At 34.3% G+C, this 57,671-nt stretch carries 56 protein-coding genes and 1 tRNA gene (2 of these 57 only partly in view); 20 read left to right on the forward strand and 37 right to left on the reverse strand.

Going from position 1 to position 57,671, the window contains the following annotated elements; translation table 11 throughout:
- On the forward strand, positions 1-690 hold the 3' portion of the coding sequence (locus AC3WRL_RS16675; RefSeq protein WP_261512087.1) for an epoxide hydrolase family protein. It extends 420 nt beyond the left edge of the window; 690 of the gene's 1,110 nt are visible here — the last part of the coding sequence; its start codon lies beyond the left edge, outside the window; the stop codon is at positions 688-690.
- Positions 691-747: 57 nt separating this feature from the next.
- Positions 748-1,518: an alpha/beta hydrolase gene (locus AC3WRL_RS16680; RefSeq protein ID WP_214825391.1), complete on the forward strand. Its 771-nt coding sequence runs from the start codon at positions 748-750 to the stop codon at positions 1,516-1,518.
- 279 nt (positions 1,519-1,797) lie between these two features.
- On the opposite strand, the gene AC3WRL_RS16685 is transcribed toward AC3WRL_RS16680, so the two are convergent.
- Genes AC3WRL_RS16685 through AC3WRL_RS16705 form a run of 5 tightly spaced genes read right to left on the reverse strand, consistent with a single transcriptional unit; the run spans position 1,798 to position 4,878 of the window.
- A complete protein-coding gene (locus AC3WRL_RS16685) occupies positions 1,798-2,523 on the reverse strand; it encodes a hypothetical protein (RefSeq protein ID WP_492330784.1) in 726 nt (241 codons plus the stop codon).
- A 4-nt stretch (positions 2,524-2,527) separates the two neighbouring features.
- Positions 2,528-3,511: a hypothetical protein gene (locus AC3WRL_RS16690; protein ID WP_492330785.1), complete on the reverse strand. Its 984-nt coding sequence runs from the start codon at positions 3,509-3,511 to the stop codon at positions 2,528-2,530.
- 43 nt (positions 3,512-3,554) lie between these two features.
- Positions 3,555-4,046, reverse strand: a complete 492-nt coding sequence (locus AC3WRL_RS16695; RefSeq protein ID WP_492330786.1) for a hypothetical protein — start codon at positions 4,044-4,046, stop codon at positions 3,555-3,557.
- Positions 4,047-4,058: 12 nt separating this feature from the next.
- Entirely contained in the window at positions 4,059-4,532 is a 474-nt protein-coding gene (locus AC3WRL_RS16700; protein ID WP_492330787.1) for a hypothetical protein, read from the reverse strand.
- Between the two features lie 22 nt (positions 4,533-4,554).
- Entirely contained in the window at positions 4,555-4,878 is a 324-nt protein-coding gene (locus AC3WRL_RS16705) for a magnetosome magnetite crystal formation protein family (protein ID WP_261512082.1), read from the reverse strand.
- Positions 4,879-5,109: 231 nt separating this feature from the next.
- Here AC3WRL_RS16705 and AC3WRL_RS16710 point away from each other — a divergent pair, with 231 nt between their 5' ends.
- Positions 5,110-6,966, forward strand: a complete 1,857-nt coding sequence (locus AC3WRL_RS16710) for a helix-turn-helix transcriptional regulator (protein ID WP_492330788.1) — start codon at positions 5,110-5,112, stop codon at positions 6,964-6,966.
- An 85-nt stretch (positions 6,967-7,051) separates the two neighbouring features.
- Positions 7,052-8,491, forward strand: a complete 1,440-nt coding sequence (locus AC3WRL_RS16715) for a S41 family peptidase (RefSeq protein WP_492330789.1) — start codon at positions 7,052-7,054, stop codon at positions 8,489-8,491.
- Between the two features lie 45 nt (positions 8,492-8,536).
- Here AC3WRL_RS16715 and AC3WRL_RS16720 read toward each other — a convergent pair whose 3' ends face one another.
- Both AC3WRL_RS16720 and AC3WRL_RS16725 read right to left on the reverse strand, forming a co-directional pair.
- Positions 8,537-9,685: a hypothetical protein gene (locus AC3WRL_RS16720; RefSeq protein WP_492330790.1), complete on the reverse strand. Its 1,149-nt coding sequence runs from the start codon at positions 9,683-9,685 to the stop codon at positions 8,537-8,539.
- A 67-nt stretch (positions 9,686-9,752) separates the two neighbouring features.
- Complete coding sequence (locus tag AC3WRL_RS16725; RefSeq protein ID WP_492330791.1) at positions 9,753-10,202, reverse strand: DUF1569 domain-containing protein; 450 nt, start codon at positions 10,200-10,202, stop codon at positions 9,753-9,755.
- Between the two features lie 121 nt (positions 10,203-10,323).
- Here AC3WRL_RS16725 and AC3WRL_RS16730 point away from each other — a divergent pair, with 121 nt between their 5' ends.
- Positions 10,324-11,310, forward strand: coding sequence for a GlxA family transcriptional regulator (locus AC3WRL_RS16730; protein ID WP_214825422.1), 987 nt, complete (start codon positions 10,324-10,326; stop codon positions 11,308-11,310).
- Positions 11,311-11,325: 15 nt separating this feature from the next.
- Positions 11,326-11,883, forward strand: a complete 558-nt coding sequence (locus AC3WRL_RS16735) for an AAA family ATPase (protein WP_214825424.1) — start codon at positions 11,326-11,328, stop codon at positions 11,881-11,883.
- Between the two features lie 7 nt (positions 11,884-11,890).
- Here the strand turns inward: AC3WRL_RS16735 and AC3WRL_RS16740 are convergent, their stop codons facing one another.
- The 6 genes from AC3WRL_RS16740 to AC3WRL_RS16765 form a co-directional block, all read right to left on the reverse strand.
- Complete coding sequence (locus AC3WRL_RS16740) at positions 11,891-12,490, reverse strand: hypothetical protein (protein ID WP_214825426.1); 600 nt, start codon at positions 12,488-12,490, stop codon at positions 11,891-11,893.
- 87 nt (positions 12,491-12,577) lie between these two features.
- The gene (locus tag AC3WRL_RS16745) at positions 12,578-13,963 is read right to left on the reverse strand and encodes an efflux transporter outer membrane subunit (RefSeq protein WP_492330792.1); all 1,386 of its coding nucleotides are present in this window, start codon (positions 13,961-13,963) and stop codon (positions 12,578-12,580) included.
- A 4-nt stretch (positions 13,964-13,967) separates the two neighbouring features.
- Entirely contained in the window at positions 13,968-17,135 is a 3,168-nt protein-coding gene (locus AC3WRL_RS16750) for an efflux RND transporter permease subunit (protein WP_492330793.1), read from the reverse strand.
- A 6-nt stretch (positions 17,136-17,141) separates the two neighbouring features.
- Positions 17,142-18,293: an efflux RND transporter periplasmic adaptor subunit gene (locus tag AC3WRL_RS16755; protein WP_492330794.1), complete on the reverse strand. Its 1,152-nt coding sequence runs from the start codon at positions 18,291-18,293 to the stop codon at positions 17,142-17,144.
- A gap of 267 nt (positions 18,294-18,560) precedes the next feature.
- Complete coding sequence (locus AC3WRL_RS16760; protein WP_214825430.1) at positions 18,561-19,475, reverse strand: helix-turn-helix domain-containing protein; 915 nt, start codon at positions 19,473-19,475, stop codon at positions 18,561-18,563.
- A gap of 76 nt (positions 19,476-19,551) precedes the next feature.
- Positions 19,552-20,349, reverse strand: coding sequence for an SDR family oxidoreductase (locus AC3WRL_RS16765; protein ID WP_261512070.1), 798 nt, complete (start codon positions 20,347-20,349; stop codon positions 19,552-19,554).
- Between the two features lie 166 nt (positions 20,350-20,515).
- Here AC3WRL_RS16765 and AC3WRL_RS16770 point away from each other — a divergent pair.
- From AC3WRL_RS16770 to AC3WRL_RS16780, 3 genes are all read left to right on the forward strand, one after another.
- Positions 20,516-20,587: transfer RNA gene (locus tag AC3WRL_RS16770), tRNA-Arg, on the forward strand.
- Positions 20,588-20,849: 262 nt separating this feature from the next.
- Positions 20,850-21,854 (forward strand): hypothetical protein, encoded by a 1,005-nt coding sequence (locus tag AC3WRL_RS16775; RefSeq protein WP_492330795.1) that lies wholly within the window; start codon positions 20,850-20,852, stop codon positions 21,852-21,854.
- A 111-nt stretch (positions 21,855-21,965) separates the two neighbouring features.
- The gene (locus AC3WRL_RS16780) at positions 21,966-23,000 is read left to right on the forward strand and encodes a hypothetical protein (RefSeq protein WP_492330796.1); all 1,035 of its coding nucleotides are present in this window, start codon (positions 21,966-21,968) and stop codon (positions 22,998-23,000) included.
- Positions 23,001-23,382: 382 nt separating this feature from the next.
- On the opposite strand, the gene AC3WRL_RS16785 is transcribed toward AC3WRL_RS16780, so the two are convergent.
- On the reverse strand, positions 23,383-23,511 hold the full coding sequence (locus tag AC3WRL_RS16785) for a hypothetical protein (RefSeq protein ID WP_492330797.1): 129 nt from the start codon (positions 23,509-23,511) through the stop codon (positions 23,383-23,385).
- 49 nt (positions 23,512-23,560) lie between these two features.
- A complete protein-coding gene (locus tag AC3WRL_RS16790; RefSeq protein WP_492330798.1) occupies positions 23,561-23,869 on the reverse strand; it encodes a hypothetical protein in 309 nt (102 codons plus the stop codon).
- 241 nt (positions 23,870-24,110) lie between these two features.
- Here AC3WRL_RS16790 and AC3WRL_RS16795 point away from each other — a divergent pair, with 241 nt between their 5' ends.
- The gene (locus tag AC3WRL_RS16795) at positions 24,111-24,572 is read left to right on the forward strand and encodes a hypothetical protein (RefSeq protein ID WP_492330799.1); all 462 of its coding nucleotides are present in this window, start codon (positions 24,111-24,113) and stop codon (positions 24,570-24,572) included.
- 271 nt (positions 24,573-24,843) lie between these two features.
- Here the strand turns inward: AC3WRL_RS16795 and AC3WRL_RS16800 are convergent, their stop codons facing one another.
- Complete coding sequence (locus AC3WRL_RS16800; RefSeq protein WP_449243617.1) at positions 24,844-25,008, reverse strand: bacteriocin-like protein; 165 nt, start codon at positions 25,006-25,008, stop codon at positions 24,844-24,846.
- Between the two features lie 126 nt (positions 25,009-25,134).
- Positions 25,135-25,911 carry a GLPGLI family protein gene (locus AC3WRL_RS16805; RefSeq protein ID WP_492330800.1) on the reverse strand — a complete coding sequence of 259 codons (777 nt, stop codon included), beginning with the start codon at positions 25,909-25,911 and terminating at the stop codon, positions 25,135-25,137.
- A 205-nt stretch (positions 25,912-26,116) separates the two neighbouring features.
- Between AC3WRL_RS16805 and AC3WRL_RS16810 the strand changes: the two genes are divergently transcribed.
- From AC3WRL_RS16810 to AC3WRL_RS16820, 3 genes are all read left to right on the forward strand, one after another.
- Positions 26,117-26,491, forward strand: a complete 375-nt coding sequence (locus AC3WRL_RS16810) for a helix-turn-helix domain-containing protein (protein ID WP_492330801.1) — start codon at positions 26,117-26,119, stop codon at positions 26,489-26,491.
- An 870-nt stretch (positions 26,492-27,361) separates the two neighbouring features.
- On the forward strand, positions 27,362-28,309 hold the full coding sequence (locus tag AC3WRL_RS16815; RefSeq protein ID WP_492330802.1) for an MBL fold metallo-hydrolase: 948 nt from the start codon (positions 27,362-27,364) through the stop codon (positions 28,307-28,309).
- Between the two features lie 74 nt (positions 28,310-28,383).
- Positions 28,384-28,560, forward strand: coding sequence for a hypothetical protein (locus AC3WRL_RS16820; RefSeq protein ID WP_214825445.1), 177 nt, complete (start codon positions 28,384-28,386; stop codon positions 28,558-28,560).
- Between the two features lie 349 nt (positions 28,561-28,909).
- Here the strand turns inward: AC3WRL_RS16820 and AC3WRL_RS16825 are convergent, their stop codons facing one another.
- Entirely contained in the window at positions 28,910-29,659 is a 750-nt protein-coding gene (locus tag AC3WRL_RS16825) for a DeoR/GlpR family DNA-binding transcription regulator (protein ID WP_214825446.1), read from the reverse strand.
- 81 nt (positions 29,660-29,740) lie between these two features.
- Between AC3WRL_RS16825 and AC3WRL_RS16830 the strand changes: the two genes are divergently transcribed.
- The gene (locus tag AC3WRL_RS16830) at positions 29,741-30,304 is read left to right on the forward strand and encodes a 5' nucleotidase, NT5C type (protein ID WP_261512064.1); all 564 of its coding nucleotides are present in this window, start codon (positions 29,741-29,743) and stop codon (positions 30,302-30,304) included.
- Between the two features lie 71 nt (positions 30,305-30,375).
- Here the strand turns inward: AC3WRL_RS16830 and AC3WRL_RS16835 are convergent, their stop codons facing one another.
- Entirely contained in the window at positions 30,376-30,816 is a 441-nt protein-coding gene (locus AC3WRL_RS16835) for a GNAT family N-acetyltransferase (protein WP_261512063.1), read from the reverse strand.
- 165 nt (positions 30,817-30,981) lie between these two features.
- Entirely contained in the window at positions 30,982-32,445 is a 1,464-nt protein-coding gene (pdxR, locus tag AC3WRL_RS16840; protein WP_492330803.1) for a MocR-like pyridoxine biosynthesis transcription factor PdxR, read from the reverse strand.
- 175 nt (positions 32,446-32,620) lie between these two features.
- Here pdxR and AC3WRL_RS16845 point away from each other — a divergent pair, with 175 nt between their 5' ends.
- The gene (locus tag AC3WRL_RS16845) at positions 32,621-32,935 is read left to right on the forward strand and encodes a VOC family protein (protein ID WP_492330804.1); all 315 of its coding nucleotides are present in this window, start codon (positions 32,621-32,623) and stop codon (positions 32,933-32,935) included.
- Between the two features lie 202 nt (positions 32,936-33,137).
- Here the strand turns inward: AC3WRL_RS16845 and AC3WRL_RS16850 are convergent, their stop codons facing one another.
- The 8 genes from AC3WRL_RS16850 to AC3WRL_RS16885 form a co-directional block, all read right to left on the reverse strand.
- Positions 33,138-33,557 carry a nuclear transport factor 2 family protein gene (locus AC3WRL_RS16850; RefSeq protein WP_492330805.1) on the reverse strand — a complete coding sequence of 140 codons (420 nt, stop codon included), beginning with the start codon at positions 33,555-33,557 and terminating at the stop codon, positions 33,138-33,140.
- A 480-nt stretch (positions 33,558-34,037) separates the two neighbouring features.
- Positions 34,038-35,303: a threonine ammonia-lyase IlvA gene (ilvA, locus tag AC3WRL_RS16855; protein ID WP_214825453.1), complete on the reverse strand. Its 1,266-nt coding sequence runs from the start codon at positions 35,301-35,303 to the stop codon at positions 34,038-34,040.
- The gene (gene ilvC, locus AC3WRL_RS16860) at positions 35,293-36,354 is read right to left on the reverse strand and encodes a ketol-acid reductoisomerase (protein WP_214825454.1); all 1,062 of its coding nucleotides are present in this window, start codon (positions 36,352-36,354) and stop codon (positions 35,293-35,295) included. The genes ilvA and ilvC overlap by 11 nt, the downstream gene beginning before the upstream one ends.
- An 85-nt stretch (positions 36,355-36,439) precedes the next feature.
- Positions 36,440-36,976 carry an acetolactate synthase small subunit gene (gene ilvN, locus AC3WRL_RS16865; RefSeq protein WP_261512059.1) on the reverse strand — a complete coding sequence of 179 codons (537 nt, stop codon included), beginning with the start codon at positions 36,974-36,976 and terminating at the stop codon, positions 36,440-36,442.
- A gap of 11 nt (positions 36,977-36,987) precedes the next feature.
- Positions 36,988-38,727, reverse strand: a complete 1,740-nt coding sequence (gene ilvB, locus AC3WRL_RS16870; protein WP_261512058.1) for a biosynthetic-type acetolactate synthase large subunit — start codon at positions 38,725-38,727, stop codon at positions 36,988-36,990.
- A gap of 10 nt (positions 38,728-38,737) precedes the next feature.
- The gene (ilvD, locus tag AC3WRL_RS16875; protein ID WP_214825457.1) at positions 38,738-40,420 is read right to left on the reverse strand and encodes a dihydroxy-acid dehydratase; all 1,683 of its coding nucleotides are present in this window, start codon (positions 40,418-40,420) and stop codon (positions 38,738-38,740) included.
- Positions 40,413-41,312: a branched-chain-amino-acid transaminase gene (gene ilvE / locus AC3WRL_RS16880; protein WP_214825459.1), complete on the reverse strand. Its 900-nt coding sequence runs from the start codon at positions 41,310-41,312 to the stop codon at positions 40,413-40,415. The genes ilvD and ilvE overlap by 8 nt, the downstream gene beginning before the upstream one ends.
- Positions 41,313-42,023: 711 nt before the next feature.
- On the reverse strand, positions 42,024-42,812 hold the full coding sequence (locus AC3WRL_RS16885) for a helix-turn-helix transcriptional regulator (protein ID WP_261512055.1): 789 nt from the start codon (positions 42,810-42,812) through the stop codon (positions 42,024-42,026).
- Between the two features lie 168 nt (positions 42,813-42,980).
- Here AC3WRL_RS16885 and AC3WRL_RS16890 point away from each other — a divergent pair, with 168 nt between their 5' ends.
- The 3 genes from AC3WRL_RS16890 to AC3WRL_RS16900 are packed head-to-tail and all read left to right on the forward strand — an operon-like array spanning position 42,981 to position 46,951.
- Positions 42,981-44,300, forward strand: coding sequence for a TolC family protein (locus tag AC3WRL_RS16890; RefSeq protein ID WP_492330806.1), 1,320 nt, complete (start codon positions 42,981-42,983; stop codon positions 44,298-44,300).
- A gap of 9 nt (positions 44,301-44,309) precedes the next feature.
- The gene (locus tag AC3WRL_RS16895) at positions 44,310-45,356 is read left to right on the forward strand and encodes an HlyD family secretion protein (protein WP_492330807.1); all 1,047 of its coding nucleotides are present in this window, start codon (positions 44,310-44,312) and stop codon (positions 45,354-45,356) included.
- A gap of 5 nt (positions 45,357-45,361) precedes the next feature.
- Positions 45,362-46,951: an MFS transporter gene (locus AC3WRL_RS16900; protein ID WP_492330808.1), complete on the forward strand. Its 1,590-nt coding sequence runs from the start codon at positions 45,362-45,364 to the stop codon at positions 46,949-46,951.
- 140 nt (positions 46,952-47,091) lie between these two features.
- Here AC3WRL_RS16900 and AC3WRL_RS16905 read toward each other — a convergent pair whose 3' ends face one another.
- From AC3WRL_RS16905 to AC3WRL_RS16920, 4 genes are all read right to left on the reverse strand, one after another.
- A complete protein-coding gene (locus AC3WRL_RS16905) occupies positions 47,092-47,595 on the reverse strand; it encodes an endonuclease V (protein WP_214825470.1) in 504 nt (167 codons plus the stop codon).
- 6 nt (positions 47,596-47,601) lie between these two features.
- Positions 47,602-47,970 (reverse strand): VOC family protein, encoded by a 369-nt coding sequence (locus AC3WRL_RS16910; protein WP_214825472.1) that lies wholly within the window; start codon positions 47,968-47,970, stop codon positions 47,602-47,604.
- Positions 47,967-48,410: a GNAT family N-acetyltransferase gene (locus tag AC3WRL_RS16915; RefSeq protein ID WP_492330809.1), complete on the reverse strand. Its 444-nt coding sequence runs from the start codon at positions 48,408-48,410 to the stop codon at positions 47,967-47,969. The genes AC3WRL_RS16910 and AC3WRL_RS16915 overlap by 4 nt, the downstream gene beginning before the upstream one ends.
- 112 nt (positions 48,411-48,522) lie before the next feature.
- The gene (locus AC3WRL_RS16920; protein ID WP_214825474.1) at positions 48,523-49,563 is read right to left on the reverse strand and encodes a M28 family metallopeptidase; all 1,041 of its coding nucleotides are present in this window, start codon (positions 49,561-49,563) and stop codon (positions 48,523-48,525) included.
- An 88-nt stretch (positions 49,564-49,651) separates the two neighbouring features.
- Here AC3WRL_RS16920 and AC3WRL_RS16925 point away from each other — a divergent pair, with 88 nt between their 5' ends.
- On the forward strand, positions 49,652-50,791 hold the full coding sequence (locus AC3WRL_RS16925; RefSeq protein WP_214825475.1) for an aminotransferase class I/II-fold pyridoxal phosphate-dependent enzyme: 1,140 nt from the start codon (positions 49,652-49,654) through the stop codon (positions 50,789-50,791).
- A 58-nt stretch (positions 50,792-50,849) separates the two neighbouring features.
- On the opposite strand, the gene AC3WRL_RS16930 is transcribed toward AC3WRL_RS16925, so the two are convergent.
- From AC3WRL_RS16930 to AC3WRL_RS16940, 3 genes are all read right to left on the reverse strand, one after another.
- Positions 50,850-53,591, reverse strand: a complete 2,742-nt coding sequence (locus AC3WRL_RS16930; RefSeq protein ID WP_214825476.1) for a sodium-translocating pyrophosphatase — start codon at positions 53,589-53,591, stop codon at positions 50,850-50,852.
- A 231-nt stretch (positions 53,592-53,822) separates the two neighbouring features.
- Entirely contained in the window at positions 53,823-54,434 is a 612-nt protein-coding gene (locus AC3WRL_RS16935) for an inorganic pyrophosphatase (RefSeq protein ID WP_172283200.1), read from the reverse strand.
- 23 nt (positions 54,435-54,457) lie between these two features.
- Positions 54,458-54,970, reverse strand: coding sequence for a DUF7935 family protein (locus AC3WRL_RS16940; RefSeq protein WP_214825477.1), 513 nt, complete (start codon positions 54,968-54,970; stop codon positions 54,458-54,460).
- A gap of 139 nt (positions 54,971-55,109) precedes the next feature.
- On the opposite strand from AC3WRL_RS16940, the gene AC3WRL_RS16945 reads away from it, so the two are divergent.
- Positions 55,110-55,898 (forward strand): FkbM family methyltransferase, encoded by a 789-nt coding sequence (locus tag AC3WRL_RS16945; protein ID WP_214825479.1) that lies wholly within the window; start codon positions 55,110-55,112, stop codon positions 55,896-55,898.
- A 9-nt stretch (positions 55,899-55,907) separates the two neighbouring features.
- Here AC3WRL_RS16945 and AC3WRL_RS16950 read toward each other — a convergent pair whose 3' ends face one another.
- The gene (locus AC3WRL_RS16950; protein WP_251040459.1) at positions 55,908-56,774 is read right to left on the reverse strand and encodes a phytanoyl-CoA dioxygenase family protein; all 867 of its coding nucleotides are present in this window, start codon (positions 56,772-56,774) and stop codon (positions 55,908-55,910) included.
- A gap of 144 nt (positions 56,775-56,918) precedes the next feature.
- Positions 56,919-57,671, reverse strand: partial view of a hypothetical protein gene (locus tag AC3WRL_RS16955; RefSeq protein WP_492330810.1) — the 3' portion only. Its footprint extends 168 nt past the window's final position; the window shows 753 of its 921 coding nt (coding positions 169-921); the start codon falls outside the window, past its right edge; it ends in the stop codon at positions 56,919-56,921.

The raw sequence follows: 57,671 nt of genomic DNA on the forward strand, positions 1-57,671 counted from the left end.
GAAGATGTTGCAGGCTTATGGAGAAAGCTCATGACCGAAATATTAGGTTATAAAACGTTTTTTGCCGCAGGTGGTGATGTGGGCATGGGTGTTACCAAAGCTTTGGCTTCTAAAGATCCGGATGTTGTTGCGGCTGTCCATTTCACTGATCTGGGTTATCCCATGGGACAGGAAGATCCCAATAGCATGACTGAAGAAGAGCAACAGTTTGCTCAGTTTGTTCAGCAATGGTGGTATAGTGAGGGTGCTTATGCAATGGTTCATTCTACCAAACCTCAATCTTTGGCCTATGCACTTAACGACTCTCCTATTGGATTGGCATCATGGATCATTAGTTTTGGAAATGCGGGGGCTCCACCCGAATTAATTGAAACAGCATTTGGTGGAAAAGATGAACTTCTTACCAATATTATGATCTATTGGATTACTCAGACAATAGGCTCATCCATGAGAATGTATAAAGCTGATGCTATTGCACAATGGGGAGGTTCCCAACCTTTACAAAAAAGCAATGTTCCTGCAGGAGTTGTTGTTCTTCCTCGTGAAGCACAATTTCCCCGTGAATGGGCGGAAAGATTTGTAAATGTAGTACGTTTCAACAAATTAGATAAGGGCGGCCATTTTGCTGCTTTAGAAATACCACAGGCTTTTGCAGATGAATTGAAATCTTTCTTTTATTCTTTGAAATAATATCTTAAACAGAATAATTGAAATAAACAACCATCTTTGCATTCTTTTAATAGTACCATGAAATACAAATTATTTTTCTTGCTTCCAGTTATTCTATTTTTAATCAATTGTTCTTCAAAAAAGATCATTGATTTGAAAGGTCCTTATGACGTACAACTTGATACTTTAAAGATGTATGACAAGAATAGAGACCGTTTGATTCCCGTTGCTTTCTACAAACCTAAAAACAAAAAGAAGATCTCAAATCAGGAGGTTATTATTTTCAATCATGGATATGGTGCCAATCAGGGTGGGGATTATCTAAAATATTCATATCTGACTAATCAGCTGGCTTCAAAAGGATATTTTGTGGTAAGTATTCAACATGAACTTCCAACTGACCCATTGATTCCGACGGATGGCAAGCCACAGAAAGTACGAATGCCATTCTGGGAAAGAGGAACTGAGAATATTCTGTTTGTCTTGAATGAACTTAAAAAAAGCAACCCTAATCTCGATTATAAGCATTTAACCTTAATGGGTCACTCTAATGGTGGTGATATGGTCGCATTGTTTGGAAATAAATATCCTGATTTGGTCTATAAAATTATTACCATGGACAATAGAAGAATGTACCTTCCCAGAGCTTTTCATCCTAAGATCTATACTTTGCGCTCAAATGATTACCCTGCTGATGAAAAAGTATTACCTACCATAGAAGAACAAAAAAGATACAATATCATTGTACAAAACACCAGTATTAATCACGGAAAAATGGATGATAAAGGTAATGCAGAAGAAAGAAAAACACTGAACAATTTCATTGATAAATATCTTGAAGAAAATTAAATACAGACTTATCCACAAAAAAATGTGGATAACTTGTGAATTTTAACATTTAATTCATGTTTGGTATTAAAAATATTCCTACATTTACTATGTAATACAACTGAAATGAAATCATTTTTTGCTTTTTTCAGCTTTGAAATTGCAATTAAATTTGAAATAAAAATTTAAGCACAGCATTGTCGGCTGTGCTTTTTATTGTTGTCTAATTAAAAAAATGAGATGTATTTATCTACTGGATCCGCTTCTAAAGAGCGGATTCTTTTGTTTAAATAAATACGACTACTCCCGCTCAAATTTCTTTAAAGATCCATTTTCTGTCAATTCAATCGAATACCGTTCTCTACTTCCGTTAATGGTTGTAGGATACCATCTCAGCTTATTATTCCAAACCGAAATATAAATATTGGTTACTGGTTTTGCTCCTTCAATCTGCGATACCTTATCATTATAAATCGCTGCAGCTTTCGCTATGTTCCTAAAACTTACTTTTTGTAAAGGAACCAATCTGCTTTTAATATCATCTTTTACAGACAGCTGCTCAGGTTTTGGCTCAGACCAAATACCATTTTTATAATCATAATTATCTACATATTCAGGATTCTTTGGATGTTGAAGCATAACATGAATATTGCCATCATCATAAAAATAAACCAATGAATAAATAAAAATTTCTTTTCCCATGTACTGAGGAAGCTTTCTTAGGGCTTCCTCAGCTTTATTTAATTCTATTTCATTGGTCAGAAAATCAGTGTTTTTACCTTCTTGGCGTCTTTGTACATGGGTTGTTGTATGTTTTTCAAGTATCGTTGTCACAAGTTGCTGAGCATCCTGAATCTGCTTTTCTACAGCTGGATCAAATGGACTTGGAGGAGGTAATTCCTCTTTTTTTGCATTGACCGCCGTGGTATCAGCCACAGGCTTAAGTGTGTCTTTAATACTTTTGGAAATCTGCTCACAGCTTGTTAAAAAAATACTGCTGATAACTATAATAATTGATTTTTTCATGGTGTTAGCTTATTTCTTCTAAATCTGCAGCAAATGCGATACGGTCCGGATTTTCCTTTAAGTAAAAGATCTCCATAGTCTCCTGTTTCAAACTGCCCAGATCAAGGAGATTTACAATTCTTTTTAATTCCGTTCTTCTTGTTTTATTCTGATAATCAACAAATTCAAGTTTAAACAAAACCATAGGCTGTGCATTGATATAAGTTCCGGTCTGATTAGCACTGAGCAGCTTTGCAGTCGTTTTTAGTCCTTTAAATTTAATCAGTTCAGCTTCACCTTTCTTACCACCCTCAAATAATCTAAAAATAGAAGGCAACCCTACTCTATACAATAAAAGTATCGCAGGACAAAGAATCAAAGGATGCCAGAAGACTATAAAACGCCAACCCATCCCTGCATTTTCTGTTTGATAAGAATAGATATAATAGCCTGCAATAAGTGCAACCAATGTTAACCAACCCAAAATGATAAGAAAGACAACAAGTATATTGATGGTCGCTACTGTTCCTGCAAAAATAAAATAAGGTACTTTTTTCATTTCCTTATCAATAAGAATATCTACTTTTTTACCTGTTTCGAAACGACGCTGCTGAGGTTTAGAGTCATTTACAGCTGCTTTTTGTATAATATCGGTATCAACTAGATTTTTAAATAAAAGTCGAAGTTCATAAGAATTATATTTAGCATTATCTTTAGAAATTTTTACGGCTTCGATTATGTCAGCTTTTCTCGGAACTCCATTTCTATTTAAATAATCAATATTTCTTCTGGCTATAAAATTAGATAATACCCATTTACGAAAATACCCAATCAGAATGATGATCCACAATATGACAGATAATGTTAGAATGCCTAACACAAGCCATGGATTTGTATCTGTGAGTGAAGGCGGATCATCACTTTTGATATTATAATACAAAAGCATAGGAAATGGAATTGCAAAAAACAGCATGTAAAGCATCCAGAATATAGCAAAGCCTTTTTTCATATTTTTTTATTTGGTGATTGGTGGATCTTATTTCATCTTAAAGTTACTTCTTATTTACAAATTCAAGGATAGGATTTAATATGTTTTCTATATATTCCGTTTCTCTTGCAGTGCTTTTCTTACCTCCTGAAAAAGTATCGCTAATTGGATAATTCTTTATAAACTGTTTTTTCTTTTTGCCTATAGCATAGGCCATTTCTCCATATTCAGCTGTGTTGATAATGGTCATTTCATCCAATGCCATTAACCTTTTCCTTATTGATAATATATAGATCTTGTAAATGCTATTTGTTTTTTTATCAAACAGGAATTTAACACTGCCCCGGAAAATAAAACCATATATCGCGTAAAAGAGCATTATCCCACCAATACCATATAAAATATACCTTATATTGTAATCCAATTGAGTAAAAAACGGAACAAAACAAAAGATGATAACCGATAAAAAAGTGAATATCCTTATCTTGGGTAAGTATCCGAAATAAGGCCTTATAATCAGCTCTGTAGATGTTATTTCCAATTGATATTTATTCATTGCAGTGTCCTGTTATTTCTCTTCAATATCCATAATGTCACTAATTTCATTAATGGCATTCTGTGCTGTTTTTGAGCTGAATAATCCTACAATAATAGGAACTCTTTTTTCTTTACCATCTTGGTCGAATATGAAGAAAGCAGTGCTGTCCATGGTAATAAAAAGATATTTTCCTGTCAGTACATAAAATTGTACAAAGTCTTCAAAACGATAAATAGCCTCACCACTAATGATATTGTTTTTATGAGTTATTGTCTTAGACTGTGTGTCTATCACTAATCGCTTTGTTGTTTTCAATAGATTGACAAGAGCGAAAAATACAAATAAGAGAGCAGCCCATAATCCGATCTTTTTTTCTGGCGGAATAATACAATATAAAGCGACACCTATAGCCAGACATGCAAACACCCGTAAGACAGCAGTTGACATTTTAGTTTTCAAATGAAATCTACTGCCTTCCTGTGTGAAATATTTGTAATCGTTCATCTCAGTTGTTCTTTACGATGGATTAACCGATAAAAGCAAATTTATCCTCGAACATTTTTCCAAATACGGGAACTGGTTTTTCAGCATTATTAGCCGCATTAATAATTCCTAATATCCAGAATATCATAATCAGAAGTCCTACAATTCCCAAAAAACCTAATGCTGGTGATATAGAAACAAGGATTCGCATTACAATATTAAAGAGGATACTAATGATCATAAGTCCCAATGACTGTCTTAAATGATATTTAAGCAGAGAATCTGCGTTGTCTTTTCCTATAAGATAAGCTATGATCCAGCCAAAAGGAGTAATATAGGAAATGATAGATAAGGTCTTGTTATTCATAATTTGATGATTAATTGTTAGCATTATTACTGTTACAAATATTCATTCAATAGCTGACAATTTCCAAATTTTACTATTCTACAAAGCATCTACTCATTAGGAAGACTGCGTCTACAATGTGTCTACAGAAATTAAACAAATCTGATTTACAACATATTACAACAAACCACAAACCACTATATTTATTGACTTTTATGTGTGGAATTAACAATTTGTCTTAATTTTAGGGATATGAAACCTGTCCGCTATCAATTGTTTTTATTTATGTGTTTATGCGTAGGCTTAAACAGTTTTGCGCAAAATATATATCTTGACAGCCTGCAGTTGGCCATCAATAATACTGACCTCCCTGAAAAAGAAAAACCTGTTTTATTGAACCGGCTTGCAGAAGTTTACCGGATAAACAGAAATTATTCTGCTGCAGAAAGTAACGCGAGACAAAGTGCCCGTATAGCTTTGCATTACAAAAATTACATTGAAGCTACAAAAGCTTATACACTTATTACTGTTATAAAAGCTAATAACAAGCAGTTGACCTCTTTGAAGCAAACCAGTGATTCAGCCTTGGTATACGCTCAACAGGCTAAAAATCCTGTGGCGATGGCTTACGGATATTATGCACAGGCTTTTTTATATAAAACGCTGGATGATCCACAGAAAAAAATCAAGTTTTGTCAACTGGGATTAAAAGAACTGGAAAAGTCACCTGATCCTTATATTGCGGCAAAACTGTATTACCAGCTTTATGCTGCTTATTCCAATTGGAACAATGTACCACAGGCTAATAAATACGCTCTCAAAACGACCGAAAATGCATTAAAAACAAAAGATTACAACCTACTGAGTAATTCTTATGCAGCATTATCAGTAGCTCATGAATATAACTACAATGCCACTAAAGAAAAAAAGGAACTTGACAGTGTATTATTTTATCTAAAAAAATCAGAAGCCCTCTACCTTAAATACCCAACACAGGTATCCAATTATACATATGCCATCACTTGCATTAACATTGCAAATGTCTACTTCAAATATTTCCCCGTCAATGATAAAAATGCTGAAAAAAATGCCATTTATTATGCTCAAACAGCTGGAAATATTTTAAAAAATAATCCCAATGCTTCAGAAGTTAAAGCGAGCAGTTTGGGTTTATTGAGCGAATATGCATCACGAAGTGGCAACACTAGTTTAACGGAAAGCTACTTATTAGAGGCCTACAATCTTATGAAAGCTGATCAGCATCCCTATTACTACACACTAATCAATATCACCCGATCCTTATCCATTTTTTATAAAAAGCAGGGTAATTTTGAGAAAGCCATTGCCTTTCAGGAAGAAGTAACTGAGTACAGCAATAAGAATTTTAATCAGGAACAGGCACTGAATGCTCAAAAACTGGAAATACAATTTGAAACTGAAAAGAAAAACAATGAGGTAAAAATTTTAAAAGAAAGAGAAGCAAGTCGTAAAATACAAAACTATTTATATGTCTGCATTGTGATAGCTTGCTTGCTGGGGTTGCTCTTTATGTTCCGGTCATATCATTTTAAATTGCGTCTGTCTTTAGAGCGTGAAAAGCAGCTGCAGTTAGAAAAACAGGAATCTGAAATGCAGATGAAGTTAGAAAAAGAGGAACAGGCGAGATTAAAAGCGGAACAGCAATTACTGGAAGCTCAACAGCAGCAATTGCAAAAGGAGGCAATGGCCAATGTCCTTCAACTGGAACATAAAAACCGTATGTTGCATACCATAAAAGATAAACTGGCTGATGATAATTCATTAAATATGCAAAAGATCGTAAGAGAAGAAATGGTTCTGGATAATGATTTTGAAGGCGCTAAACTACAAATCCAGCAGATACACCCGGACTTTTTTAACCTCATCAATGAAAAAGCACAAAAAAAACTTACCCTTTTAGATATGAAGCTTTGTGCTTATCTCTATCTTAAAATGGATACCCGGCAGATCTCACAGCTCATGCATATTGAACCTAAAAGTGTACGAATGAGCCGTTATAGAGTTAAACAGAAATTAGGACTGGAGAAAGATGATGATCTCAACTTATTTTTACAAAGTGTAGGCAATTGAAACAAGTGATTATTTCTCACTTAATTTTTTAATCACTTATTGTATTCCGTCTATTCTTTTTATTTTTAAATATTAAAATTAAACCATGAAAAAAACAATAGTGAGCATTTCCATTTTACTGGGTGGAATCTTTATACAGGCTCAATTACTAAATCCAGGTTTTGAAAAAACTGAAAATAATTATCCCACAGACTGGAGCAATAAAATCCTTGATCTCTATGAGATGAAGGCAGATAATGTAGTTAAACATTCTGGTACAAATTCATTACAGATCTCAAGTAAAAAAGAAAGTGCCAATGAATTACAAACTTTTTCACAGAAAGTCCCTGTTCCTGGAAAAGGCCTAAGAAAGATAGAAATCAGTGCTTATATCAAATCAGAAAATATACAAGGAAATATTGCACTTTGGACACAGGTTCGTGATGAGAAAAAAAACATGATTGATTTCGCAAATTCTGTTACACAGAATCACAAAGTAAGTCCTAATGAAGATTGGAAAAAATATTTCTTAGAATTTATATTAGATGATCAGGCAAATTACTTTGTACTAGGAGGCTTTTTAATGGGAGGTGGAAAAGTTTGGTTTGATGATTTTTCAGTTTCAGAGATTCCATTTTCTGGAAAACCAGCCTCTAAACCAGCTATAAAATATATTGATGAATTTAAAAGTATCGTAAAAAGAAATTCAATTTTTAAAGATAAAATAGACTGGAACAAATTGGAAGCAAATCTGCAAAAACTTTCTAATGGAATGGAAACAGTGGATGACACTACTCCAGCGATCCAATATATTATGAAAGCATTAAACAATGCAGGTGATAATCACTCTTTCATTGATAATAAGGAATATTCTGAGGAGAAAAAAAGCAATAAGAGTTCTCCGATTGAACCTGAATCAAAATTGTTGGATAAAAACATTGGTTATGTTATGGTTCCTGGGTTTTCTTCTTTAAATAAGGAAGTAGGTAATGCATTTGCAGAAAAAATTCAACATATGATTGAAACGTTGGATTCTGAAAATACAATCAAGGGATGGATTGTTGATCTAAGACCAAATACAGGAGGAAATATGTATCCGATGATCACCGGCTTAGGACCATTGACTGGTGAAGGTACCCTGGGTTACTTTACAAAAGATGGAAAAAGCAAAAGTGATTGGAGTTATAAAAATGGAAAAAGCTATAATGTCAAAGTTTCCAAACCTTATACGCTTAAAAAACAAGATCAGAAAATTGCTGTTTTAATAGGCCCAAGTACGGCTAGCAGTGGTGAAGCTACAACGATTTCGTTTATAGGAAAAAAGAATGTTAAGACTTTTGGACAACCTTCTGCCGGGCTTACGAGTGCTAATCAGGCTTATAGACTCAGTGATGGAAAGACCCTTCTCTTAGCAATAACTTATGAAATGGACAGAGCAGGAAAAAAATATATGGGAAAGATAGAGCCTGACGTCCTTATAACTCCATCCACTGACAAAAATATCGATGCTGAGATACAAAAAGCATCTGCATGGATTTTAGAATAAATAAAAAGGCTTCGATTATGGAAGCCTTTTATATGAGTTTAAGAATTACTCTTTTTTAAGAACATACATACTTGAAAACAGTTTATTGTCGTCAAATATCAAATTGATTTTATAGGTAGGGTTTTTAATCTCTAAATAATTGGAATACTTTAATCCGGTATCGCCAATGATATCATTTTTACCGATAACCTTTACTACATCCTCTCCTTTCATTCCTTTTTTTAACTGATTTTCAAATGATATCTCCACCGCTTCAAAGTCATTAATAGAATAGCCTTTTAAAATATTATTCTTTTGATCATTCTCTCCGTTTTTACCTGCTGTAAAATAGAAATAGAAATTATTGTATTTGTTTTCATGCATAACTTCCTGTAAACCTCCCTTGGGGTTCAATGTAATCACTCTTTCAAAGTTTTTGCCAGTGGCAGATTTAACGAAATCAGCTTCAGTTGATGCACCAAGTCTAAGGTCATTGATATTCCAGTTCTTATCAATTTTTAAGACCGGTTTGTTTTTAATATCCTTTGAGTCTGTCCTGTTCTTCGTTAATTCTTTAGTGTATGCTTCGTGATCACATCCTCCAAAATCAATAAGACCATTCATGCTATCCCAATAGCAGTTTTTAGATAGATTGGATTTATTTAAAATAATGAGCCTGTCATAGTCCGGTGCATAGAAAATATACTTATTCTGTTTTCTCACATTCCAATACAGACCATTATCTGTATTAGGGTTCTTGGTCCCCTTTCCATATTGGCTTTCAAGTTTTTTCAGGATCTCTTTTTTAAGAGTTGGTGTTTGCATTTCCATTCTGAATCCATAAATGGTAGGATCTGCTTTGTATTCTTTTAAAATTTTAGCAAGCTCTGTTTTGTCTTTAAATCCCTTCATATCAAAGTGCCCTCCACCAAACTTGGTAATGCTATCTGTTTTGAGCCGCTCAGAATTAATCTGAAGAAATACTTTTTGTCCCTTTAGATCAATTCCATCAAATGTATATTTTCCCGGGTTATCCATTTCTATCAAAAGGCCATACGCATACTCAACTGTTTCTACACCGATCATATTTTTATCGTTAAAGTCTACGATCTTTTCAATCGGTTCATCTAAATTCAGTTTGAAAAGATCTACTTTTTCCTGACCATTGCACGCAAGCATTAAAAATAAAAAAAAGAGATAGGATAAATATTTCATGGTATTGGTTAATTTTATTTCTAAAACACCAATATAAGAAGAAATAATGATTAGACTTCAGTTTAAATCAGGCATTAAACTGACGCAGGTGGTGATCCATATGTTTATATACAAAAATACCCAATTCATAAGGTTTCATCCTTCCAAAAAAATTATGAATAAAATCGGGATTCGAATAATTTCCATAGGCCTCGATCTGTTCCATCCATATCTTCTTCTGTTGCTCAAGGTTACCATCTAGTCCCTTGATGGCAAAATTTCCTGCCGGAATATTCTTATCCATTGGTTTATCATTTTTCACCAAGCTCCTTAAAGCAATTTTCCCAAATATTTTCCCCATAAATTCCTGTTTATAACCTTGCTTATCTACACCCAGAATCCAATCATTCCATATGGTACAGTGCTTGGTCATCTGATAAAGATTCATTTTTCCCCACTGAGCTGTATTCTTTTCCGTAAGGGAATTTATCCTTTTGATCAATTCTTGTCTGGTTGTATTTTCAAATATTGTTTTCATAACTGATTTTTATGTAAAATTAGAAGGTTTGGAAACGGGATCCGCAACGGTTAAATGACAACAAGCAGTGTATTTTGTGCCATTTTTTTACGTATTTTTGAGTACACAAGCATATCTACCTATGAAACATATTTCAATAATAGTGTATGAAGATGCAATGCCTACCGCACTATCTACTACAACAGCACTACTTACCAGCGCCAATGAAGCAGCATTAATAAAAGGAATGCCACCTCCCTTTCAGATAGAATTGGTGGGTGTTCATCATAAAAATGTACAGTCAAGTCTGCCTATGCAATTTAGCTGTAGTAAAACGCTGTCTGATGAATTTGACACCGATGTTGTTATCATTCCGCCAATGAAGGCCGGACCTGAGGACATCAATACTATATTATCTAAGAATTCAAAACTGATTGATTGGGTCAAGAAAATGTACGAACAGAAATCTGAGATCATTAGTCTATGTACAGGGGCTTATTTCCTTGCCGAAAGTGGTCTTCTGGATAATATGCCTGCTACTTCTCATTGGAATGCAATAGAAGATCTTCAGCAAAGGTATCCTTTAATTGATTTCAAACCGGATCATGTGGTCACCCATTCAAAAGCGATCATTACTGGTGGTGGTGGATTTTCATCGTTAAATGCCCTTTTGTATTTTATAGAAAAAAACTGTGGCAAAGAGATATCGGTTTCTTTAAGTAAATATTATGAACTCGATTACGGAAGGACCTCTCAGAATATTTTTACGATTTTCTCCGGACAACGCCGGCACGATGATCATGATATCCATATCGCTCAAAGCTATATAGAGAAGGAATTTACTACAGAGATCTCAGTAGAACAGGTCGCCAGTCAGGTGAATATGAGCAGAAGGAATTTTATCCGTCGATTTAAAAATGCGACCTCACTAAATCCTATAGAATATATTCAAAGAGTAAAAGTAGAGGCTGCAAAAAAAGCACTGGAAGCCGGAGAGAATAATATTGCTGATGTTACCTACAGTATGGGCTATAATGATCTTAGAACTTTCAGAACTGTATTTAAAAGAATTACTGGATTAACCCCTATAGACTATAGAAATAAATATAAAAGTCAGGAAATAGCTTAGGTAGAAGTTTGATTTATGAAGTACCAAAACGATAATTTTTATATAATAACCGGAGGTCCGGGTGTTGGAAAGACAACAATTCTCAAGCAACTCGAAAAGATGGGATACCTTACTGTATCGGAAGATGCCAGAAAGATCATACAGGAACAGGTACAAAATCATGGTAATGGTCTTCCCTGGAAAGATAAAGAACTGTATACACATCTCATGATCAATGCATCAGTTTATAGTTTTAAAGCCATATCAAATGATAAAAGGAATATTGTATTCTTTGACCGTGGGATTGTAGATGCATTTTGTTATGCTGAAATGATAGACTTAGTGATCTCTCCTGACATGAAAGATATTACCGAGACTTACCGTTATAATCATAAAGTTTTCATTCTTCCGCCGTGGCCGGAAATTTATGAAACTGATGATGAAAGAAAACAAACCTGGGAAGAAGCTGTTGCAACTTATGATGCGATGAAAAATACCTACTCTATTTATGGGTATCAAACCATTGATGTTCCTTTGGAAACGGTTGAGAACAGGGTTAAATTTATTTTGGATAAAATTGTAAATCCCTTATAATAACCAATCATTCAAATTCTTTTTCGAACTTTTTAAAGTCCTGTAATGTGGGTTGAGATCCTCGCTTAATTCTATTTTTAGTTTCCTTAACGATATCTTCTGATCCCAGTCTTTTAACCGTTGCAGTTCTAAGTCCGGTCAATACATTAATTTCAGTTTCTGTGGTTAAGTTTTTACCATCCCAAGTCCCTTTTGATACATTAATTAAATCGAAGTTTCCATTTTTATACCGGAATGTATACTCAGCATGTCCATCTTTGATATCCGATAAGATGTATAAGTTTCCATTTTCAATACTAAAAGTCGGGGTTTGATTTTCTGCGTGTTTGCCCTTTAATTCAACAGGATACTGAGCTTCAATAATATCCGTTGATGAGGTATGTAACTTAAGTTTTCCATCCGGCTGGGAAAGGAATATCTGCAATCTAAATGGAACAGTTGTATCAACAGTATCCATAGCCAGAATTAATTTATCCTTACGCCCATCATTATTTAAATCACCTGTTTCTTCCCGCACTACGATATTAAAATGATCTTTTCCAGTCTTATTCTGTGAATAGACGGTGATCTGTATAAGAGCAAAAAAGGCAAACAGTATATTTTTCATAAAAATAAATTCAAGTGATTCATTGGCAACAAAGCATGCAATATAATCATTCGAAAATTATAAATAAGAACAATAAACAAATGGAATCTATTTCCACCCACCTCCCAGCGCAGCATACAAATTAACAACCGCCTGAAGTTGCTGAAGTTTATCAGTCACTGCGCTTTGTTTTGCACTTAAAAGGCTTTGTTCTGATGTAAGGACATCTGTATAATTGGTAGCACTGGTGTATTTTAATAATTCCTTTGTAAAATGGACTGCTTTTTCCAGGTTGGCAATCTGCTCTTGTCTTGAGGATGTTTTTTCATCTACCATCTGGTATTGATAAAGCGCATTAGAAACCTCCTGACCTGCAGTAAGCAGTATTTTGTTGTAATTATATTCTGCAGCCTCATAATTGGCCTGTGCTATTTTTAGCTTTTGTTTATTAAGTCCATTATTAAAAATAGGCTGCGTTAAACCTCCTACAATATTAGCAAGAAAAGCACCTGCGCTAAAAAAAGACTTTAGCTGTGTAGCATACAAACCTCCTTGAGCTGTTATCGTTAATGAAGGATAAAAGGCCGTCTGAGCAACATTCACTTGTTCAAAATAACTTCTCAGTTGTAACTCAGCCTGTTTAACATCCGGTCTGTTGGCCAGTAATTGGGTAGGTAAACCCGTTGACAATTCACTGTACATCTGCTCATTAAAAAGTGAGTCCCGTTGAATAGGACCTGGAGTTCTGCCCAATAATAAAGAGATTGTATTTTCTGTCTGGCGGATATTATTCTTTATGTCCGGAACAGTAGATTTTACAGCATAGTAATTAGCAGCACTCTGTACCACTGCTGCCCCTGTCACCACATCACTGTTTTTCAAAACTTTCATGGTTTCTGTATCCTTGGAATAAACTTCTAAAGACTGCTGAACAATTTTCAGCTGCTCATCATAAGCCAGAAGCTGATAGTAAGTCACGGCAATATTGGCAACGAGCTGCGTCTGTACCGCCTGCTTATATGCTTCACTGGCAAGATAACTGGCATACATTGATCTTTTGGTACTTCTTAACTTACCCCAGATATCAGCCTGCCATGAGGATAACGCATACAACTGATAAACCTGATTATTCGCGGCCTGTGAATTTGAGGGATGATACTCTCCTCCTGAAGCATTTCCGGAAAGAGAAGGTAGAAATGCCTGCTTACTCTGTACAAAATTGGCTTCAGCCACTTTCAGATTGGTAACAGCTGTTTTCAGATCAAGGTTATTTTCAATCCCTTCCGTAATAAGCTGTTGCAATAAAGGATCTTTAAAAATTTCTTTCCAGGAAAGTGTTGCTATAGAGGTTGTATCTTTTACTGTATTTCCATACAAATTATCAGGAGCCGACTGTTTATTCACATACGGTTTGGTAACATCACAACTATAAAGTATAGCTGAGGTAATGATTACCTGTACAAAAAATTTATATTTTATTTTCCAATGTACCATACTTCTATTGTAAGGAGCTATTTTTATTATCAACAATCAGTTCATCATTTTCGTCATATTTGTTACTTTTTATTTTCTCCTGCAATCCCTGGAAGATGACATAGAGTCCGGGGATCACAAATATTCCGAGTAATGTCCCAAATAACATTCCGCCGATAGAACCTATCCCAATAGATTTATTTCCATTAGCCCCAACACCTGTAGAAAACATCAAAGGCATCAAACCGAAAATAAAAGCTAATGAAGTCATCAATATCGGACGTATTCTAATTTTTGCCCCTTCTAATGCACTCTCAAGCAATCCCATTCCTTCGTGTCTCTTCTCTAAAGAAAACTCTACCATCAAAATGGCATTCTTCGCCAAGAGTCCTATCAGCATGATCATACAGATCTGTACATAAATATTATTATCAATCCCAAATAATTTAGCAAAAACAAATATCCCACTCAGTCCAACAGGTAGCGAAAGGATTACCGCTAATGGAAGAATGTAGCTTTCATACAAAGCACTCAGCAACAGATAGACAAAACAAAGACTTAACAAAAATATAATACCAGCCTGAGAACCTGAGCTCTGCTCTTCTTTACTGATACCACTGTATTCAAAACTGTAGCCCGGAGGCAGAACTTTAGCCGCCACTTCATTGATAGCTTCCATAGACTGACCTGTACTGAAGCCTATATTGGGTGAACCATTCACTGAAATAGCATTATACATGTTAAACCTCGATATGGATGATGGTCCATATACTTTTTTCATCGTTATATACTCTGAAATGGGGCTCATTACTCCGCTTTTGGTTCGTACTTTAATGTTATTCATCTGCTCAATGGTTCCTCTGTAAGGATTATCAGCCTGAAGAATGATCTGATACTGCTGTCCGAATTCCGTAAAATTACTTATATAAGAACTTCCATAGTAGACATTCATTAAACTTAAAATATCTGCAGGCTGGATTCCATTGTCTTCACATTTGGCAAGATTGACATCTACTTCATACTGTGGGAAATTAGGATTGAATGCTGTAGCCGCATATTGAATTTCACTTCTTTTATTTAATTCTGCTAAAAAATTTTGGGCTACTCCATAAAAGTCAGCAATGGAATGTCCACCTCTGTCTTCGATCTGAAATGTAAATCCACCACTCGTACCAAAACCACTGATGGTAGGTTGCTGCATAAAGTTAATGGAAGCTCCCTGTATATTTTTTGTTTTTTCAGTAAGCTGCTGTATAATATCCTTATCGGTAACTCCAGGACGCTGACTCCAGGGTTTAAGCCTTAAAATAAGCATTCCGTAAGAACTTCCGCTTCCTCCCAACTGATTCTGTCCCAATGTCGTCATTGAAGCCTGTACCTCAGGAATGGTATGGGCAATACGATCTATCTGAGTGTTTATGGTCTGTACCCTTTCTTTAGTTGCCGCAGCAGGAAGTGTTACGTTAACGAAAATAGTTCCCATATCCTCTGAAGGGACAAAACTTGAGGCTACACTTTTAATCGTCACATAAAATAACCCTCCAAAAAGGACGACAAGAAGTGCTGTCAGCCATTTTTTCTTTATCAGAAACCCTACAGAGGCTATATATTTATTTATTAATTTGTCATAATTGGAATTAAAACCATCTTTTATCTTTTTCAAAAAGCCTCTTTTACTTCCTTCCACCTCATGTTTTGGCGGTCGTAAAAACATAGCCGCTAAAGCAGGACTTAAAGTAAGTGCATTCACTGCCGAGATCATAATAGCAATCGCCAGTGTAATACCAAACTGTTTATAAAATACCCCTGCAGAGCCTCCTAAGAAAGTGACAGGAAGAAATACTGAAGCCATTACAAGCGTAATAGAAACAATAGCCGGAGCAATCTCTCCCATTGCATCAATTGCTGCTTTACGAGGGGACGTATATCCATGTTCGAGCTTGCTGTGTACAGCTTCCACAACCACTACGGCATCATCCACCACAATACCTATGGCAAGTACCAAAGCAAATAAAGTAAGCAAATTCAGACTGTATCCAAATAAATACAAAAAGAAGAATGTTCCTATAATCGACACCGGAACAGAAACTCCGTGAATAATGGTAGAACGTACGTCCTGTAAAAATATAAGGATCACGACAAACACCAGTAAAAAACATTCAACCAATGTATGGAGAACCTTATCAATACTTTCACCAAGGAAGTTATTAATATTAACCAGCTCTATCATTTTGATCCCTGAAGGAAAACTCTTTGAAGCATCAGCCATTACTTTCTGTGCTCCTACAATCACTTCCTGGGCATTGGAACCTGGAGTCTGGCTTATCGATATGGCAACGGCAGGTTTACCATTAATGGCTGTAGCACTGGTATAGGTCTGGGTTCCCAAATCAATACGAGCAACATCTTTAAGGTAAAGATACTGTCCGGTTCCAATTGATTTGATAATAATATTCTGAAACTGCTCAAGTGAGCTCAACGTACCGGAATAGGTAATATCATACTGAAATGCCTGAGCCATGTTATCACCAATTTTACCTGGTGCAGCATTAAAATTCTGTGCATTCAATGCTGTCGTAATATCAGCGGGAACCAATCCATAGGCTGCCATTTTATCGGGTTGCAGCCAGATCCGCATGGCATAGGTCATCGCTCCACCGAATATGTTGGCTCCACCTACTCCTTTTGCTCTCTGTAGCTGCGGAACTAAATTGATCGCCGCATAATTCTGTAAAAATTTCTGATCATATTGCGAGCGCTCACTGTACAATCCAACGATCAGCACATTACTGCTTTGCTGTTTCCTTACTGTTACCCCAGCTTGCGTTACCGCCTGCGGAAGCTTGGATAATACCGTACTTATTCTGTTCTGTACATCTACCGCAGCTTGGTTAGGATCTACACCTACTGCAAAATAAACAGTGATACTTGCCGATCCTGTATTACTCGCTGATGAGGTCATATAAGTCATCCCTTCCACGCCATTGATCTGCTGCTCAAGTGGAAAAACCACACTATTAATCAGTGTTGTTGTATTAGCTCCCGGATAGGAAGTCGAAACCTGAATGGTAGGCGGTGCAATATTAGGATACTGAGCCACCGGCAGGCTGGTCACTCCTAAAATCCCCAGTACAACAATGATGACAGAGATCACAGTACTTAATACCGGCCGTCTTATAAATAGCTTTAGCATGGCCTCTTAGTTAGATTTGGTTTTCATGGTACTGTACACTTCAACAGCATTGGCAGGTATGGGTTTTACTACCGTGCTGTCACTGATATTAAGCCCGTTAAGAAGAACTTTATCTCCTACTTTAACGCCATCTTTAATCACTGCAAAGTTACCGTCGTCTGTAGGTGAGGTGACTACCGCAGTACTCATTACTTTATTTCCATTCATCAACTGATAGACGAATGATTTATCCTGCATTTGATAAATCGCCGTCTGAGGAGCTAATAAAGCATTATCGAGACTAACAGGAATCCGGATCGTAGCACTTGCGCCGTTTTGGATAAGACCTAATTTATTATCGAATATTGCTTTGAATGTTGCAGTACCGGTACTTGTGTTTATGCCACCGCTGGCTGTTACCAGTTTGCCTTTTTCAGGATAAACGGTTCCATCAGCCAATACCAATGTGACCAGAGGCATATTATTTAATTTTTCCAGCGTCGTACTTCCTTTCATTGTATTCATAAAATCCAGAAGCTGTTTTTCACTGAGGGAAAAATAGGCGAAAATACTTGTGGTGTCGGAAAGTGTCGTAAGCGGATCTGTTGTTGTACTGCTTACCAAAGCACCTATTTTATAAGGAATAAGACCAATGGTTCCACTTTGTGGACTTCGGATGTAGGTATATCCTTGATTGGTTTGAGCATTGGCAAGAGTTGCTTTTGCCTGAGACAAAGCAGCCTCTTGTGACTGTAAAGTATATAAAGCGGAACTCAGTTGATATTTGCTTACAATTTCCTGTTCTACCAGAGGTCTTGCTTTCTCCACATTCATACGGGCAGTATTGACGTTGGCTTCTGCTATTTTTATAGCTCCCCTGGCTGTAACAATGTCCTGTTCATATTGGGGATTTTTGATCCGGAATAATAGCTGTCCTTTAGTTACTGCGGCTCCTTCGGAAACATAAATATCCTGGAGGTAACCAGAAACCATGGGCTTTATTTCCACTACATTTTCACCTTGTATGGAGGCTGGGAAATCATTATAAACTGTTACCGATCTCGGAGTGAGAGTTAATACCTGATAACTTTGTATAGGTTTCTCTTTTGTCTGTTCCTTTTTTTTGCCACAAGAAAGCAATAATATTGGAATAAACAGGACATATCTACTTTTCGTCATATTAAAATATTTGTGTCTGATAAGAATTACAAAAAAATGAATTATCATCTCAAGCTTTAAAATAAATCCCTTAGCACTACCCTATGATTATAAAAATAGGATTTTGTTAGATCAAAAATGTCAAATTTTAAATAAATTTTAACATTTAATAAAAATTATTAAATCGAAACAGAATTTTATATAATAAAAAACCAGTCTCTCCCGATGGGATAAAGACTGGTCTCTGTTATATTTATTGAAGATAACTCCTATTTTTGAAAAGATATTTTAATTAAAAGACTGTTTATAAAGTAAAGGAGTGGTATTTGTTTTCTTCTTAAATAACTTATTAAAAGACTGTGAATGTTCAAATCCGAGCTGATAAGCTACCTCTGCCACTGAAAGACTGGTGGTCGTAAGATATTCTTTGGCTTTTTCAATCAGTTTTTCGTGGATATGCTGTTGGGCATTTTGTCCCGTCAGATTACGAAGCATATCACTAAGATAGTGTGGTGAAAGATTGAGTTTCGAAGCTAAAAACTCCACGGTAGGAAGTCCACCGGTTAAAGTCTCCTGTTTATTAAAATAATCTTCAAGTAAATTTTCCATTTTGGAAAGTAAATCACTATTAACCGTTTTACGTGTTATGAACTGGCGCTTATAAAATCGGTTACTGTAGTTTAATAACACCTCAACATAAGAAACGATGACATCCTGACTGATCTCATCAATCGCTGTATCCAACTCGCCATGAATATTATCCAATAACCCCACGATCAGTTTCTTTTCTTTATCAGATAAATGAAGTGCTTCATTGGTGTCATAAGAGAAGAAACCATATTTCTTTATACTCTTACCTAGCGGGTAATTTCGAATGAAATCAGGATGAACCAATAAAGTATATCCATGGTATTTCGCTTCTTCATTAGTAGATAAAATCTGATTGGGTGCCGTAAACATCATTCCACCCTCATTGAAATCATAGTACCCTTGCCCATATCCAATTTTTCCATTCTCAGAAAACTTATAGGAGATCTTATAAAAATCCATCACAAAGTTGCGGTTAAGCAGTTCCTTGTTGACACTCATTTCAGTATTGTCAATCAAGCTAATCAATGGATGAAGGGGTTTTGGCACCCTCAATATCTGATGAAGCTCGGAAATGGATGAGATTTTCAAAGGGCTGTTATCTTTCTTTTCCATAGTATAAATGTATGAATTATTTAAGTGAAAAAACAGCACAGCTCACACTGTACCTGTGCTGTTTTAAAAGGAAAATTTATATAAACTGTTTTCCCAATTGCTCTCTGAATGCTTCAACACCTAACTCCTGACGTTGTTCATACAATTCATTGGCATCTTTTCCTGCGATGTATCGTAGTTGCTTTTTCCCGTCTGTTGCTGCTTCATATACAACCTCGGCAATCAATTCCGGTTCCGAAGCTGCTTCCAGCATCCCTTCCAAGTTTGAAAACAGACTTTTGATTATAGGTTCGTATTCCGGTTGAGTTCCCATATCCAGAGAGCGACTGATAAAATCTGTTTTTATTCCTCCCGGAGAAACTGTTTTTATGTCCACTCCGAAAGTATTCAGTTCAAAAGCTAAACTTTCACTCCATCCCTCCAGTGCCCATTTCGTTGCATGATAGGTAGAACTTAAGGGGAACGCCATCAACCCGCCAATAGACGTTGTCGTAATAAACATTCCGCTTCTTTTTTCTCTGAAATAAGGAATGAAAGCCTGTGTTACACGAATCACTCCTAATAAGTTTGTATTTAATTGTTTAACGACCTGATCATCCGTTAAGGCTTCTAAAGGTCCCATTAAACCATATCCGGCATTATTAAAGACTAGATCGATATTGCTGATCTCAAGTGCTTTTTTCACAGTAGACTTGATCTGTTCCGGATTTGTTACATCCAATGGAAGAACTGTTACATTCTCTAAAGCTCTAAGTTCTGTATCAGATTCCGGATTTCTCATCGTAGCGATCACGTTCCATCCTCTGCTTTGAAATAATTTTGCACTTGCTTTTCCAAGTCCTGTTGAGGCACCTGTTATAAAAATTGTTTTCATTTTTTTATTGTATTAAAATTACAATACAAATGTCTGCAATCAAAAAAACGCCAGAGTTGCCAAATTGGATTTTGATGTAGCCAAAATGGAATTTACATTTTAAAGACAGAAAAATAGGTCTTCCTTATTAATTTTTGAATTGATATTAATATATTTGATCTAAAGAGGCCCCATAGTTCAATGGATAGAACAAAAGTTTCCTAAACTTTAGATCCAGGTTCGATCCCTGGTGAGGCTACAAATTGAATACTCTACTATTTAGTTGAAAAATGAAAGTTAAACATAGGCTTGGTATTGTATTGACGATTGCAAATAAACTAAATGAAAATAAAAACTACTGCTAACAAGGGCTTTGCATGAGGAAGGCTGAAATGCGAAATTCACCGGCAGTGTTTCAGTTGAACTTTAATCATAAATTAAGCTTTTGTCCTTCGGCAATCCCAAAACGTTAAGCGTAATTTTACAAACAACCTCAAATCAGAATTCCGACACGAAAAGAAATGAAAATACTTATTACAATTTTTTCTTTATTATTTTTTTCATTTTCTTATGGACAATCTGTAAGTAAAACAAAACCCGCAACACTAAATGCAATAGCAAAATTCATATCTCATGAAAATGGCGAAATGATTTCTATTTCAAAATTTTCAATAATAAAAGACTTTTCAAATAATGCTTTTGCTGACACCGTTTTTGTATATGACAGCAAAGAAATTCCTTTAGACTTTGACACTGTATTATTAACTGTAAATAAATATGGTGGAGAACGCTCAGAAGGTAACATATATTTTAGCAGCCCAGATTATGATGCAAATTATGGTATTCATCCAATAAGAAATAACCAAATTTCAATTGGTGAAAATGAAAATTCTGAAATTAATGAATGGGCTTTAAAAGGGCAAATAAGAAAAATAGCAGTCTTAGAATATGAACAATTTGACCAAACTAAAAATAAACCTAAAAATCCCAAGAATTGTAAAAGTAATACTACTGTTAATTATAACCGTACAGGAAATTTAGACAGCTTAAAGATTTTGTATAAAACCAAAACATCTTCTACATTTATGGAAACAAACATCTCATATAATTATACGAATGTAGAAAGGACAGGAGTTGTTGTTGAAAATAAAAAAGATACAATTTCTATAACTCACAAAAAATGGTTAACAAATCAACTGTATACGGAAGAATATTTCGACAGCAAGAATAATCTATTTAAAACAATTTGGACATTCGTTGACAGCAATCATAAAATCACACATCAAAGAACAGAAGAAAAATATACAAACTCAGCAACTGAGATAAGACCGTTTGACATTTATTACACATTTAACGAAGATAATTACCTGGAAAAAATAACAACCAAATTTCGAGGAATAGAAAATGAAACCATTGTGGACAAAAATATAGATTTGCTGTTTGACCATAATGGTAATCCAACAAAATCAATAAAAGTTGAAAATAATATCAAATATTTGATTATAAGAAAATATGAATACTACTGAAAAAACAACCACTAACAAAGGTTTGCCGAAAGCGGGGCTAATTGCTTTGATTTTCTGTCCGAACGTAAAGCAGTAAAACGTTAGCACCAATACATTCTAAAAACAGACACATTGAAAAACAAGAATATATATATTTCATTAATTGTCTTTATAGCAGTTTTTAGCTCAATTGCTTTTTTGATGGGATATCGAATTCCACAATGGGACAAACACAGAGATTGGGTTTTTATACCCGAAAATAAAGATCCCTTTTTTGAAATTGAAAAAACAGACATAAAGACAGATTTTGTGCTGCATATACCCAATGGTAAAGGCTATATTTTGTTATTGAAAACCGGTGATTTTATAACCGTAACTGCTATTACAGAAAAAGGAAAAATAATTAAACGATTCCCGAAAACAAAAGACTTTTACATTGATTCCCTTAACCAAAGATTTATTTTTTCTAAGGAAATTTATAAGGGTGATGACCATTTAAAAAAACAATTAATAAGTTATCGTTTTACGGATTATCAGAAGCAGGAAAATCGGGAACTCAACGATTTTATTATAGAAGAAACGCAAGCTGAATTTTTAAAAAGAAAAGGCTATTCTATAAAGGATTTCCTTAAGGATAATGAAAAAAAAGAGTTAGACAGTCTTTATCTAAAGGAAAAAACAAAAGAAGCCAATTTCTACAAAACACTCTACCCTGTAACGAAAGTATCAATAGCATATGAAGCATTGGACACAGAATTCTATACCAATAAAAATGGACAACTATATACCGTTGAAGAAACGAAAGTAAAGGCAAATAATATTGAAGATATTTGGAATAGTCTATACCTACTTTTCCCCAATTACAAAAAAAAAATGAGTGTACAAACGCTTACCAAAAATATGAATACCTATGTGAAAACAGACGAACCAACCATAGAAAGTAATTTTATTCATACACATTATCTACGTGTTTCTTTCAGGCAGCACCATATAAATTATTTCAGCATTCCTTTTGGAACTAAAAATTTTAACTTTAAATATAAAGAGAGAACATTGGCCTACCCAGAACAATTGAATATTCCTAAAAATGATATGGATACACTCGCTTGTATCATTGACAAAACATTGTACAGGATATACCCAAAAACAAATAAAATTAAAAAATGAAAGAGCAAAGTGTCATCTCTTTCCGACTTGTATAACCAATTTACTCTTCAAGCATTGAAAATGGTTTAATTCAATACTTTATGATTACGATCATAAACCAACTTAAAATCTGTTATTAAATTTGAAATGGAAAGTATTCCGATAATAATTCATCATTTTTACAGTTAAGCTTCTCTCCAACGGGAAGCTTTTTTAGAATACTTTTTTAGATCTTTTTAATATTACTGGATAGGAGTCTTTCGCAATTGAAGGACTCCTTTTTTAATTTAAAAAATCCCCAACCAAGGTCAGGGATAAAATTTCAAATGTGATATTTAAATGGGACTATTATTTTACTGCATAAAATGCAACTCCTTCATATGTCCAGCCATTTCCGCCCATCCTAGTTCATTAAGATTTGTTGTATAAAAATGACCATTCTTTGAAGATCACTTGAAGTTTTAAATGCTACCCCCTCATAAGACCAATCGTGCTGACCAATCGGAAATGTAAGTATAAGTATTTTTCTCATGTAATAGAATATGTAATTTAAATAAAAAGGCTGCTAATGCGGCCTTATATTATTTCATTTCTGCTAAAATAATTGTCTTTATTTTATTATATGAATAGTTTAATTTTTCAATTTCTTCTTTTTTGTTAATAATATTAAAAGTTTTAATTTTCTCTTTTTTTATTAATGAATTAAAATCATCATATGAATAAACCTTACTTCCAATTAAAACAATAGTTTGTTCATTATGCTTTTTTTTAAGATCAGAAATCATATTTCTTTGGTCTCCATAATCCGGACTATAATCAATAATAGGCTGGCTAACTGTTTTACTACAACCGCAACATATCATCAAAGAGAATAAAATAAAATTTTTCATATTTTCAAAATTAAGACTAATAATTACCTTCTCCTAAACAAATAGCTAGGACTCCAATACAACTTGTAATGGTTAATGTTCTCATAGGTTTTAGTTTTTTATTAAACTTAAATATATACAATTTATATGACTCGATGATTTACAATTATTTATCCGTATTATTTGGCTAAAATTTAATCAGATAAGGTAATTGTTTTGAATTATTGGTTGCACTATTACCTGTTTTTTATATTTTTAAATAATGCAACCAATACTTAAAGAAGAAGTTTTTTCTGCACCCCGATGGCAAAAAACTATATACCGCATTGTAAGCCTTTTAATGTTAATATTGGGAGGGTATGTGCTCAAAATAAAAAATGCTGGATGGATTATCTTTTTAGCCGCTTTTATTTTTCTAATTGCCGTTTCAATGTTTATCTATACCCGGGTAAAACTTATTATTTCGAATGACAGTCTACGTTTTGTTGGTGGTCTGAAGAAACATTCTTTTTTGTGGAGTGACATTACACAAATAGATATGATTAGGCTAGGAAAATTTAAAACACCATCAGCAACGATATATTACTCTGGCGGGAAGCTGGAACTCAATATGAGTGTTTACCTTAAACCAGAGTTCAATAAAATTTTATCGCTTTTAGAAATGAAAATTGACCCGGTTCTATTTACAGAGAATTACAAAGAGGTTCGTGGCCAGATCAGTTGATATTTTTTACAGGCTTGAAGTTGAAAACACTCCAAATCAATACTTTGTGATTACGATCATAAATAAATTTAAAATCTGTTGCTAAATTTGATTTAGAAAACCAGTCTAATAATAATTCATCGTTTTTTACAATCGTAGTGCTTCCCTCTTTTGGGAAGCTTTTATTTGAATAATTTTTGCAACTTATACATTTTACAGCCCCTGGAGTCTTTCAATTTCGAAAGGCTCCTTTTTTATATGAAAAATCCCTCAGATTGAGGGATTCTATTTATTATATTGGAACGCAATAGCAATTACAAGCAGCGTCTGGTTCTGGTCCGCAAATACCCGTGGCTTCGCAAATGAGCTTAAAGTGAGGTTTGCAAACACCATCTATGCCTCCGCCTCCTTTAACTTGTTTTAATCCTTCTCTGGAAATTTTTTTGAAATTATTCATTGTTTTTATTTTAATTAGGTATTAAATATAAGAATTATTCTCCAACTATAGATTTAATATACAAAATATGATTACGAAAATCTACACCCTTAAATCAAACAACAAAAGTATTTACACTTTTAATATTTATTTAGTTTTCAGTAAATCAACCTCTAAAAGATTATTATTATTTTTAGTTCTGTTCTTGTAATATTTTTCCATATTTCTCTTAAATTCACTGTTGCTTTTTCCATCCTGAGTCTCTATAATATCTAGACCCATCAAGTTTTTGCTAGGATTTCCTCGATATTCTTTATATAATTTCCTATACTTTTCATGATCAATAGATAGCATTTTTTTACTGCTTGTTTTGTAACTTAAAATACCATTTAATTTTTCAATAGCAACTAATCCAAAACTATGTGTATGGGTATTATCCTCTATTTTTAAAACAAGACCGGGCAAACCATGAAATTTATAAGGGCCATCAGATATAGGAATATCCGTAGAAAACCAGGCTGTCCATATTCTTCCGGCAAAGTGTAAAGTAGCTTTTTGGGTAGAGAATTTATTAATTTCCTTCTTTTCTGAAGAAATTTTCCAATCCATTTTTCTTAAATCAGAAACTATATAAATATCACCATACAACGAGACAATTAGAGAAACATCATAGTTTGGATATTTTTTATAAACCCGGTTTTCAAAACTACTTAATTTTTCATCTTGTATTGATGCAATTGAATCATTTTTAAAATTTTGGACATCATAAAAAATAGAGCCTTCCTTATATACATCCAGATACATTACTGCTTTTGTTGTATCATTTTTTATAGTGTCTTTAACAGACTTATATTCATACACAAATCTATTAGATTGACAATAAACAAAATGAGATAAGAAAAATAAAAAAGCAAATAATTTCATTTTTGTTTTTGTGAATAATGTAATAATTTTTTTCGGAAGAATTCAAACTTGTTTACCGCCTTTTTAGAAAAAATTATGCAGAATAAATTTACAACATGAAACTTTAATTAAAAAAAGAATAAATAAAAAAGCACCTCTTCCCAAATGCCTTCCCATTTCCATAGAAGTTATCATTTTTTTTTGCAAATTTGTAAAAATGTCAGATATGCAAAAAGAAAAATTACGTTCGCTAAGAAAGAGAAAAGGTTATACGCAACAGCAGATTGCTGATATCATTGCAACGGATGTATCTAATTACAGCAGGAAGGAAAGCGGTGACGTAAAAATCTTTAAAGATGAATGGGAAAAGATTGCTGCTTTCCTTGAAGTCCAGGTTGATGAAATTTACGAAATGGAAGAAGCGAAAGTAATTGTTGAAAACCCTGTTTTTAATGATAGCCCAGGTTCTTCAGGAGGTGGTAATGTGACCAATTTTAATAATGATGTGAGTATTTCAGTCATAAAAAATTTACAGGATTATATAGTTCTTTTAAAAGAAGAAAACGATAAACTGAAACAACAGATAGGATCAGGAAAATAAATAAATAAATAAATAAATAAATAAATAAATAAATAAAAAATCATCTCGTTTCGGAGATGATTTTTTTTGATTAATATGCTCTCTTATTTCTGCTATTTTCATTTCGAAAAATTGGCACAAGTAAAACTTGTATTTTCATGGAATTCATGCATTAAAAGCGCTAAAAACAACCACATACCACATATAAAAATAATCAATTATTATTAAGAATAATAATTACAATAACGAATTATATGATTATTATTAACAATAATATCAAAATTTATTACTATATTTACAATGTAATAAAAATTTACATTCTATTTTGCACATTTACTTCCCTATTTTGGGAAGTTTATAATACCTTTAAAATTCATAATAAGCGTAGGAGTCTTTCAATTTAGAAAGGCTCCTTTTTTATTTAGCTAATTGATAGGATCTGGTTTAAAAATGTTAAACAAATCTTTATGATTACGATCATATAATTGATATACAAATACTTATTACTTTTAGGGGGAAAACTAATAATCAAGCATCACTTATTATTTTATTGCTTCCCCTTTATCCGGGAAGCTTTTGTTTGAGACACTTTTTTTAGATCTTATCATATTATAGCCACTGGAACCCTCTGAATGGAGGGTTTTCTTTTAAACAAAAATCCCCAACCGAAGTTGAGGATAAAAACTAATAACCATGAAAACTCAAATTAAACATGAGTTGTGTTCTTACATTGAAATATTGTGCCAAGAATTGAGACAATACAAACTTTAACATAATTTTAATAGTTTTATACTCCCCCTTTCCTGTTGATTGTAATTTTGTACAAGTATATTTTTGAATTAAATTTGTACTTGCATTGATTGATCAATTCTCAATACAACGATACTCTATATGATAAAATATTTCTTCAATCTGACTATCTTTTTGTCGGCAGCTGTTTGTTCAGCACAGAATAGTTTTAAAGTGATTCCACTGGGAACTTATGGTGGTGGTGATGAAAGTAATTTATCCAGTTATATGGCTGCTCCGGTAAATTCTGAAAATTATATAGCGCTTGATGCCGGAACGATACGTTCAGGAATTGAAAAAGCCATACAGAAAGGAAATTTTAAACAAAGCTCTGCATCGCAGGTTATGCAACAAAATATCAAGGGATACCTGATTTCTCATGCACACCTCGATCATGTAAGCGGAATGATCTTAAATAGTCCGGATGATACAAAAAAGTCTGTGTATACCCTTCCTACCGTAGGGAAAATCATTACAGATAAATATTTCTCATGGGAAAGCTGGGCCAACTTTACCGATTCCGGTGAAGCTCCCCGTTTAAGCAAATATAAGATGGTAAGTCTTGAGGATGGTAAGGAAATACCGATCACTGATACCGAAATGTATGTCACTGCATTTCCGCTAAGTCATGTCAATCCGTATGAGAGTACAGCTTTTCTCGTAAGACATGATGGTGATTATCTTTTATATTTAGGAGATACGGGAAGCGATCTTATAGAAAAAAGCAATAAGCTTGAAAATTTATGGAAACAGATTGCTCCTTATATTAATGAGCAAAAATTAAAGGGAATTCTAATAGAGGTTTCCTTCCCTAATGAACAGCCCGACAAATCTTTATTTGGCCACCTTACTCCAAAATTACTGGAACAGGAACTAAATACTCTGAACAGATTCTGTAAGCCAGGAAAACTGCATCACGTTCCTGTCATTATTACCCATCTGAAACCTGTAGGTGATCATATTGAAAAAATCAAGAAGCAACTGAAAGAAAAAAATGCTCTGGGAATCAAGTATATTTTCCCTGTACAAGGGGAAAAAATCACTTTATAAGGAGATATAACCAAATACTTAACATCCTATCATATAATTCATTACATTTGTTTTACAACTAAAAACAATGTACTATGAAAAACAATTTGAAATCATTAGAAAGAAATCAGTTAAAAGTAATTAATGGTGGCGTACCCGCATGTCCTGAGAATCTGGAATGTGGCCCTGGAAAATGCTGTATCAATGGCGGCTGCCGTCCTATATCAGAGGCGGGACCCAATGGATTATGTATGGCACCACCAATCGAATAGAATTTTTTCAAACGGCAAAGAATAATCATATTCTTTGTCGTTTGATTATTAGATGATATAGGCAATGCTATCTCATCTTCATGTAAATTTAATTATATCCAAAAAAACAATGTACTATGAAAAATCTGAAATCCTTAGAAAGAAATCAATTAAGAATGATCTACGGTGGCTATCCGCCATGTCCTGAAAGCTTAGAATGCGGTGACGATTGGTGTTGCATCAACGGTGCATGCCGTCCGAGATCTCAGGCAGGCCCCAATGGACTATGCATGGCCATCATAATCGATTAAAATTTCTCTGAAGACAAAGAATGAAATTTTTCTTTGTCTTCAGTTTTTAATGCTGCTCGTTATCTAACCTCAATCCCGGCATCTATATAAGGTTTTAAATAATCTGATTTTGGATCTGCCTCAGTGATAATAATATTCAGTGAATTGGCAGCGCAGATATAAAAGGATTCGGATTTTCCCAACTTATCTGAAGTCGAAAGAGCAATCGTGCATTTTGAAGTTTCTATCATCACCCTTTTAACCAGGCTGTCTTCATAATCATCACCGGTAACTCCAAAATTCAGATCGATACTGCATACACCCAGTAAACAGATATCAGCTCTGATATTCCTTATACTTTGAATCGTCTCATACCCATTTGTAGAGAATGAAATTTTATTCAGCATTCCACCCATAAATAAAACTTCAATTTCTTTATGATCTTCCAAAAGTGAAGCAACCGGAAAGCTATTGGTTACTACAGTTAAAGCAATATCCTTTGGTAAATTAGCAATTACCGCCAGTGCTGAAGTTCCTGAGTCAACTAACAGAACCATTCCGGGTTTAATATATTCCAATACCTTTTCAGCAATGATCTTCTTGTGTGGGACGTCGATATTCTGACGGTCTTTAAAATGAAGCGGCATTGAAGACCTTTGAATAGCACCACCACGGACAGCTTTTAACAGACCTTTATCTGATAATTCTTTAATATCTCTACGCACGGTATCTTCAGATACTTTAAGTATTTTACTGATCTGATCAAGCAATACTTTTTTATCTTTTACTAAATACTCGAGAATGAGATCCTGTCTTTCAGCTTTTATCATAACACAAATATAGAAAATATTTATTGCAAAATAATGCAACTTTATGCAATAATACATATCTTTGTTGCAAATAATTGCAAAATGAAAAATAAGAAAGAAACCATTGCGATAGATATGGACGGTGTAATAGCAGATGTAGAAGCGCAACTTATCGATTGGTATCACAGAGATCACGGTATTTTAATCAGTAGAGAAGATATGATCGGTAAACCGGAACCCGAAGCTTTTCCAGATAGAGAAGCAGTCTTAAAATTTTTACAGACTCCCGGTTTTTTCCGCACTCTGCCGGTAATGCCTAATGCAGTGGAAGTAGTTAAAGAATTGATGAATGATTATGATGTTTATATTGTGACTGCTGCTATGGAGTTTCCACTTTCATTATATGAAAAATACGAATGGCTGCAGGAGCATTTCCCTTTTATATCATGGAAAAATATAATCATGTGTGGTGATAAGAGTGTTATCGACACCGATTATCTGATAGATGACCATATTAAAAATCTTGATTTCTGTAAAGGCAGACCCATTATGTTCAATGCCGGACACAATAGTAGTATAGATCATCATCAGCGGGTACACAGCTGGGATGAGGTGAGGGATTTATTTAGTAATATTAGAAACCTAAGTCAATCTGAAGCTATTTAATCGGATATCATATCTATAAAAAAAGGTAATCAATGTATTGGTTACCTTTTCTTTATATTATAAAAATGATCTTACTTTTTCAATGGATGTGCAAGATGAAGCGCCGCAAGCCTGAATCCGCTTTTCAGATAAACCTTTTGCGCAGTATTATTAGTGAAGTCAGTATCAAGAACTACCGCATCCATCGCATTGGACCTGGCAATATGCTCTACATATTCCAGTAGTTGAGAGGCTAAACCTTTTCCTCTATGAGATTCCAGGGTACAAAGGTCATCAATATAAATAATATGTCCGCTGTGTAAGGAGTTCATAACCCGGTATCCGGCAAATGCCACACACTGATCATTTTCCATAATTCCAGAAATCCTGTACTTCTCATTTTCCATCATTTCATGAATGATTTCTTTCCAGTTATTTTTATCGAGATGAGGTCTTAATAAAGAGATCACTTCCCAGCACTGTTGAATCTCCAGATCGGTCGTAAAATCTGAAATGGTATATTGACTCTGCATAATGTATTTTATTTAATACAAATTTAAAACAGATCATTTCGTTCTATATATGCCAATTGTGAAATATGATATAGCCCAAATCAACATAAAAATTTAATAACGTGAGCATTTAGGATAAAAAAACTACAATAAAGAGCTATAACAACAATAATTCAAAATTCAAAACTAATCAATCGCCTCTTTCAGTATACTCAACGCCAGTCTCATTTCCTTTTCATTCAATGACGCAAATCCCATCCTCATTCCATTGCTTGCAAAAACCTCATTTTTATAAAGATCCCCATATTCGATATACAGTCCTTTTTTCAATGTTTTCCCGGCAACTTCCGTTAAATTAATTTTCTTATTAAAGTCAGCCCACACAGCCAATCCTCCTTCTGGAATTTTAAAATCAATCAGTTCTTTAAAATCTGAAGCTAGTATTTCACAAAAAAGATTGCGGCGTTGTTTATATATTTTTAAAGATTTTCTAAAATGTCTTTCCATTTCTCCGCTATCGAACATCATTGCAAATGCATTTTCCAGTAATGTGTCACCCTGCTTATCTATAAATTCCCTGGTTGATGATGCTGCATCAATGAAAGCTGAAGGTCCCACCATAAATCCAATTCGTAGTGCCGGGGCAAATGTTTTCGAAATAGATCCTATATAAATAACATTGTGATGATGATCTATACTCGCCAGAGGTACGTATGGTTTATTATCGTAATGAAAGTCAAAATCATAATCATCCTCAATAATGGCAAAACGATACTTTTTAGCAAGATGCAATAACTTCATTCTGCGCTCCATACTTGTCGTTACAGTGGTTGGAAAATGATGATGAGGTATAATATAAACTGCTTTTATCGCAGTGTGGTTTAAAACGGTTTCCAGATGATCAATATCCATTCCCTGTTCATCAATAGGAATTCTGAGAAGCTTACCTCCTAAATATTGGAACGTCTGATCTGCAAAAGGATAATTGGAGGAGCCCACAGCAATAATATCAGATGAACCCATTAACAGTTTACCTGCAAGATAGATCCCCATTTGGCTTCCTTTTGTGATGATAAGGTTTTCTTTAGAAACATTTAACCCCCGGGTGTTAGATAAATAATGACAGATAGAATCGCGAAGATGTTCGGAGCCTTTTGAACTTCCATATTTCAGAAAATTTTTACCATAGAATTTTCTGGAAAGACTTCTATATTCTCTCATAAGCTGATCTACAGGAGCTAACCGTACATCGGGAAAGCCACCATCGATCGCAAGATCTATTTTCTGAAAATCCTTTCCTGAAGAAGGGGTTTTAAATGGATTATTCCAATAAAAAGCTTCACTAAGATCATTATTCTCACTATGTTCAGAGGTTATGATCTTAGAAGACGTTGGCAGATTAGAAAGAACAAATATTCCTTTTCTTTCAACAGACTCTGCCCAACCCTGGCTGATAAGTTCTTCATAGGCCAGCTTTACCGTATTTCTATTGATCCCAATAAGATCTGCAAGTATCCGTGAACTCGGAAGACTGTCTGATGGTTGCAGCGTACCATTTGTAATCAGTGATATAAATTGATTACATACTTGAACATACAGTGGCACCGATCCTCCTCTGTCCAGCTTAATTAACGATTTGTAAGGTAACATCCTATTTAATATAGATATGAGTTGATACACAAATGTAATTCAAAATCTTAACATCCAGACAAATTGTAGTAAAACTGGACTATCCTATTTCTTGAAACTGGAGCACTTAAACACCTCATTCTACCAGTAATTTTGTGATAGAGATGCAACAATTAAAATTATTATTAAATTATAAATGGAAAACGTACAATTTAACCTGTTTGGTTTGGCAGTAAGTGTTTCAGACTTAAGTCAATCCATAAAATGGTACCATCATATATTAGGATTTCAGTTGACAGAAGAAGTTGATTTTCCTGCTGTAAAGGCAAAAGGTGCTTTTATGGAAGGAATGGGAATCCGTCTGGAGTTATTACAATCTGCTGATTCTTATCGAATTGAAGAATTATTTGCTACCCCTCCGGGCCACCTTAAACCTATAGGAAATAAAGCTTTGTTCTGTATGTTGATGATTTACATGAAGCTGGTTTGTGGCTGGAAAAACAAAATGTAAATTTTGTATTTAAAGAGATACAGCTTAATGAGGAAGGACTCACCAGTACGATCATTCAAGATCCGGATGGAAATTTCATTAGTATTTTCGGTAAGGAAGTATTCACAAAAAAATAACTACATCACAGGTTATTTAATTTTTATTTAACGCAGCAAAGCTCTCAATACGAGAGCTTTGTTTATATCTGCTTTTAAGGTTCTTACTAACTTACAAATGCTTTTTCAATTTCACGTGTATCTTCAAGCATTAAAAGCTTTGTGATTTTGCCATTTTCAATACTAAACCTCTGACATATAAAAGCAGTGAATCTTTTACCCGTCTTCTTTGCGACCCGGGATGCTTTCCCAAACACTGCAGCTTCGTTTCCATCGATAAAAAGATGATCAAGTTCAAATTGTTCTTCGCCATCTATATGAGAATCTAAAAGAAGTTGAAGTGCTGCTATCACCTCTGATTTTGTTGTTAATGCTCCCGTCCAGGGTAATAGATCTGATTTAGGAATATACCATTCCACTTGGTCAGCAAAAAAAGATCCTGCTTTTTCAGTATCCTTCTCAGAAACACTTTGGAAAAATCCATTTAATATGGCGACTGTCTGTTCGTTTTCAGTTAATGAATTCATATATTTTAATTTTTACACCTATTTACTTTACAGTAAATTATTAATCATTTTAGACAACAAAATTAGGATGTTCCCTTTGTATCGATCTATACCAGCTATAAAATAATGACCAGCCCAGAATTCCGTCTAGCCTTCGGAATATATTGAAAGTATTAATAAAGAAAACCGATGGGATATGGCCCCACCGGTTTAAAAAAACAAAAATTGATATGGATATGATTAGTTGTGTTTATTTTTTAACGATCTTTTCAGTACAGCAATACTTAAAAGGATACAGGTCTTCTTCGTTTTTTCTTATTTTTTGTTAAGACAAATTTATATTTATTTAGACTGAATAAAAATAAGAAACTAATGACTTTTATCAGTTTATCACTATTTTATGATAATTAACTCCATTAACACCCTTAACTATTTAATAACAAAACACTTATATACAATAAAAAATTTAAGCCACTTATAAAAGTGACTTAAATAGATAATTTAGATTAAAATATTCATCATATTAGGAGAATCATTGAGGTAAGATTCATAATACCCCGCTTTCTTCATTCTGTTCAATAATTCTTCAAAATCAGAAAACGAAGGTACTTCGATACCTACAATTGCTGAAGCTGTTTCCCGTGAGTTCCTTTTGGTATATTCAAAAAATGTAATATCATCTGACTTCCCTAAAACACTTAAAACAAATTCTTTAAGAGCTCCCGGACGCTGTGGAAATTTTACAATAAAGTAATGTTTCAAGCCTTTGTAAAGCATCGCCCGTTCCTTAATTTCTTCAGTTCTTGTTATATCATTGTTGCTTCCGCTTACAATGCAAACCACATTTTTATCTTTTATTTCTTCTTTATAAAGATCCAATGCTGCTATTGCTAAAGCACCGGCAGGCTCTAATACCATGGCGTCTTTATTATAAAGTTCTAATAAAGTTTCGCAAACTTTCCCCTCATCAACTGCAATACAGTCATGAATATAATCTTTACAGATTTCAAAATTGAGGTCTCCTACTTTCTGAACAGCAGCTCCATCCACAAATTTATCAATATGCATAAGTTCGGTATTCACTCCGGCATCTAAAGAAGCTTTCATTGAAGCTGCCCCTTTCGGTTCTACAACAATAATTTTGGTTTCAGGTGATAGAACTGAAAAAACAGTAACTACTCCAGCAGCCAGTCCACCTCCTCCTAAAGGGACAAATACAAAATCGATCTTATGTTCTGCCTGTTCCAGGATCTCCATCGCCAAAGTAGCTTGCCCTTCAATAATCTCAACATCATCAAAAGGATGTATAAATTCAACTTTAAAACTTTCACTATACTCTATTGCGGCTTTTTTGGAATCATCAAAAGTATCACCGATCAATTTGATATCGACATATTTTTCTCCAAACATAGCTACCTGTTCCAGTTTTTGTTTTGGAGTGGTAACAGGCATGAAAATAGTTCCCTCAATTTTCAGTTTCCGACAAGCGAAAGCAACACCCTGAGCATGATTTCCTGCACTGGCACAAACAATTCCATTTCCAACTTTATGATCTTTATAAAGGCTATAGATTTTATTGTAAGCTCCTCTTATCTTATAGGAACGGACTGGCTGCATATCTTCTCTTTTCAGAAAAATATCAGCTTCAATTTGTTTTGAAAGCCTGAAACTTTTCTGCAGAGGCGTTGTATTAACAATATTCTCTAGTGTTTTCCGGGCCTCTTTTATGGCATGCAGTGAAGGGAAACTGATGGTTTTACTTTTCATATTCGAGTTCTCTATCAGGACGTAAAGACCTTACGACTTTACCTGCCTGCCATAATTCGCTGTTTCTTAACTCTTCAAGTTCTTTATTCAGACCTTCTCTGTAGTTTTCCTTGCTGTTGCTTGAGATAGACTTTTGTGATTCATTTCCTTCCTTCACACTCTGATACAGTTCTTCAAATACAGGTTTTGTAGCATCATAAAACTTCTTCCACCAATCTAAAGCCCCTCTCTGTGCTGTTGTAGAGCAGTTGGCATACATCCAATCCATTCCATTTTCAGCAACTAACGGCATTAAAGATTGGGTTAATTCTTCCACAGTTTCATTAAATGCTTCTGAAGGGGAATGTCCCTGGGCTCTTAATACCTCGAACTGTGCAGCAAATAATCCCTGTATAGCTCCCATCAGGGAACCTCTCTCTCCTACAAGATCACTGTATACTTCTTTTTTAAAATTGGTTTCAAACAGATATCCGCTACCCACAGCAATACCCAACGCTGTTACTTTATCTTTTGCTTTACCGGTTGAATCCTGATGGATTGCATAACTGCTGTTTAGTCCTTTACCTTCCACAAAAAGTCTTCTTAGAGATGTTCCAGAACCTTTCGGTGCTACCAAAACCACATCTACATCTTTAGGTGGAACAATTTGTGTCTGATGATTGTAGGTAATTCCAAATCCGTGAGAGAAATATAAAGTCTTTCCAGGGGTAAGATGTTTTTCCAAAGTTGGCCAAAATTCGATCTGTGCCGCATCACTCAAAAGGTAGCAAAGAATCGTTCCTCTCTGAGCCGCTTCTTCCAATTCAAATAAAGTTTCTCCAGGAATAAATCCATCTTGTACAGCTTTATCCCAGCTTTTAGAATTTTTACGCTGACCAACAATTACATTGATCCCATTATCCTGAAGGTTTAGAGCCTGACCAGGCCCCTGAATACCATATCCTAAAACCGCTACCGTTTCATCTCTTAATACTTCCTGAGCTTTTTCAATTGGAAATTCTTCTCTTGTTACTACATTTTCCTCTACTCCTGCAAATTTAATTACTGCCATAATTTTATATTTAATTGTTATTTTTTTAGACCTTTTCAGATCATTTATATATTTAATTTGTGTTTGTTTTTATTTTATTTATTTTTTACTGATAGGCCATTTTTTCAAGGGCACTAAGCTTTTTGTGAAAACCCTCATTTGATTTGATGACCGCTACCCTTCCGCTTCTGATAAATTCTATAAGACCGTGTGGCTCCAGTATTTCAAGGAAACGATCTATTTCTTCGTGATGCCCTACAATGGTGAAAACCGTATAATCATTTCTTACACTTACAATGGTAGCTCCGTATTGTCTTAATATCCTTTCAACATAAAACTTCTCAGAGACCACATTCGTTTCTATTTTGAAAAGAGCCAGTTCCTGCCATACAATTTCATCATTGGTATTATAGTACACTTTAATGACTTCAACCAGCTTCTGAATCTGTCTCGACACTTTTCTTACAGTCTCTTGCGAAACTTCTACCACAATGGTAAATCTTGAGATCCCTTCAATCTCTGTTGGAGAAACATTTAAGCTTTCGATATTGATTCCTCTTCTGGAAAAAACCATTGCTATTTTGGTAAGCAACCCAACCTGATTTTCGGTGAAAACACTTATTGTATATTCCTGTTTATTCATTTCATTTGTTTTTATTTTAAACGGATCTCACTTACACTGCAGCCCTGTGGAACCATAGGAAAAACATTGTTTTCTTTTCCTACTTTTATTTCTAGCAGATAAGCTCCGTCGGTATTAAGCATTTCTTCTAATGATGATTTTAAAAAAGCTCTTTCTTTTACCTGCTTTCCTTTAATACCATAAGCTTCTGCAACAGCAGAGAAATCAGGACTTGTAATATCTACGAATGAATACCTCTTGTCGTGAAAAAGCTCCTGCCACTGACGCACCATGCCTAGAAAAGAATTGTTAAGAATGATCATTTTTACGCCTATTCCAAATTGTGCAATAGTACCGAGCTCCTGAATATTCATCTGAAAGCCTCCATCACCGGCAATACAGATCACATGTTTATCCGGATTGGCCATTTTTGCACCTACTGCAGCTGGCAGACCAAATCCCATTGTCCCTAATCCACCAGAAGTAACATTTCTTTTGGATGTCTTAAATTCTGCGTAACGGCAAGAGATCATTTGATGCTGGCCTACATCTGTGCAGATAATATATTCTCCATCGGTCAACTGATTCAGATATTTTAACACCTCACCCATCGTAAGCTCCTCTGTTGTTGGATTCAGCTCCTTTTTTACGACTTCTTCATTTTCCTCATTTCTAAGTTCTTTAAACTGATTCAGCCATTCATCGTGGGAATTCTCATCAAGAATCTGAGTTAATAAAGGAAGAGTTTCTTTACAGTTTCCTAAAACAGGAACATCAGCTTTCACATTTTTATCAATTTCTGCAAGATCAATATCAAGATGAACCACTTTTGCCTGTTTTGCATATTGATCCAGTTTTCCGGTAACGCGGTCGTCAAAACGCATTCCTACCGCAATGATGACATCACAATCATTGGTTAATTTATTGGGAGCATAATGACCGTGCATCCCCAACATTCCTACATACAAAGGATGTTCTGTTGAAATCGCTCCTAAACCTAAAGCTGTAGAAGCTGCGGGAATTCCTGTTTTCTCAATTAATTCTTTAAGTTCTTCCTCCGCCTGGCCAATAATTACACCCTGCCCAAATAATAAGAATGGTCTTTTAGCGGTATTAATCAGTAAAGCGGCCTGTTCTATATATTCAGTTTTAATTCTTGGTTTTGGATGGTAAGACCGTATAGAATTACAGATCTCATATCCCTGAAAATCTATTTCCTGAAGCTGGGCATTTTTAGTAATATCAACCAATACCGGACCCGGACGGCCAGATCTTGCAATATAAAATGCCTTTGCCAGTACCTTTGGAATATCCTCAGCATCAGTTACCTGGCAATTCCATTTCGTAACAGGGGCTGTTACATTGATCACATCTACTTCCTGAAAAGCATCAGATCCTAAAAGAGAAGCATAAACCTGCCCTGTAATACAAACAACTGGAGTACTGTCGATCATAGCGTCTGCAAGCCCCGTCACCAGATTGGTTGCTCCAGGTCCACTTGTAGCAATAGCAACTCCGATATTTTTAGAAGATCTTGAAAACCCTTGTGCAGCATGAATCGCTCCTTGCTCATGTCTAACCAGAATATGTTGTAAATCATCTTTGTAATCATAAAGAGCATCATAAATTGGAATGACGGCACCTCCAGGATACCCAAAGACCGTATGTACCTTTTCAGCTTTAAGAATTTCTAAAATTACTTCTGCTCCCTTCAATTTTCTTCCCGTATGGGAAGACCTTTCTTTCTGTAATGCACTGAATGTTGATTCCATTATATTTGATTTAAAAGTCTGTTATACATCCTTGAGAAGCATCTGATACCAGTTTTGCATACTTGTATAGAACACCTGTTTTTACTTTATAATCCGGTTGTTTAAAACTGGATTTTCTTTCCTGTAATTCTTTGTCTGATATCACAAGGTTAATGGTATTTTTCACGGCATCAAGCTCGATGATATCATTATCTTTTACCAAACCAATTAAACCGCCTTCAAAGGCTTCAGGAGTAATATGCCCTACTACAAAACCATGCGTTCCCCCTGAAAAGCGTCCATCAGTAATTAAGGCTACGTTCTTTCCTAATCCAGAACCCATTAATGCAGAAGTTGGTTTTAGCATTTCCGGCATTCCGGGCGCTCCTTTCGGACCTTCATTCTTGATGACGATCACATCACCTTCCTGTATTATTTTATCTTCAATACCTTTGATAAATTCTTTCTCACCATCAAAAACCCTTGCTTTTCCCTTAAAGAAATCCCCTTCCTTTCCGGTAATTTTAGCAACACATCCTCTTTCAGCAAGGTTGCCGTACATGATCCGGATATGACCAGTTTTTTTGATAGGATTATTGATATCACGTATAATATCCTGCTCACGTTCAATAATCGATGTGACATTTCTAAGGTTTTCAGCGATCGTTTTTCCGGTTACCGTAAGACAGTCTCCATGAAGAAGACCAAGGTCCAAGAGATATTTCATTACTGCCGGTACTCCGCCTACCTGATGAAGGTCTTTCATCAGATATTTTCCACTCGGTTTCAAATCGGCTAATAAGGGCGTCGTATCACTTATTTTCTGAAAATCATCAAGGCCTAAATTATGTCCGATACTTTTTGCTATGGCAATAAAATGGAGAACGGCATTGGTACTTCCCCCCAGAACCATAATGATTCTTAATGCATTTTCGAAGGCTTTAGGAGTCATGATATCTGAAGGTTTGATATCTTTTTCCAATAATATTCTTACATAATGTCCCGCAAACTCACATTCTTCTTTTTTCTCCTTACTTAATGCCGGATAAGAAGATGAATAAGGGAGGCTCATCCCTAATGCTTCAATAGCAGAAGCCATTGTATTGGCAGTGTACATTCCGCCACAAGCACCAGCACTAGGACAGGAATTTTTGATAATTCCGTCGTAATCTTCGTCAGAAAGTTTTCCTGCTATTTTATTTCCCAGGGCTTCAAAGGCAGAAACAATGTTAAGATCATTCCCTTTATAATGTCCGGCTTCTATACTTCCGCCATACACCATAATAGACGGTCTGTTTAATCTTGCCATTGCCATCAGAGATCCCGGCATATTTTTATCACATCCGGGCACGGTGATCAATCCGTCATAATATTGTCCTGCACATACTGTTTCAATACTATCAGCGATGATATCCCTGCTTACAAGGGAATAACGCATTCCATCTGTGCCATTCGTCATTCCATCACTGATTCCAATGGTATGGAACATCAATCCTACAAGGTTTTGTTCGTTGACACCTTTTTTAACCAGCTCAGCAAGTCCGTTTAGATGCATATTACAGGTGTTACCATCATAACCCATACTTGCTACTCCTATCTGAGCTTTTTCAAAATCTTCCTTTTTAAAACCTATACCATAAAACATAGCCTGAGTAGCCGGTTGCGTAGGATCCTGGGTAAGAACTCTGGAATATTTATTAAGCGTTTCACACATACTGTTCCTGTTTTAAATAGGTATAATCTTCATCAAGAACCAAGTGCCTGTACGCCTTTTGAATCATTGCAGACACACTATTTTCCCATTTTAATTGAAATGGAATATTATTCAAGGACTCTAGTGCCACTACTTCCGCCGCAGTTCCACAGAAGAATCCGGCATCTGCTCCTTCCATTTCTTCAGGTTTAAAGAATTTCTCCTCATAATATATCCCTAACTGATCGCATATCTCAAATACCGTAGATCTCGTGATCCCCGGCAGAATACTTCCTTTTGCCGGTGTATATAATTTTGAATCTTTCTCGTAAAAAATATTAGCCCCTGAACTTTCAGCTACGTTCCCATTTCCATCTAAAAGCATAGCTTCATCAAATCCCTTATCTTTAGCTTCCTGAGAAGCAAGAATAGAATTTACATAATGTCCGCTTGCTTTCGCTTCTATTTTAAAAGCCTTAGGATTAGGGCGTTCAAAAGATGAAGTCATAATTCTTGCGTGATCGGATAGATATCCATTATCCCAGCTCCAGGCTTCTATCACTAAAGAACTTTTGTTTCCTTTTGATAAGCTCATGTTAGGGGAGCAGATTATTAACGGTCTGATGTATGCATTACTTAAATTATTCATTTCTAAAAGCTTATACGTCAAATCAATCATCTCCTCAGTGGAATATTCGAAAGGGATCATCATCAGTTCAGCTGATCTTTTCAAACGATCATAATGTTCTTTTGCTTTAAAAATTTTCGTCCCGTTCTTTGTCTTATAAGATTTAATTCCCTCAAATACAGCATATCCATAATGAAGTGATTGTCCGTAAAGACCCGTTGAAGCTGTAGAAGCTTCCTGGAACTTTCCGTCATAATAAAGCATCGTTTTCTCGTTGTAATACATATTTATTTTTTAAATTATTTTTAAGTTTAGACATAAAAAAAGCTATTCTTATCGGTTGAGGCTAAATATTGATCAGCAAAATTTATTTAACCTATCCCGATTCCAAAAGCAATACATGAAGTTCTTTCTAATTTTGATTCAAAACTAAGGCTTGTATATTTTCTATCTTTCATATTTTATTTAAAACTACAATATTCAAATAATGAAAAAACAAATATAAAACACTAATAATCAAATATTTAAACTAGCTAATTCTACAATAGCAGAATTATAGAAAGACTTCATATCTGCAATTATAAAATCGGCAATCCTTTTGTATTTGAACATTCAAAGGAAGATTTCACAAATTGTCCAATGCTGTTGACTGTCATTTTTTCGTTGTAATACATATTTCTGTTTTTAGATTAATTTTAAAATTTGGGCATAAAAAAAGCCATCCGGATGAGGATGGCTTTCTAATATTTTTATAGAGTTTCAACAATACCATCGCTCATCACCGGAATCCGATAATGACAATAACGATAGTAATAATATTGTTGAATGTTCTATTCATTTCTATTTTTTGATCTGACAAATGTATAAACTTTTTTCAATTAAAAAAATATTTTATCTTTTTTTTAATTAAATCTCAATAAAAAGCAAAATGCTTAACCGTATTTACAATCAGTAAAGGCCTGAAATATCATTCTAAGTTAGATTGTTTATTATCGTTTAGAGCATGGATTTAAACTCTGTAGGCCTCATATTCGTTAATTGTTGAAATGTATTGCTAAATGCAGAGATGTTAGAATAACCGATTTCATAAGCAATCTCACTCATAGTCAAATTGGTGTCTTTAAGCAGTTCCATTGCACGGATAATCCGCAACATTTTTACATACTGAATGAACGAAATTCCAAGTTTGCCAGTAAAAGCGCGTGTCAGACTTCTTACACTAAACCCAAATTGATGAGCTACCTCTTCTAATGTCAGTGGATTTTCCAGATTGTTCTTAATAAATTTAATTATCTCAGTGAGACGCTCATCATTGGTGGTGGGGAGCTGTATCGTAAATTTTTTTAAATTCTCTTTAGGAAGCAGATGTTTCATTGTCAGTAGAAACTCATATTCCCACGAATCGGGAAAGAAATCACCATTCCAATGTTGTCCAAAATTTAAAAGCTCAGAAAGTAAATTACTAACCGGATATATCCCCAGATCATCATAAAATGGGTGCTTGAACTTTTCTTCTTCCGGAAAATAAATATTGATGATATCAAGATCTTTAGAATTGAACATCAAATTATGCGAATACATTTTCGGCATCCAGATATAGTGATTGAGTGGAATATAAAGATCCTTTTCTTTGGTCCTTAATTTTGCCATCCCACCAATAACCAATAATAGCTGCCCTTTCTGGTGTCTGTGCATAGGAAGCCTCTGCTCCCACTGCTGCCTGATTACCAATATCGATACAGGATGGGCATCAACTTTTTCTCTTACTTCTTTTATGTTATTCATGGGTATGAATTGCTTAATAATTACAAAACCGCGATCCTTGATAATAACCTATCAATAAAGGATGAGCTAAAACTCTTTGGCCAGAATAAACAAAAATAAGGCTAATATTATAAAAAGACTCATTTTATTACGCAATAATTTTGCCTGTATAAAATTGTAATCTTAAAAATGAAAAGATATATCATACTTCTATACCTTGTAATTTCAGTAGGTATAAAGGCACAAACACAGTACAACCCACCTACATTAACGCTGAATGAAATCTGGAATATATCCGAGTCACAAAATAAACAGCTGAAGCTTGCCAGCCTGAGTAATGAAGAAAGTGAAATTGGTATTTTAGAAGCAAAGGATAAATTGTTACCGGAATTATCAGTGGTAGGAGACTTTCGTATCAACTCTAAGTTTCTTCTTTATGAAAACGGATTGTTTTCTTCACCTCAAAGTGTTCCAATAAAAGATTATGGCTACGGATTGGGCTACAATATAGACTATAATCTTTATAACGGAGGAAAGGAAAAAAGAAATATTGAAATCAAAAAAGAAGAGAAAACACGTAAACAGTATGAGTTTGAACTACAGAAAGATAATGTTAAATACATGATTGCCGCTTCTTACTATGATCTATACAAATTCCAGGAATTTGAATCCTTGATTTCAACAGAGATTTCAACAGAAAAAAAGCAGCTTTCTACCATCGAAAGTCTTAATCGAAATGGTATTGTACTGAAAAGTGATGTATTAAGGATTTCTGTTAAACTGTCACAATTGGAGCTTAGTTATTCTGATGTAAAAAAGAAAATTGATCTTACCAAACAACGCATCAACATCCTGATGGGAAGAGGAAGCGCAGAACCATTGGAAATTTCTTCAGAAGATATTTTAGAACCTAGCGATCTACAAGGATCAAACTATGAAGATTATCTTGCGGCGGCACTCAACAATTCACCTGATCTTAAGATCGTTAACAGTAATCGCACATTAAGTGAACTTAATATTAAACAGGTAAAAGCAAACCTATTACCCAAAGTTTCTTTATACTCCAGATATAGCTATACCTACCCCCAAATTTCATTCTATCCATATTCCAACGATATCTGGGGGTTTGGACAAATAGGATTAAAAATGACCTACTCTATTGATAATCTTTACAAGAGTAAACATTCTGTAGCTCACGCATATAATTTGAACAAGCAGGAAATTGAGAAAAATGATATGAAGCGGGATGAAATATCAATTAAAGTCAAAGAAGCTTTTCTCGAAAGACAGCAAGCCAGCGAAAGCGTAGAAACAGCAGAACTTACCATCAGGCAAAGTATAGAAAGTGTAAGGGTAATACGAAATAGTTATCTCAATCAGCAGTCTCTTCTGACAGATCTTTTAGATGCTGAAAATATTTTACTACAGGCAAAATTCAATCTTACATCTGCACAGGTAAATTTAAGATTAAGTCATATAAAACTATTGATTATCACAGGAATACTTTAAAATAAAATTATGAATAAAAATAAAACAGATCACATTGTAGTGGCAGCAACACAATGGTTAGGAATATTATTATTAATTGCAATTATCATTTGGACAGTGCTTCACTTCTGGAAAGGATATTGGTGTGAACAAACCAATGATGCACAGATAGAAGCTTATTTATCACCTGTAAATGCGAAAGTGGGTGGATATATCAGCAAGATTTATTATCAGGACAATCAGGAGGTTCATAAAGGAGATACTCTTGTGCTTATTGAGCGGGATGAATATGATTTAAAAAAAGAAACAGCTTTAGCCGAATTAGCTACATCCCAAGCCAAACTTCCAATCTTAAGCGCAAGTGAAGAAACCCAGAGTAGAAATATAGATGTCATCAAAGCCCATATTCTGGGAATTAAAGCCAAACTGGATCAGCAGCAAAAAGAGTACGACCGCTATAAGAACCTTCTGGCTGATGAATCAACTACCCAACAAAAATTTGACAATGTGCATACCTCGTTACTCACTAATAGATCCGACTATGATGAAACACTTGCAGCACTTCGTGCAGCAGAATCAAAACTTAATGATATTAAAGCACAGCGTTTAGCCATCAATGCGGAAATAAAAGTAAAAGAAGCATCAATAGAAAGACAGGATCTTGATATAAGATATACGGTGATCACCGCACCATTTGACGGTAAGATAGGCAAAAAAACCATTCAGGAGGGGCAATTGATCCAGCCTGGACAAACTCTGGCTTTTCTTGTAAACAAATCACAGGAGAAATGGGTGACAGCCAATTTTAAAGAGACTCAAATCAAAACATTCAGGATTGGGCAAAAAGTAAATATAGAAGTAGACGCCTTTCCTGATGAAACATTCTCAGGCACCATAGAATCTCTTTCTCCTACAACAGGCTCACGCTATTCGCTTCTGCCACCAGATAATGCAACAGGAAATTTTGTCAAAGTTATACAACGAATTCCGGTGAGAATTAAACTTACAGAAAGTAAAGAAAAACTTGCTAACCTGTCAGCAGGAATGAATGCTAATGTGTACATCAATAAAGATTAGATCCAATGCAAGCCCACAACATACCTATATTTAAAAGTTGGATACCCGAATGGCTGGCCAGAAGCGTAATTTTTGCAGTATTGATGACTTCACTCTTCAATTTTGCCTTATATGGAAGACCCATGAGCATGGCAGGTTATTACGGAGTTCAACCTTCTGATGTACAATATGCCATGGTACTAACCTATGCATCAGCTGTAACATTTTTAGCTCTGGATTTTCGTATCACCAAATATTTTGCCCCCCGAAAGTATCTGATTATAGGACTTACTTTAAATTCAGTGAGTTCATTAATATGCTTTTATTCTAAAAACTGGGGTGTTTTTCTGATCTGCGGACTCGTTCAGGGAATTGCCTGTGCCCTCATTTGCAGCATCGTCCTCAATATGGTATTCTCCCGTTTGCAGTCTACAAGAGCAAGAGTAATAGGTTATAGTATTTTCTATGGAGCCATACAAATAGCAGTGCCTGTTTATGCAATTTACAGTAGTGTTCTACTTGATGTATCAGACTTTAACTGGTTATTTTTCGGATTGATCGTGATGCTGGTTGCTTTGTTATTTGTGATTTTAATAACAATGAATTCAAAAGCCAGGTTTCATAAAAAGATGCCCCTCTACAAAGTGGACTGGATCGGATATTTATACTACCTTACTTTTTCTTCTGTTGCTGGATATATTTTGATATATGGTCAGCAACTCAATTGGTTTGATAGTACGCTTATTGTTCTTTTGACCATATTCTTTATTATTCTGTTATTTCTTTTCATTGCCAGAGAAAAAAGGTTGAGACATCCAATAATTAATTTACAGATTTTTAAAGCTAAAAACTTTATAAAAGGCTTATTATTACTTTTTGTTTTTTACATATTTAAGGGAACAACCGGACTTACATACGGGTATATAGAGGTCGTACTGGGAACCGATCCGCTTCATATCATCCCTATTTGGCTAGCTGTAATCCTGGGTACAGCCGTAAGTATGTTTGTTACAGCCCGTTTTATCTTAATGAGAGTTTCCTTAATAAGGATTATTATAACAGGGTTTATCATTATGGCTTGTTATTATTTTTACATGCTACATTTTGTATCTTCAACAGGTGAAACTAAAGATTTTATTCTTCCGTTGTTTATCTATGGAGTTTCTACGGGGGTATTATTTGTTCCCATTGTGTCTTTTATGGCTTCCTCTGCACCTCCTAAAGTTGCTTTCAATGCATCCATGGTTGGTATATTTGCACGGTTCTTAGGATTTAGCACCAGTATGGCTGTAAACAATTACACGCAATTATACACCAGATCTGAAGCAAACGATAAAGTCCGAGAATCAATAACAGAAATCAATCCTCAGCTATCACTCACTTTAAAAAATATACAACAGGCCTATTTGAATGCAGGTAATGATATATACACTTCAAAAGGAGCTTCAAATGCCTATCTGAACTACTTTATAAAAGAACAGATATTGATACATTCAACGAAAGATTATTATGATGTGATGCTGGTTGGATTACTGGTTGTAATCGTTATTTTAATATTTCTACCGGGAATACAAAATATTGTTCTCAAACTGCGAAAAGGCAGCATTCCATATTAATCATTTAGCAATCAATCGTTTATCTAAATAAAGAATAGGAAGCAGAACTTTATTTCTGTTTCCTATTCTTTTGTAATATGCTGATATCATAAAAATCAGATGAATAATTACAATCACCGATTTCTTAGAAATAGATAGGATTATTCAATCCTTGTTAATTGATCTAATTTTTTAAGTAATGTTGGTATTCTGTACGATCCATGCATTTGTTCTATTTTGGTTTTTAAAAGATCCACATCCATTCCTTTTGATGTAAGAAATAATGGTGTCTTACTCTCACCCCTATAGATTTTTCTCCTTTGAGAATCTGGAGTTGAAAACTCATTTTTTGCAATTCCAACTACAGGATATTTTTCTTCTAAGGTTTGGTGTAAATAACCACCTAGCCCTATTTTTCCTTCATCATTTAAAGTTACATAACCGTCCACCAAAAGAATATCGCCTTCTTTAAGATCTATTTGTAACAATAGACTCAATATGCATGGAAGTTCCCTTTTGTAGAAAGCTCCACTTTCATAGTCAGACGTAATATTTGTTTTTCCACTGTAAATTATCGTTTCTTCAGCATCTTCCCAATCTTTAAATGCAAGGCAAATTGTATTGGCATATTCTTCATAGTAATACGTATCAAAAGCGTAAATCATATTCAATTACTGAGTGAAAAATTCTCCAAAATGCCATAAAATACCAGAGGGATCATGCACGAAACATTCTTTTCCCCAATCCATAGTCCTGATAGGCACCAGCTTTGCATCTGTATATTTTTCTGTTAGATTTAGAAATACCAGTTCTTTCCAGTAGTCTTCCACATTGTCAACTTCAACAAAGATCATGGTATTATCAATCCAGTCTTTTACATAGGCGTCCTGAAGGTAAAAAGCAATATCCCCTTTTTTGAACAGAGACAACTTGGTTTCTAAAACAATTTCTTCAAATCCCAGATCGGTATAAAATGCTCTACTGACAGCAAAGTTTTTAGCCCCGACAAATGGGCGAATAGATTTTACGGGTGATTTCATTGTTTTTCTTTTTTCCAGTTATTATAAGTCATCTCAAATTTAGTTTCCTTAGTTCCATGCATTCCTATATTCTGCCAGCCAAATTTTTCATAAAACCCTTCTGCTCTAGTTTTAAATGCAGTACCTAACCAGACACTTTTATCGGTTTGTTCAAAATACCAGTCCAGCATAATATTTTGAAGTTCCCGTCCGATTCCCATGTTCTCAAAATTGGGATGAACAAATAATGCCCAAATATTATTTTCTTTCAGATCAACGATTGAAAAGCCTACCATCTGATTACCAATTTCGCAGACCCAGCCTTTACCTCTTTCAAATAGAAATTCTTTGTAATCATTATCCGAAACAAGATTAGGATCAGATATAATATTTTCTTTAACAGAGTTTCTAATCACCTGCATTTCCTGAATATCACTTTTCTTTGCTTCTCTAATATTCATTATTAATTTAATACTTTAATTAAAATATATAATCAATTATATTATAAATATTTACACATGAATATTTAAAGTAAACGATGTAAATATTTTAAACTTATATAATAACAATTTATTATTTATCAACCGCAATTCTTTCTGTTCTGTTTGCAATTTCCCAAGCAGTAGCAAATACCAATTGAGCTCTTTTCTGTAGCAAGCTAAAATCAATCTTTTCTACATCATCAGTTGGTTTATGGTAATCTTCATGGATTCCGTCAAAGAAAAAGGCTACTGGTATATTGTTCTTTGCAAAATTATAATGATCTGATCTGTAATACAATCTATCCGGATCATTAGGATCATCATATTTGTAGTTTAGTTCCAGATTATTGGTTTTTTTATTAGCAGCCTCGTTGATCACTTTCAGTTGTGAGCTTAACATCTCTGAACCTATAACATAGACATAATTTTTTCCTCTGTTTTCCGGATCATCTCTTCCAATCATATCAATATTAAGATCTACGACTGTATGAGCAAGTGGAAAAACAGGGTTATCTGTATAATACTCCGAGCCAAATAATCCATGCTCCTCCCCGGTTACATGTAGAAATAAAATTGATCTTTTAGGGCCATTACCTGCTTTTTTAGCACTTTGAAAAGCCTTAGCAATTTCCATAACAGCTACGGTTCCACTACCATCATCATCTGCTCCATTATATACGACTCCATTTTTTGTACCTACATGGTCATAATGTCCGGAAATAACCACAATTTCTTCGGGCTTTTCTGAACCTTCAATAAACGCTAGGATATTCTCTGAATCCGGAAGATTCCTTCCTCCTCTTTGTTGCATGAAAGAAGCCGGAACTTTCTGATAATAAGACCCTAAGGTTTTAGGAAAAGAAATTCCATGCTCTTTATAAAAATTAACCATATACTCTCCCGCTTTTTTCTGTCCCGGGCTTCCTGTATCTCTGCCCTCCATTTCATCTGAAGCAATTACATATAGATTTTTCTTTAGATCATCAATCTTAATTTCCTGATATGCAGACTGAAATGCTTTTTCAGATTTTGATAATACTTTTGAAGAAGGTTGCCCATTAGTAGTAACCTTAGCCGTTTCACAACTTGATAGTATCACAACAGTAAAAAGAGGAATAAGTATCTTTTTCATTATAATATAATTTTCTTAAAAGTAACAAAATTTATTTAATCTATAACAAATTGCATTTTTCCTTATATTTGATTTAAATGCACAATAAATGGAAAATATTTTCGGATTTAATCATTATTCATTTTTTACGGATATGTCTGAATTGGCCTCAAAAAACAACAGTTTTGACTTGTCATTAGGGCTTCCTGATTTTGATATTGATCCCCGATTAAGATACTATCTTAAAGAATCTGCAGAGCTTAATTACCATCAATATGAGCCACTTGCCGGTAATCCTTTACTTATAGAATCCATCATAAAGTTTAATTTTAACCGTAAAAACTCTATTCATTTAAAAAAAGAAGAGATCACGATCGTACCATGTGCAACTTTTGCTTTACATACCTCCCTACAATGCATTTTAAATCAAGGGGATGAAGTTATTATCATCCAACCTTCTTATTACACTTATGGCCCATCAGTAGTCCTTAATGGCGGCATTCCTGTTTATTATGATCTTGACAATGATTTCACGATAAATTGGGATAAACTTCAAAATTGTTTATCTGAAAAAACTAAGGCGATTATTGTTAATTCTCCGCAGAATCCAACAGGAAAAATATGGTCTCAAACTGAATGGGATCAACTATATGATATGATCAAACATCAGGAAATATATTTAATTTCAGAAGAAATTTATGACACCTATTGTTACGATGATAAAGAGCATTACAGTTCTTTTATTCATCCGGAGCTGATGAAAAGAACATTCTGCATTTTTTCATTTGGTAAAATGTTTCATACCTCCGGATGGAAAGTCAGCTACATGTTGGCAACTCCTGATTTAACCTCTAAATTCAGATGTCATCAACAATATATTTCTTATAGTGCCAATGCACCAGCTCAATATGCAATAGCAAAGTATTTAGAAGTATTTGACCCATCCGAAAATAGAATTCTAATACAGGGAAAAAGGGATCTTTTTAATGAACTGGTTAAGAACACTCCATTAGAAGTTGAGCATAAATCTGAGGGTAGCGTTTTTCAGATCGTTAATTTCAGAAAAGTTTCTTCAACCATGTCCGATGTAGAATTCTCAAGATGGTTAACCATTGAAAAAAAAGTGGCATGTCTTCCTCTTTCAGCATTTTACAACTCGAGACAAAACTCTGATTACCTTAGATTTAGCTTCATTAAAAAAGATGAAGTGATCATTCAGGCAATGGAACATTTAAGAAAGAACTTATAAGATATCAATAAAAAAAGCACCACATATTGTGGTGCTTTTATAAAAATATTATTTTGAATTAAAGAGAAAGAACCCTCACATCAATCCTTCTGTTTTTTGCTTTACATTCATCAGTATCATTTGCTTCACAAACAGGATATTGAGAGCCATATCCTTCCGCTTCCACTCTATCTGAAGAGATTCCCATTTCCAATAGCTTCAATTTAGCCGTCTGTGCTCTCAGATTGGATAACCTTTTATTACTATCTTCATTTCCTGTATTATCCGTGTAACCTCCTAGTTTTATTTTTAGATTAGGAAAGGCATTCAGCAATTCCGCCAGAGTATTCAGCTGCGCTTCAGAACCAGCTTTAAAATCACTAGAACCACTCTCGAAATACAGATTCTCAACAGTATACCAATTGTTAGGATCTAAAACAGATTGGTTTTTATTTTTAATGTTATTATACATTTCAAACAAACGGCTGTTTTCTCCAATCGAAATAGTATTTCCATTGCTAAGCTTTATGTCCTGAATATTTCCTGTTTCATATACGAAATCTCCATTTTCATTTAAATGCCCTTTAATCTCGTTTGATACTACAGCAGCTGTAGCAGATGCAGAACCGATGTTTTGTATACCTGAATGTGCTCCGACTTTACCTAAAAGAGTTTCAATTGTTGCCTTTCTTTCAGCTTCAATTTTGTCTTTATGCAGTGTTGCCAATGTTGGAGCAATGACCAATGATACAATAGACATTAATTTAATCAAGATATTCATGGATGGCCCTGAAGTATCTTTAAATGGATCTCCAACAGTATCACCAGTTACAGATGCTTTATGAGGTTCGGAACCCTTATAATAAGTTTGTCCGTTAATTTCTACTCCCTTTTCAAATGATTTTTTTGCATTATCCCAAGCTCCACCAGCATTGTTCTGAAACATTCCCATTAAAACTCCACATACCGTAGCTCCAGCCAGAAATCCTCCTAAAACTTCAGGTCCGAAGATAAATCCTACCAATAATGGAGATATTATAGCAATAGCACCCGGAAGCATCATTTTTCTGATTGATGCATCTGTAGATATAGCAACACATTTTTCATATTCTGGTTCCGCAGTACCTTCCAGAATTCCAGGAATCTCACGGAACTGTCTTCTTACTTCTTCAACCATAGCCATTGCTGCCTGTCCAACAGCCGTAATTGCCAAAGATGAAAAGATAAAAGGAATCATTCCGCCCACAAACAAACCAGCTAAAACATCAGCTCTGTAGATATCTATTCCATCAATTCCTGCAATTCCTACGAATGCAGCAAATAAAGCTAAGGCAGTTAAGGCAGCAGAAGCAATAGCAAATCCTTTTCCTGTAGCAGCGGTAGTATTTCCTACAGCATCAAGAATATCTGTTTTTTCACGCACTTCTTTTGGAAGCTCACTCATTTCAGCAATTCCACCTGCATTATCAGCAATGGGCCCAAAAGCATCAATGGCTAACTGCATTGCAGTAGTTGCCATCATTCCGGCTGCTGCAATAGCAACTCCATAAAGACCAGCGCATAAATAAGATCCGTAAATACCTCCCGCCAAAACAATAATCGGAAGCAAAGTAGATTCCATTCCTACAGCAAGACCTCCAATTATATTGGTTGCATGGCCTGTAGAAGATTGTCGTACAATACTGGAAACAGGTCTTTTCCCTATTGCCGTATAAAATTCAGTAATGATACTCATCAGCGTACCAACAACCAATCCAACCATGATGGCCCCGAAAACACCCATTTTAGTAAACTCGTGTCCTCTTAATACCATGGTTTCAGGTAATATATAGGTAACTAGAAAATAAGAGGCTATTGCAGTAATTACAATACTTCCCCAGTTTCCTAAATTCAAAGCATTTTGTACACTAGAGGTTGAAGCCCCATCGTTATCGTTGATTCTCACAAATAAAGTTCCTATCATGGAAAAAATGATTCCTGTTCCAGCTATAAGCATTGGAAGAAGAATAGGCGCGAAGCCTCCAAAAGAGTCAACCGAAATTGTTTCTCTTCCTAATACCATTGTAGCCAATACCGTTGCAACATATGAACCAAATAAATCAGCTCCCATCCCCGCAACATCACCAACATTATCCCCCACGTTATCAGCAATCGTAGCTGGGTTTCTTGGGTCATCTTCAGGAATTCCCGCTTCTACTTTTCCCACTAAGTCAGCACCAACATCGGCAGCCTTGGTGTAAATACCACCACCAACTCTTGCAAATAAAGCTATAGATTCTGCCCCTAAAGAAAACCCCGTAAGAATCTCTATTGTTTTCTCCATTTCATGGGAATCAACAGTTGCATCTGGTGCGAAGATCTGTTTAATGATTAAAAATAAAGCTCCCAAACCTAAAACAGCCAAACCAGCAACACCCATCCCCATCACAGAACCTCCTGTAAATGAAACTTTTAACGCCTTAGATAATGACGTTCTTGCAGCTTCTGCAGTTCTTACATTGGCTTTTGTAGCTATCTTCATTCCTATAAAACCCGCAGTAGCAGAAAAGACAGCGCCTACAGCAAAGGCTACCCCAATACTCCAATGTGAATTGGAATTACTCATCCCCATTATCGCTAATAAAATAGCTACAACTACTACAAAATAAGTTAAGATCTTGTACTCTGCCTTTAAGAAGGCCATAGCACCGTCAGCAATGTGTCCGCTGATAATTTTCATTTTTTCATTTCCGGCATTCTGTTTTTGCACCCAATTACTTTGTATAAAAGTATATAGTAGAGCGATAACACCAAAAACCGGAACCAAATAGAACAAATTCATAGTTTATTATTTTTATATTAAAAAATTGTAATTAGTTTTATAAATATAACAAAATTTCCAAATGCTTTGTAAAATCAACCCTAATTAATCATATTATTATAAATAAAATCATCACCAAACAATGAATTATACTCTGTAAAATGAAAATTATTCATTTTAAACTCCCCTTATTGCAAAGAAAAAAGGCAGCTGAAAACTCAACTGCCTTTATTTATTTATCGAAAGAAATTATTATCCGCCGAATTTTTCCGCGTAATCTTTTTGAGACGCTTTAATTACTTTTCTAGCATGTTCAACCCCATACACCTCCTGAATTCTACATTTAGCAGGCTCATCCGGTAAGTTTTTGTATGTTAAGAAATAATGCATCAGTCTTCTTACTTCAGCTTCAGGTAATTCAGCGATATCTCTGAAATGTCCAAAAGCGTGATCACCTACCATTACCGCTACAATTTTATCATCAGCCTCACCACCATCAATCATTTTGAAACCACCGATTGGAATAGCTTCCATAAGCATTCCTCCTGAATGAATATTGTGTGAACTTAATACACAAATATCTAATGGGTCATGATCTCCCATTGTTACATCATCTGCTCCACTCTCAACAGCTAACTTCATTACTTCATTATGGCAATATGTTCTTGGAACAAAACCATATAGAGCAGGAATAATATTTGAAAATTTCTGAGGACGGTCTACTTTTAAATATCCAGTTTCCTTGTCAACTTCATACTTAATAGTATCTGAAGGAACGATTTCCACAAATACATTTACAACATTTGGCGCATCTTCCCCTGCAGAAATCCCATGCCACGGATGTGCTTTAAAATTTGGAATCATTATATATATTTTATTTTTTTAAGTTATGCTAATATTAAAATTTCTCTCCTTAAGTCTTCTATTGTAGTTGCAATATAGTCTTCATCATTCATATAATTCATAATAAAAACGGTCTTAAATTCGTTCAGATTGGGATTATTATTTAAATCTTCATACGTCTTATGAAGAAGATCAATAATTGCACTCTTACAATCGACTATATTTTTCCACGAATTTTTTGTCAAATAAAGCTGTTGAGAAGAATTATACTCGAATTCTTCGTTGATTGTTTTTTCAGTAAGAAATACAAACTCATGAACCGCTAAATTCTTATCAAACTTCTGAATAATATTAGAAGGCTTTATCCTTTCCAGAAAAAGTGTCATCCTTTCATATGAATGAGTCTTATTTTCGGAATTTGATTTTACAGAAAGAAGTTTTATCTCCTGATTTTTAAGGGTAATATAAGTGTGTACGAATTGTCTTAGCAAAACCAAAAAAGGAATTGCAATAATTAATGCAAAAGCATACGGTAGATATTCTGAAAAACTTGTCATAATTCGATGTGCAAAATTACTAATAATTTACTGTTCTGTATGCAAGTTTAGCCCTTTTATTTTTCAATTTTTATTTAAAAAATAGTTAGATAAATATAAATACTCTTAATTTGCGTTATCAACTATCACACTACTTACAATGTCTTTAAAAAACTATATTTCTAAGGTACTTTTTAATAAAAATATGAGTGGAAACCTGAAAACGTTTCTTGCATTTATTGTTAATTCAAAAAGATATAGTTCAAAATTCAAAAAAAGTAGTTTGGATTTCAGTAATAATGAAATTTTTGCTTACAATTTTAAAAATGGAAACAAAAGATTTGACACTTATCTAAGAACCTTCAAGGGAGATATTGATATTTTTTATGAGATATTCTGGAAAGAAACTTACAAAGAACACCTTCAATTTTTAGTCAATGACCCTAAAATCATTGTTGATCTCGGAGCACATATTGGGATGACATCGATGTACCTTTCATTAAAATATCCTAATTCAAAAATATATTCTGTTGAGGCATCTCAGGAGAATTTTGAAATCCTAAAAACCAATACAAAATCATTTACAAATATTGTGTGCTTAAATGCTGCTGCTCATTTTGAAGATGGAACATTAAAGTTCGGAGGAGATGAACTTTCATACAATCAAAAAGTATCTGAACAAGGTATTCTTACAAAGGCTTTGTCTATGGGAAGTATCATGAAAAGCTATGATATTGAAAAGATTGACTTGCTTAAAATTGATATTGAAGGAGCAGAGATCGAATTACTTAGTAAAAATAATTCATGGCTGCAGAAGGTAGAAAATATTGTAATCGAAATACACCCACCTTATGATGCTAAGAGTTTAAATAACGACATAGAACCCTATAACTTTTCTATAAAAAATCAGAGAAAAGATGTATTATTTGTCAATAAATCATTAAGCTAATAGTTAGAATTACAACTCAAATAATGCTGGTCTCTGAGTTACTTCATGATAGCATACACTATTTTCGTCAAAGTAATGATAAACAAGACTTTTCCTTGTTCTCTCTTTGTCCAAATGTGGTTCTCCCCCATGCAAAATATTAGCATGCCATATCAAAAGATCGCCTTTTTTTGCTCTGAAAATTTCTTTCTTCAGACCAAGCTCTTTTACTTTATTTTCTAAAAACTCTTCATAAGCCTTATAACTTTGTTTTCCAATTTTAAAAGCATTTCCTTCATTATCATAATCTGAATTTAAAAAATATGGAAGTTTATGGCTTCCTGGAATATAATGAAGTGCTCCATTATTCTCATCGATATCTTCCAGTGCAATCCACACTCCTAAAAGTCCTCCCAGAGGATAAGTAGTCATATGAATACTGTCGGAATGTGTTTTTTGCTGACTCCCATTAATAAAATTAATACTTTGAAAAAGCTTTGCTTCCCCATCAAGTAAAACTGAAAGAAAGTCAAGAAAATCTTTATCATTACCAATCATTCTGATAATATCAGAATGATGAATTGCAAACATTAATTTTCCACCATAACGAAACTTCAAAGTTCCTTCGGTCATTAATTTTTCTATTTCATCATTAATTTGATCAACTATTTCTGTGTTTAAATAATTTTTTAAGATAAGATATCCATTATTATTGTAGTGAATAGTACTTTCTTTATTTTCTTGTGATAATTTTTTATAAAAATTGGTATTTATCAATTTTTCATGATCTATCCCTCTTTCACTTGCTGGAAGATGGGAAAAATCTTTACTTGAAATACTTGAAAAATAACTTTTATTAACACCATATTTCTTATACAACGGAATATTGTGTTTCAACTTTTTCTTATTGAAAAAATTATAGATTGCATATGGTAATTTATAGTTTCGAATCTGTTTAAACATAAATAAGATATGGTGTTAAAATAACTTTGTAAAGTTATAAATAATATTTAGAACCAATCTAAACAATGATTAGGTTTACTATTTTAAGTTAAAGAATTTTCCTTTAATAATGAATGCAATTAAATCTTTCACAAGTTTTTTTACAGAACTCTCGATAATACCATAAGGTCTAAATTCGGGACGAAAACCTCTGAAGAACTCCTCTATATTAGGAAGTTCCCCCCCTTCAAAATCGAATATTTTAGTTTCTATAAAATCTTTAATAACATTATCTATAAGCACAGAAGCTCCAGAAATCTTCACATATTTTTTATCATTAAATGTTCCTAATAAAGCTACAGTATATTTATCTTCGTAAATAGCTATAACATTGATAATACTATTATTATAATAAAAAGCAGAAAATTGAAGATGTCCCAAGTGATAAAACATTTCGAAAATCCTTAAAAATCCACTCAGATCCCCTTCTTTATCTAATCCCAACATATTAGCCTCTATAAAGCCTTTAGCTTCATTAAAGCTTACCATCTTTATTTTAGATACATTTAAGACATCTTTATCTAGCCTTAATTTCCTTTTTCTTTTAGGTGAATATTTAGAGTATACATTTTCATAAGAATCCGGAAGAATTAGAAAGTTTTTTCTTAATTCTATTTGGGAATGAAATTGATTACAATCGTTAAATTTATAAACTCTAACAAGATAATTTTTATTCAGGTATGCATAAAAGGCTTCATTAATTGATATATCTTCCTTCTTTGAAAAGATACCTAACTGCTGACATAACATTGGGTTATGGACAATCTTTAGTCCATATTTTTTCACATATGG

The sequence above is a fragment of the Chryseobacterium sp. FW101-FHT12H09 genome, from assembly GCF_058790395.1.

Bases quoted from the DNA above. Each gene is read 5' to 3' on its own strand.
- AC3WRL_RS16680 (WP_214825391.1), top strand. From the start codon at position 748: ATGAAATACAAATTATTTTTCTTGCTTCCAGTTATTCTATTTTTAATC.
- AC3WRL_RS16685 (WP_492330784.1), bottom strand. From the start codon at position 2,523: ATGAAAAAATCAATTATTATAGTTATCAGCAGTATTTTTTTAACAAGC.
- AC3WRL_RS16690 (WP_492330785.1), bottom strand. From the start codon at position 3,511: ATGAAAAAAGGCTTTGCTATATTCTGGATGCTTTACATGCTGTTTTTT.
- AC3WRL_RS16695 (WP_492330786.1), bottom strand. From the start codon at position 4,046: ATGAATAAATATCAATTGGAAATAACATCTACAGAGCTGATTATAAGG.
- AC3WRL_RS16700 (WP_492330787.1), bottom strand. From the start codon at position 4,532: ATGAACGATTACAAATATTTCACACAGGAAGGCAGTAGATTTCATTTG.
- AC3WRL_RS16705 (WP_261512082.1), bottom strand. From the start codon at position 4,878: ATGAATAACAAGACCTTATCTATCATTTCCTATATTACTCCTTTTGGC.
- AC3WRL_RS16710 (WP_492330788.1), top strand. From the start codon at position 5,110: ATGAAACCTGTCCGCTATCAATTGTTTTTATTTATGTGTTTATGCGTA.
- AC3WRL_RS16715 (WP_492330789.1), top strand. From the start codon at position 7,052: ATGAAAAAAACAATAGTGAGCATTTCCATTTTACTGGGTGGAATCTTT.
- AC3WRL_RS16720 (WP_492330790.1), bottom strand. From the start codon at position 9,685: ATGAAATATTTATCCTATCTCTTTTTTTTATTTTTAATGCTTGCGTGC.
- AC3WRL_RS16725 (WP_492330791.1), bottom strand. From the start codon at position 10,202: ATGAAAACAATATTTGAAAATACAACCAGACAAGAATTGATCAAAAGG.
- AC3WRL_RS16730 (WP_214825422.1), top strand. From the start codon at position 10,324: ATGAAACATATTTCAATAATAGTGTATGAAGATGCAATGCCTACCGCA.
- AC3WRL_RS16735 (WP_214825424.1), top strand. From the start codon at position 11,326: ATGAAGTACCAAAACGATAATTTTTATATAATAACCGGAGGTCCGGGT.
- AC3WRL_RS16740 (WP_214825426.1), bottom strand. From the start codon at position 12,490: ATGAAAAATATACTGTTTGCCTTTTTTGCTCTTATACAGATCACCGTC.
- AC3WRL_RS16745 (WP_492330792.1), bottom strand. From the start codon at position 13,963: ATGGTACATTGGAAAATAAAATATAAATTTTTTGTACAGGTAATCATT.
- AC3WRL_RS16750 (WP_492330793.1), bottom strand. From the start codon at position 17,135: ATGCTAAAGCTATTTATAAGACGGCCGGTATTAAGTACTGTGATCTCT.
- AC3WRL_RS16755 (WP_492330794.1), bottom strand. From the start codon at position 18,293: ATGACGAAAAGTAGATATGTCCTGTTTATTCCAATATTATTGCTTTCT.
- AC3WRL_RS16760 (WP_214825430.1), bottom strand. From the start codon at position 19,475: ATGGAAAAGAAAGATAACAGCCCTTTGAAAATCTCATCCATTTCCGAG.
- AC3WRL_RS16765 (WP_261512070.1), bottom strand. From the start codon at position 20,349: ATGAAAACAATTTTTATAACAGGTGCCTCAACAGGACTTGGAAAAGCA.
- AC3WRL_RS16775 (WP_492330795.1), top strand. From the start codon at position 20,850: ATGAAAATACTTATTACAATTTTTTCTTTATTATTTTTTTCATTTTCT.
- AC3WRL_RS16785 (WP_492330797.1), bottom strand. From the start codon at position 23,511: ATGAGAAAAATACTTATACTTACATTTCCGATTGGTCAGCACGATTGG.
- AC3WRL_RS16790 (WP_492330798.1), bottom strand. From the start codon at position 23,869: ATGAAAAATTTTATTTTATTCTCTTTGATGATATGTTGCGGTTGTAGT.
- AC3WRL_RS16795 (WP_492330799.1), top strand. From the start codon at position 24,111: ATGCAACCAATACTTAAAGAAGAAGTTTTTTCTGCACCCCGATGGCAA.
- AC3WRL_RS16800 (WP_449243617.1), bottom strand. From the start codon at position 25,008: ATGAATAATTTCAAAAAAATTTCCAGAGAAGGATTAAAACAAGTTAAA.
- AC3WRL_RS16805 (WP_492330800.1), bottom strand. From the start codon at position 25,911: ATGAAATTATTTGCTTTTTTATTTTTCTTATCTCATTTTGTTTATTGT.
- AC3WRL_RS16810 (WP_492330801.1), top strand. From the start codon at position 26,117: ATGCAAAAAGAAAAATTACGTTCGCTAAGAAAGAGAAAAGGTTATACG.
- AC3WRL_RS16815 (WP_492330802.1), top strand. From the start codon at position 27,362: ATGATAAAATATTTCTTCAATCTGACTATCTTTTTGTCGGCAGCTGTT.
- AC3WRL_RS16820 (WP_214825445.1), top strand. From the start codon at position 28,384: ATGAAAAACAATTTGAAATCATTAGAAAGAAATCAGTTAAAAGTAATT.
- AC3WRL_RS16825 (WP_214825446.1), bottom strand. From the start codon at position 29,659: ATGATAAAAGCTGAAAGACAGGATCTCATTCTCGAGTATTTAGTAAAA.
- AC3WRL_RS16830 (WP_261512064.1), top strand. From the start codon at position 29,741: ATGAAAAATAAGAAAGAAACCATTGCGATAGATATGGACGGTGTAATA.
- AC3WRL_RS16835 (WP_261512063.1), bottom strand. From the start codon at position 30,816: ATGCAGAGTCAATATACCATTTCAGATTTTACGACCGATCTGGAGATT.
- pdxR (WP_492330803.1), bottom strand. From the start codon at position 32,445: ATGTTACCTTACAAATCGTTAATTAAGCTGGACAGAGGAGGATCGGTG.
- AC3WRL_RS16845 (WP_492330804.1), top strand. From the start codon at position 32,621: ATGGAAAACGTACAATTTAACCTGTTTGGTTTGGCAGTAAGTGTTTCA.
- AC3WRL_RS16850 (WP_492330805.1), bottom strand. From the start codon at position 33,557: ATGAATTCATTAACTGAAAACGAACAGACAGTCGCCATATTAAATGGA.
- ilvA (WP_214825453.1), bottom strand. From the start codon at position 35,303: ATGAAAAGTAAAACCATCAGTTTCCCTTCACTGCATGCCATAAAAGAG.
- ilvC (WP_214825454.1), bottom strand. From the start codon at position 36,354: ATGGCAGTAATTAAATTTGCAGGAGTAGAGGAAAATGTAGTAACAAGA.
- ilvN (WP_261512059.1), bottom strand. From the start codon at position 36,976: ATGAATAAACAGGAATATACAATAAGTGTTTTCACCGAAAATCAGGTT.
- ilvB (WP_261512058.1), bottom strand. From the start codon at position 38,727: ATGGAATCAACATTCAGTGCATTACAGAAAGAAAGGTCTTCCCATACG.
- ilvD (WP_214825457.1), bottom strand. From the start codon at position 40,420: ATGTGTGAAACGCTTAATAAATATTCCAGAGTTCTTACCCAGGATCCT.
- ilvE (WP_214825459.1), bottom strand. From the start codon at position 41,312: ATGTATTACAACGAGAAAACGATGCTTTATTATGACGGAAAGTTCCAG.
- AC3WRL_RS16885 (WP_261512055.1), bottom strand. From the start codon at position 42,812: ATGAATAACATAAAAGAAGTAAGAGAAAAAGTTGATGCCCATCCTGTA.
- AC3WRL_RS16890 (WP_492330806.1), top strand. From the start codon at position 42,981: ATGAAAAGATATATCATACTTCTATACCTTGTAATTTCAGTAGGTATA.
- AC3WRL_RS16895 (WP_492330807.1), top strand. From the start codon at position 44,310: ATGAATAAAAATAAAACAGATCACATTGTAGTGGCAGCAACACAATGG.
- AC3WRL_RS16900 (WP_492330808.1), top strand. From the start codon at position 45,362: ATGCAAGCCCACAACATACCTATATTTAAAAGTTGGATACCCGAATGG.
- AC3WRL_RS16905 (WP_214825470.1), bottom strand. From the start codon at position 47,595: ATGATTTACGCTTTTGATACGTATTACTATGAAGAATATGCCAATACA.
- AC3WRL_RS16910 (WP_214825472.1), bottom strand. From the start codon at position 47,970: ATGAAATCACCCGTAAAATCTATTCGCCCATTTGTCGGGGCTAAAAAC.
- AC3WRL_RS16915 (WP_492330809.1), bottom strand. From the start codon at position 48,410: ATGAATATTAGAGAAGCAAAGAAAAGTGATATTCAGGAAATGCAGGTG.
- AC3WRL_RS16920 (WP_214825474.1), bottom strand. From the start codon at position 49,563: ATGAAAAAGATACTTATTCCTCTTTTTACTGTTGTGATACTATCAAGT.
- AC3WRL_RS16925 (WP_214825475.1), top strand. From the start codon at position 49,652: ATGGAAAATATTTTCGGATTTAATCATTATTCATTTTTTACGGATATG.
- AC3WRL_RS16930 (WP_214825476.1), bottom strand. From the start codon at position 53,591: ATGAATTTGTTCTATTTGGTTCCGGTTTTTGGTGTTATCGCTCTACTA.
- AC3WRL_RS16935 (WP_172283200.1), bottom strand. From the start codon at position 54,434: ATGATTCCAAATTTTAAAGCACATCCGTGGCATGGGATTTCTGCAGGG.
- AC3WRL_RS16940 (WP_214825477.1), bottom strand. From the start codon at position 54,970: ATGACAAGTTTTTCAGAATATCTACCGTATGCTTTTGCATTAATTATT.
- AC3WRL_RS16945 (WP_214825479.1), top strand. From the start codon at position 55,110: ATGTCTTTAAAAAACTATATTTCTAAGGTACTTTTTAATAAAAATATG.